The following is a 57671-nucleotide window of genomic DNA, read 5'->3' on the forward strand; positions in this document are numbered from 1 at the left end:
CTCCTCGGCGGAGGCGCCGGGGCTGCCGGCCCGCATCACGGCCCGGGCGTAGTCCGGGGTCTGCAGCAGCCCGGGGACGAACTGCACCTCGTACGCGCGGACGGTGCCGGCGGACTCCTCCAGGCCGAGGTAGGTCTGGAACCACGGCGGGACGGCGTCGGCGTACCGCTGCCACCAGGCGGGGGCGTTGGCCTCGCCGACCAGGGCGAGCAGGGCCTCCCGTTCGGCGCCCTCGGCCAGCCCGTACAGCGTCAGCAGGTCGGCGACGTCGCGCGGTTTGAAGGCGACCCGGCCGAGTTCCATCCGGCTGATCTTGGATTCGGAGGCGCGGATCGAATACCCGGCGTCCTCGCGGGACACCCCGCAGGACTCCCGCAGGCGCCGCAGATGGGAGCCGAGCAGTATCCGCCGCGCGGTCGCGCCGCCGCCGGCCTGAACGCCCGTCATCGCCAACCTCCGCCCCTGTCCCACCGACAGGCGAAGTCTGCCATCTCGCACGGACATTCGGGAGGGCATTGCACTACCGGATGTCCGCCGTCACGTCCGGGATGCGAGACGGCGTGGCGGGCGCCGGGACACGACGAACGGCGCCTGCCCGCAACTGGTCGGGGAGAGGGCAGGCGCCGTCATGACCGGGCCCGGCGGCTCTGGCGGGATCGGTTTCGTGCGGCCGGGCGGGGCAGTTGCGGGCCCGGCGTTCAGGGTGAGGGTGGTGCTGACCCGGCCTCAGACCACCAGGGGGCGGTCCGTCGGACGGATCGGGGCGGGCAGCGGGGTCTTGCCACCCAGGTACTTGTCGACCGCCGCGGCGGCCGAACGGCCCTCCGCGATGGCCCAGACGATCAACGACTGGCCGCGGCCGGCGTCACCGCACACATAGACGCCGTCCACGTTGGTCGCGAACTTCGAGTCCCGGGCGACGTTGCCGCGGGGGTCCAGCTCCACACCGAGCTGCTCGACCAGGCCGTTCTTCACGTCCGTCCCGGTGAAGCCCATGGCCAGGGTGACCAGTTGCGCCGGAAGGACGCGTTCGGTACCCGGGACGGGCTCGAAGCGACCGTCCCTGAACTCTACCTCGACCAGGTGGAGCTCCTGAACATTGCCCTCCTCGTCACCGGCGAAGTGGGTGGTGTTGACGGAGTAGATCCGCTCGCCGCCCTCCTCGTGGGCCGAGGTGACCTTGTAGGTCATCGGCATGGTCGGCCACGGCTGGTGGCCCGGACGCTCCTCGCTCGGCCGCGGCATGATCTCCAGCTGGGTGACCGAGGCCGCGCCCTGGCGGTGGGCGGTGCCGACGCAGTCCGCGCCGGTGTCGCCGCCGCCGATGACCACCACGTGCTTGCCCTTGGCGGAGATCGGGGAGTCGACGTAGTCGCCCTCCTGGACCTTGTTGGCCAGCGGCAGGTACTCCATCGCCTGGTGGACGCCGTTCAGCTCCCGGCCCGGCACGGGCAGGTCGCGGGCGGTGGTGGCGCCGGCCGCCACGACCACCGCGTCGAAGCGCGAGCGCAGGTCCTGGCCGGTGATGTCCTCGCCGACGTGCACGCCGGTGCGGAACCGGGTGCCCTCCGCGCGCATCTGCTCGATGCGGCGGTTGATGTGGCGCTTCTCCATCTTGAACTCGGGGATGCCGTAGCGCAGCAGGCCGCCGATGCGGTCGGCGCGCTCGTACACCACCACGGTGTGGCCGGCCCGGGTGAGCTGCTGGGCGGCGGCCAGGCCGGCCGGGCCGGAGCCGACCACGGCGACGGTCTTGCCGGACAGGCGCTCCGGGACCTGCGCGGCCACGCCGCCGCGGTCCCAGGCCTTGTCGATGATGGTGACCTCGACATTCTTGATGGTCACCGCGTCCTGGTTGATCCCGAGCACGCAGGCCGACTCGCAGGGAGCCGGGCACAGGCGGCCGGTGAACTCCGGGAAGTTGTTGGTGGCGTGCAGGCGCTCGATGGCGCCGCTCCAGTCGTCCCGGTACGCCAGGTCGTTCCACTCGGGGATCAGGTTCCCGAGCGGGCAGCCGTTGTGGCAGAACGGGATGCCGCAGTCCATGCAGCGGCCGGCCTGCTTGGTGATGATCGGCAGGAGGCTGCGCTCGACGTAGACCTCGTTCCAGTCCCGCAGTCGGACGTCGACGGGACGGCGCTCGGCCAGCTGCTTCGGGGTGGTCAGGAAGCCCTTCGGGTCAGCCATGTGCCGCCTCCATCATCTTGCGAGTGGTCTCGGACTCGGAGAGTCCATCGCGCTCAGCGGCGTCCTTGGCGGCGAGCACAGCCTTGTAGTCGGTGGGCATGATCTTGGAGAAGCGGGAGACGCCGCTGCCCCAGTCGGCCAGGAGCTCGGCGGCCACGGTGGAGCCGGTCTCCTCGTAGTGCTGCTGCACGGTGTCGCGCAGCCACTCGCGGTCGGCGGCGGTCGGGGCCTCGATGCCCACCATGCCGCTGTTGACGTTGGCCGGGCGCAGGTCCAGGACGTACGCGATGCCGCCGGACATGCCCGCCGCCAGGTTGCGGCCGGTCTCGCCGAGGACCACGACCCGGCCACCGGTCATGTACTCCAGGCCGTGGTCGCCCACGCCCTCGACGACCAGGGTGGCACCCGAGTTGCGGACGGCGAAGCGCTCACCGGCCTTGCCGCGCAGGTGGATCCGGCCCGAGGTGGCGCCGTAGCCGATGGTGTTGCCGGCGATCACGTGGTTCTGCGCGTCGTTGCCGATCGCGGCCGCGTCGCGGGCCGGGCGGACCACCAGCACACCGCCGGACAGGCCCTTGCCGACGTAGTCGTTGGCGTCGCCCTCCAGGCGGAGCGTGACGCCGTTGGGCACGAAGGCGCCGAACGACTGGCCGGCCGAGCCGGTGAAGGTGACGTCGATCGTCCCCTCCGGCAGGCCCTCACCGCGGTACCGCTTGGTCACCTCGTGGCCGAGCATGGTGCCGACCGTGCGGTTGACGTTGCGGATCGGCAGCTGGATCCGGACCGCCTCGCCGCGCTCCAGGGCGTCCTCGGCCAGCTCGATGAGCTGGTTGTCGAGGGCCTTGTCGAGCGCGTGGTCCTGCGTGGTGGTGCAGTGCAGGGCCGCGCCCTCGGGCAGCTCGGGGACGTGGAAGAGCGGGGTCAGGTCGAGGCCCGCGGCCTTCCAGTGGTCGATCGCGGCCTCGGCGTCGATGTGCTCGGCGTGGCCGACCGCCTCCTCGATCGAGCGGAAGCCCAGCTCGGCGAGGATCTCGCGGACCTCCTCGGCGATGAACTCGAAGAAGTTCACCACGAACTCCGGCTTGCCGGAGAAGCGCTCGCGCAGCACCGGGTTCTGGGTGGCGACGCCGACCGGGCAGGTGTCCAGGTGGCAGACGCGCATCATGATGCAGCCGGAGACCACCAGCGGGGCGGTTGCGAAACCGAACTCCTCGGCGCCCAGCAGGGCGGCGATGACCACGTCGCGGCCGGTCTTCAGCTGACCGTCCGTCTGGACCACGATCCGGTCCCGCAGGCCGTTCAGCAGCAGGGTCTGCTGGGTCTCGGCGAGGCCGAGCTCCCAGGGGCCGCCCGCGTGCTTCAGCGAGGTGAGCGGGGAGGCACCGGTGCCGCCGTCGTGGCCGGAGATCAGCACCACGTCCGCGTGCGCCTTGGAGACACCCGCCGCGACCGTGCCGACGCCGACCTCGGAGACCAGCTTCACGTGGACGCGGGCGACCGGGTTGGCGTTCTTGAGGTCGTGGATCAGCTGAGCCAGGTCCTCGATGGAGTAGATGTCGTGGTGCGGCGGCGGGGAGATCAGGCCGACACCCGGGGTGGAGTGCCGGGTCTTGGCGACCCACGGGTAGACCTTGTGGCCGGGCAGCTGGCCGCCCTCGCCGGGCTTGGCGCCCTGGGCCATCTTGATCTGGATGTCGTCCGCGTTGACCAGGTACTCGGAGGTGACGCCGAAGCGGCCGGAGGCGACCTGCTTGATCGCCGAGCGGCGCGCCGGGTCGTACAGACGCTCCGGGTCCTCGCCGCCCTCACCGGTGTTGGACTTGCCGCCCAGCTGGTTCATCGCGATGGCGAGCGTCTCGTGCGCCTCCATCGAGATGGAGCCGTACGACATGGCGCCGGTGGAGAAGCGCTTGACGATCTCGGAGACCGGCTCGACCTCGTCGATCGAGATCGGGGCCCGGCCCTTGCCGTCCAGCTTGAACAGGCCGCGCAGCGTCATCAGCCGCTCGGACTGGGCGTTCACCCGGCCGGTGTACTGCTTGAAGATGTCGTAGCGCTTGCTGCGGGTCGAGTGCTGGAGGCGGAAGACCGTCTCCGGGTCGAACAGGTGCGGCTCGCCCTCGCGGCGCCACTGGTACTCGCCGCCGATCTCCAGCGCGCGGTGCGCGGCCGGGATGCCGGAGGCCGGGTACGCCTTGGCGTGGCGGGCGGCCACCTCCCTGGCGATCTCGTCCAGGCCGATGCCGCCGAGCTTGGTGGTGGTGCCGGCGAAGAAGCCGTCCACCAGCTCCTGGGAGAGGCCGATCGCCTCGAAGACCTGGGCGCCGCGGTACGAAGCCACGGTGGAGATGCCCATCTTCGACATGACCTTGAGCACGCCCTTGCCGAGCGCCTTGATCAGGTTCTTGATGGCCTTCTCGGGCTCGATGCCCTTGACGAAGACGCCCTGGGCGACCAGGTCCTCGACCGACTCCATCGCCAGGTACGGGTTGACCGCGCCGGCGCCGTAGCCGACCAGCAGCGCGACGTGGTGCACCTCGCGGACGTCGCCGGCCTCGACCAGCAGCGACACCTGGGTGCGCTGCTTGGTGCGGATCAGGTGGTGGTGCACGGCGGAGGTGAGCAGCAGCGAGGGGATCGGGGCGTGCTCGGCGTCCGAGTGGCGGTCGGAGAGCACGATGATCCGGGCGCCGTCGGCGATCGCCGCGTCGGCCTCGGCCGCGATCTCGACGAGGCGGGCCGCGAGGCCGGCGCCGCCGCTGGCGACCTTGTACAGGCCGGACAGGGTGACGGCCTTCAGGCCCGGCTGGTCGCCGTCCGCGTTGATGTGGATCAGCTTGGCCAGCTCGTCGTTGTCGATCACCGGGAAGGTGATGCCGACCGAGCGGCAGTGCGAGGGCTGGGCGTCCAGCAGGTTGCCCTCGGGGCCGAGGTTGGACAGCAGCGAGGTGACGAGCTCCTCGCGGATGGCGTCCAGCGGCGGGTTGGTGACCTGCGCGAAGAGCTGCACGAAGTAGTCGAACAGCAGGCGCGGCTTCTCGCTCAGCGCGGCGATCGGCGAGTCGGTGCCCATCGAGCCGAGCGCCTCGCCGCCGGTCTTCGCCATCGGGGCGAGGATGACCCGCAGCTCCTCCTCGGTGTAGCCGAAGGTCTGCTGGCGGCGGGTGACCGAGGCGTGGGTGTGCGCGATGTGCTCGCGCTCGGGGAGCTTGGAGAGCTGGATCTGACCGGCCGCGACCCACTCCTCGTACGGGTGCTCGGCGGCGAGCTGGGCCTTGAGCTCCTCGTCCTCGACGATGCGGTGCTCGACGGTGTCGATCAGGAACATCTTGCCGGGCTGCAGGCGGCCCTTCTTGACCACGTTCTCCTGGGCGATGTCGAGCACGCCGACCTCGGAGGAGAGGACGACCAGGCCGTCCTCGGTGATCCAGTAGCGGGCGGGACGCAGGCCGTTGCGGTCCAGGACCGCGCCGATCTGGGTGCCGTCGGTGAAGGTGACGCAGGCCGGGCCGTCCCAGGGCTCCATCAGGTTGGAGTGGTACTGGTAGAACGCGCGGCGGGCCGGCTCCATGGTGGCGTGGTTCTCCCACGCCTCCGGGATCATCATCAGCACCGAGTGCGGCAGCGAGCGGCCGCCGAGGTGGAGCAGCTCCAGCACCTCGTCGAAGGAGGCGGAGTCGGAGTGGTCCGGGGTGCAGATCGGGAAGATCCGCTTCAGGTCGCCCGGGATCAGGTCGGTGGCGAGCTGGGACTCCCGCGCGGTCATCCAGTTCCGGTTGCCCTTGACCGTGTTGATCTCGCCGTTGTGCGCGACGAAGCGGTACGGGTGGGCGAGCGGCCAGCTCGGGAAGGTGTTGGTGGAGAAGCGCGAGTGCACCAGGCCGAGGGCGGAGGCGTAGAGCCGGTCCGACAGGTCCGGGAAGAAGGGCTCCAGCTGGCCGGTGGTCAGCATGCCCTTGTAGACGATGGTCCGCGCCGACAGCGACGGGAAGTAGACGCCGGCCTCGCGCTCGGCGCGCTTGCGCACCACGAAGGCGACCCGGTCCAGCTCGATGCCGCTCTTCTCGGCGTGGCCGACGAAGAAGTGGCGGAAGCGCGGCATCACCGAGCGGGCGGTGGCGCCCAGCAGGTCGGGAGTGACCGGGACGTCGCGCCAGCCGAGGACGGTCAGGCCCTCCTCGGCCGCGATGGCCTCGATCCGGGCGACGGCGGCCGCGTCGGCCTCGTCCGCGTCGGGCAGGAAGGCGATGCCGACCGCGTACGAGCCGGCGGCCGGAAGCTCGAAGGACACCTTGCTGCGCAGGAAGGCGTCGGGGATCTGGGTCAGGATGCCCGCGCCGTCACCCGAGTCGGGCTCGGCGCCGGTGGCACCGCGGTGCTCCAGGTTGCGCAGGACGGTCAGCGCCTGCTCGACGATCTTGTGGTCGGCGATGCCGGTCAGCGTGGCCACGAAGCCGACGCCGCAGGCGTCGTGCTCGTTGCGCGGGTCGTACAGACCCTGGGCCAGGGGGCGCGCATCCGGAACGAGCGCGTACGGGCCGGTGGCCGGAACGTTCTCGTTGGCGGAGTGCATGGATGCAGACAGCATCGGCTCTCCCGTCGTCGTCTATGAGGCAAGTGCAGGTGCAGAGGGACGACGTTGGCCCTGATGCGATTCGTGCTGCGATTTCGCGCAAGTTACATGATGCCGAAGATCCCGGGAAGTGGAACATCGCGTCCACATCGCGGACAAAACCCGCAGGTCACGGGGGCAATGGAAGGACGCGCCACGCCGCGCGTCCCCATAAGTGTGCCCGGGGGTCGCCCGCCCGAAACAGGGCCGAAATCCGCCGTCCACACGGCGTGACCGGGCCCGCCTGCGATTCCATTCCGCGGGCCGACCCGCAGATGCGAATCTGCGGGTCGGCGAGCCCGGATGATGAGACTAGGCCAGGCGGACCCACCGGCCCATGTGCGGAACGTCACGCGGTTCTCAGCATAGTCATGCAGCGGGCTGTGTCATCCCACAGCCCCGCCGATCAGCCAGCCCAGCAGGTACGTCACCCCGGCCGCCACCCCGCCCAGCACCAGCTGGCGCAGGCCGCTGAACCACCAGCTGCGGGCCGTCACCCGCGCCACCACCGCACCGCACAGGAACAGGCCCAGCATCGAGACGATCAGCGCCGGCCACAGCGCGGTGGCCCCCAGCAGGTACGGCAGCAGCGGCAGCAGCGCGCCCACCGCGAAGCAGCCGAAGGAGGAGACCGCCGCCACCACCGGCGAGGGCAGGTCGTCCGGGTCCACCCCGAGCTCCTCGCGGGCGTGCACCGCCAGCGTCGCCTCCGGGCTGGAGGAGAGCTGCTTGGCCACCTGGTGGGCCAGCTTCGGCTCCACCCCCTTGGCGATGTACAGCTGCGCCAGCTCGGCCAGCTCGCCGTGCGGGTTGCGGCGCAGCTCGATCCGCTCCGCCTCGATCTCGGCCTCGACCAGCTCGCGCTGGGAGGCGACCGAGGTGTACTCACCCGCCGCCATCGAGCAGGCGCCGGCGGCGAGGCCGGCCAGGCCGGTGAGGATCACGGTGGAGCTGGACACCGCGCCGCCCACCACACCGGTCATCAGCGCGAAGTTGGAGACCAGCCCGTCCATCGCGCCGAACACCGCCGGGCGCAGCCAGCCGCCGTTCACGTCGCGGTGGTGCCCCTCGGCCGGTATGCGCGGCGGGTGGTTGTCGGTCTCCGGCTCGGCGATGGTCGCACTCATGGTTCTCGGCCTTCCTGTCGGGCGTCCCCCCTGACCGCGTCGGCAGGGCTCTACACCTCGAACGTAGCCCGTTGACCTGCGTCTTTCCAGCAAAGTAAGGCTGTCCGAACACGCCGGAGGCCGCCCCGTGCCAGGTGGGCGGGGCGGCCTCGGAAGGTGGCTGCGGGGGCCTCAGGACGGCTGCTGCGCGTCCCGCTCGAGCTTCTCACCAGGGGCTTCGCCCGAGGTGTCGGTCGGCTCCGACTGCTCGGCGTGCTCCTCCTCGTGGGCCTTCGGGTCGATCGAATCCGGGTCCTCGCGGCCCGGACGCTTCTTCGCCGAGATGACGAAGTACGCGACGGCGCCCAGGAAGACGAAGATCGCCACCCAGTCGTTGAGTCGCAGACCGAAGAAGTGGTGCGCCTCGTCGATCCGCAGCCACTCGGTCCAGAACCGGCCCACTGTGTACGCGGCGACGTACAGCGCGAACGCCCGGCCGTGGCCCAGGGTGAAGCGGCGGTCGGCCCAGATCACCAGGAACGCCACACCGACGCACCAGAGCGACTCGTACAGGAAGGTGGGCTGGTAGACGCCGCTGATCACGGTGCCGTCGGGGAGCGTCTTGTGGATCTCCAGGCCCCAGGGCAGGTCGGTCGGCCGGCCGTACAGCTCCTGGTTGAACCAGTTGCCCCAGCGGCCGCAGGCCTGGGCCAGCGCGATGCCCGGGGCGATCGCGTCCGCGTACGCGGGCAGCGGGACCCCGCGGCGGCGGCAGCCGATCCAGGCGCCGACCGCGCCGAAGGCGATGGCGCCCCAGATGCCGAGGCCGCCCTCCCAGATCTTCAGCGCGTCGATCGGGTGCTTGCCCGGACCGAAGTAGAGCTGGTTGTCGGTGATCACGTGGTACAGCCGGCCGCCGACCAGGCCGAACGGCACCGCCCAGACGGCGATGTCGCCCACGGTGTGCTTGCCGCCGCCGCGGGCGACCCAGCGCTTGCTGCCGAGCCACACGGCCACGACGACACCGATGATGATGCAGAACGCGTAGGCGCGCAGCGGGATCGGCCCCAGGTAGAGGACGCCCCGCGACGGGCTCGGAATGTAAGCGATATCCATGGCGATGTCGACGCTACCGCGTCCCGCTCCGCAGACCGGCATCGGAGCGGGTCACAGCTGCGTCACTCCTCCCCGGGGACCGAACGCTAGGGCGCTGTCGGCGGGGTGTTCGGCTCGGAGGCGGTGGAGGTCGGGGCGGGGCTCTGGCCGTGGGAGCCGGTGCTGCCGGGCTGCTTGCCGGCGTTGGCCTCGTCGACCCACTTGGCCAGGTTCTCCGGGGAGATCTGCTCGTCGCCCTTCTTCGGGTAGATCGGGGTGCCGTTGAGCAGCACGGTCGGCGTCGACTTGTAGCTGGACTTGTCGAAGTCCTGCTGCACCGCGGAGACCCAGCCGCCGTACTTGCTGTCGTTGACGCAGGCCTCGAACACCGGCGTGCTGAGCCCGGGGACCTGCTTGGCCAGGTCGAGCAGGACCTGCTTGTCGCCGAAGGCGTCCGAGGTCTCGTCCGGCTGGTTGCGGTAGAGCACGTCGTGGTAGTCGCGGAAGTGCCCGGCGTCCTGCGCGCAGGCGAGCGCGTTGGCGCCGTGCTTGGAGCCGGTGCCGCCGAGCGAGCGGTCGATGAAGGACACCACGTGGTAGTTCACCTGGAGCTTGCCCTGGTCCTCGAGCTGGTCGATGGTGGGCGAGAAGGTGCGCTCGTACATGCCGCAGGCAGGGCAGCGCGGGTCCTCGTAGACGGTGAGCGTGGAGGGGGCGTCGGCCGCGCCGGACGGGATGACCAGGCTCTTGTCGCCGATCGCGCCGGTCGGGGCGGCGACCGGGGTCTCCGGCTTGGAGCGCTGGTTCTGCACCACCACGCCGGTGACCGCCGCGGCCGCGACGACCGCGACGACCACGCCGCCGACGACCAGCTTCTTGGTGCGCTTGTCCTTGGCCTCCTGGGCGGCCCGCTCCGCCATCATCCGTTCCCGCGCGGTGCGCTTTCCCTCGCGGTTCTTCTCGCTCATGACCACGTCTCGCCTCGTTCGCTCTCTGTGCTCTGTCGTGCCGGATCGGTCAGGGGAAGAAGGGGCGGGGCCGGGACGGCGCGGCGCCGGGGTGTCGCTGCGGCTCAGGCGGCCAGCCAGGCGTCGAGCGAGTACTTGGTCCGCGGCCGGAGGAAGAGCCAGGCGGCGAGCAGCAGGAAGCCGGTGTCGCGGAGGATCTCCTGCGCGTACTCGGTCTTGGAGGCGTCGACCGTGCCGCCCCCGCCGAAGCAACCGCAGTCGATCGAGATGCCGCGGGCCCAGGCCGAGGAGATGCCGGCGATGAAGGTGAGCAGCAGTACGGCGGAGATCCCGGCGACGATCCGGGTGCCGAGGCCGAGCAGGAGCAGCAGGGCGAGCGCCAGCTCCAGGAACGGCAGCCCCCAGCCCACCGGCTTGACCAGGGACTCCGGGAGGATCTCGTACGCCCGCACCGCCTGGGCCGCCTCGGCCGGGTCGGAGATCTTCGCCATGCCCGCCCAGCCCCACACCACGGCGAGGCCGAGCCGGGCCGCCAGGCCGATCACCTCCGAGGCCGGGCCGTCCACCGCTCGGCGCAACGCGCCACCGGCGCGCGGCTCGGCGGTCTGCTGACTGGCCATCAGGGCTCCCCCTCGGACGGTTCACGGATTCCTGCCTGATGAACCGTAGGGGATGGGTGCCGGTTCCTCCACATTCGCGAATTAAGCCGTATGAGTGAGATTAAGCGGTCGAATGTCCGATTCTTCGGTCAGCGCGGAGCGTGCTCGCACCGGGACGCCGCGACCACCCGCCCGAGCGGCGGCCGACCCGCCGGCTGCGAGCGGTCGGCGTGCGCATCGGCGGCCAGCCGGGCCACCCGGTCGCACATGGACGCGTTCTGCTCGACCCGCTGCGCGCCCCCTCTGGCCAGCGCGTTCTCCACCGCGCTCTCCGCCCCGAACGCCGCCCCCAGCGCGAGTGCGGCCGCCGCCGCCCGGAGCAGGACGGAGCGCTGGAGGTACGGCACGGGCGACCCTTTTCGTCGGCGAACTGTTCCACCCGGTCAACGCGTCCCACCCGCCGGTGATGCGTCCCGCGTTCGCTTTTCACCCGTTCGGGGCCGTTCGGCGCCGCCGGCACCCCGGACACGCCGACGGCCCGCCGCTCCGCTCCCTTGCGGGTGCGGGGCGGCGGGCCGTCGGACGGCGGGCCGGGTCGGTCAGCGGCGGACGCCGGCCGCCAGGTCGGCGGCGAGGGCGCGGACGGCCGCCAGGCCGGCCTCCTCGTCCCCGTCCGCGTCCAGGATCCGCTGGACGAACGCCGAGCCGACGATGACGCCGTCGGCGAAGCCGGCCACCTCCGCGGCCTGGGTGGCGTTGGAGACGCCGAGGCCGACGCAGACCGGCAGGTCGGTGGTGGCGCGGGTACGGGCCACCAGGTCCTCGGCGAGGTTGCCCACGGCCGCCCGGGTGCCGGTGACGCCCATCACCGCGGCGGCGTAGACGAAGCCGGACCCGGCCGCGGTGACCTCCGCGAGGCGCTGGTCCTTGCTGCTCGGGGCGACCACGAAGACGGTGTCGAGGCCGTGCTCGCCCGCCGCCTTGCGCCACTCGTCGGACTCCTCGACCGGCAGGTCGGGCAGGATGCAGCCGGCGCCCCCGGCGGCGGCCAGGTCGGCGGCGAAGCGCGCGACACCGTACCGGTCGACCGGGTTCCAGTAGGTCATCACCAGCACCGGCGCGGACGGGTGGGCGGCCGCCACCTCGGCGACCGTCCGCAGCACGTCCTTGATCCGGACGCCGCCGCGCAGCGCGATGTCGTCCGCGGTCTGGATGGTGGCGCCGTCCAGCACCGGGTCGGAGTGCGGCAGGCCGACCTCGACCACGTCGCAGCCGCCCTCGATCAGCGCGTCGATCGCGCGGATCCCGCCGTCGACGGTCGGGAAACCGGCCGGCAGGTAGCCGATCAGCGCCGCCCGGCCCTCGGCCCTGGCGGCGGCCAGCGTCTCACTGAGCTTCGAGGCCATCGTCACTTCCCCCCGTCGGTGTCGTACAGGCCGAAGTACTCGGCGGCGGTGTGCATGTCCTTGTCGCCGCGGCCGGAGAGCGAGACCAGGATGGTCGCCTCCGGGCCGAGCTCGCGGCCGAGTTCCAGGGCGCCGGCCAGCGCGTGGGCGCTCTCGATGGCCGGGATGATGCCCTCGGTGCGGGAGAGCAGGCGCAGCGCCTGCATCGCGGCGTCGTCGGTGACCGGCCGGTACTCGGCGCGGCCGGTGTCCTTCAGCCAGGCGTGCTCGGGGCCGACGCCGGGGTAGTCCAGGCCGGCCGAGATCGAGTGGGACTCGATGGTCTGGCCGTCCTCGTCCTGCAGCACGTAGGTGCGCGAGCCGTGCAGCACGCCGGGGTCGCCCTTGGTGAGGGTGGCCGCGTGCTTGGGGGTCTCGGCACCCTCGCCGGCCGCCTCGCAGCCGATCAGGCGCACGCCCGCGTCGGGGATGAACTCGTGGAAGATGCCCATCGCGTTGGAGCCGCCGCCGACGCAGGCGACCACCGCGTCCGGCAGCCGGCCGGTGCGGTCCAGCACCTGCTGCCGGGCCTCCACGCCGATCACCCGGTGGAAGTCCCGGACCATCATCGGGAAGGGGTGCGGGCCGGCCACGGTGCCGAACAGGTAGTGGGTGGAGTCCACATTGGCGACCCAGTCGCGGAACGCCTCGTTGATGGCGTCCTTGAGGGTACGGCTGCCGGACTTCACCGCGACGACCTCGGCGCCGAGCATCCGCATCCGGGCGACGTTCAGCGCCTGCCGCTGGGTGTCGACCTCACCCATGTAGATGGTGCAGTCGAAGCCGAACAGCGCGCAGGCGGTGGCGGTGGCCACGCCGTGCTGGCCGGCGCCGGTCTCGGCGATGATCCGGGTCTTGCCCATCCGCTTGGTGAGCAGGGCCTGGCCCAGCACGTTGTTGATCTTGTGCGAGCCGGTGTGGTTGAGGTCCTCGCGCTTGAGCAGCACGCGCGCGCCGCCGGCCTCGGCGGAGAAGCGGTGGACGTCGGTCAGCGGGCTGGGCCGGCCGGTGTAGTCCTTCAGCAGGGCGTCGAGCTCGGCGGTGAAGGCCGGGTCGGTCTTGGCCTTCTCGTACTCCTCGGCGACCTGCTCCACGGCGGCGACCAGCGCCTCCGGGATGAACCGGCCGCCGTACGCGCCGAAGTAGCCGCGGGCGTCGGGCACCTGGGCGCCCGAGGGATCGTTCTGGGACATGCGTGTCCTCGGTGGTGTGATGGCGTGCGATGACGGGAGGGAACGGCGCTCAGCCGTGCGTCCTGCGCCATCGCCGCCCGGGGACCTGCCCGGGCTCGCAGCCGATCACGTAGCGCACCCGCCGCCCGAGCACCCGGCGTGCGGGCGCGCGGCAGCCGCGCGGGCGGCAGCCGGGGGCGAGACGGGCGGCGAGGGACACGGCTGCGGTCAGCTCCGTCCGGGGTTGCGCAGCGCCGGGTGGGCGCCGGCGGCGACCAGGTCCGCCACCGCGGTCTTCGGGTCCTTGCCGGTCACCAGGGACTCGCCGACCAGCACCGCGTCGGCGCCCTGGTTGGCGTAGGTGATCAGGTCGTGCGGGCCGCGGACACCGGACTCGGCCACCTTGACGATGCCGGCCGGGATCGCGTCCACCACGTTGCCGAAGGTGTTGCGGTCGACCTCGAGGGTCTTCAGGTTGCGGGCGTTGACCCCGATGATCCGCGCGCCGGCGTCGACCGCGCGGGCGATCTCCTCCTCGTCGTGGACCTCGACCAGCGGGGTGAGTCCGATCGACTCGGCCCGCTCGATCAGCGAGACCAGCGCAGGCTGGTCCAGGGCCGCGACGATCAGCAGCGCGAGGTCGGCGCCGTGGGCGCGGGCCTCCCAGAGCTGGTACGCCGTGACGATGAAGTCCTTGCGCAGGATCGGGGTGTCGACCGCGGCGCGGACCGCGTCGAGGTCGGCGAGCGAACCGCCGAAGCGGCGCTGCTCGGTCAGCACGCTGATCGCGGCGGCACCGCCGGCGGCGTAGTCGGTGGCCAGGCCGGCCGGATCGGCGATCGCCGCCAGCGCACCCTTGGACGGGCTGGAACGCTTGACCTCACAGATCACCCGGACACCGTCGCCGCGCAGGGCGGCCACGCCGTCCTTCGCCACGGGCGCCTTGGCGGCGAGCTCCTTGAGCTCGTCCAGGGAGACCCGGGCCTGTCGCTCGGCGAGGTCCTCTCGAACCCCGACGATGATCTCGTCGAGAACACTCACAGGGTGGCCCCCATCATTTCTGCTGGTGGAGCCGGGGCGCGGCAGTGCCCGTCCCGGCCTTGCAGGCGGTCAAGGCCATGGGGAGCGCGTCGCCCATCCGGTGAGGATCATGCGGCGGGACGCTCCCGTCGGCCCTTCGATGGTATCGGCCGCGGGGGGCGCGCAGCGCATCCGCCCGGCGCGCGTCTCGCCCAGCGGACGGCGATAAGCGCCGGTCACACCACCGGCGGCGCCAGTCCGGCCCCCGCCGGAAGGTTCCTGACCACCATGAACAGGCCCAGCACCACCACCAGCAGCACCGTCTGCCGCAGCCCGATCCGCATCCTGGGCACCGGGGCGCCGGTCAGCGCCGCCCACGCCCAGCGCAGCCACAGGAAGGCCACCACGAACGCCAGCACCAGGACCAGCAGGTTGTCGTGCCCGGCCGTGGTCAGGTCGCCGCGGGTCAGCGCGTGCACACAGCGCAGCCCGCCGCAGCCCGGGCACCACCAGCCGGTCGCCTGCAGCACCGGGCAGACCGGGTAGTGGCCGGGGCTGTTCGGGTCGACCATCGCGACGTACACGGTCGGCGCGGCGACCGCCGCCAGCGCGGCCAGCGGACGGCCCAGCCGCGACGCCGGGCCCTTCTGCCCCGGGGCCGGGGTGGCGGGAGCGTTCACGCAGCCGATTGTGCCCGTCTTCGGGCGCGTTCACCCGAAACGCCGAACGGCGGGCGTTTCGCGCCCGCCGTCCACCACTGTTCCGGGGTCAGCCCGCGGCGACCGGGGTGCGCTCCTCGGCGACGGCCGCCGGGGCGTGCACCGTGGTCTGCTTGCCCATGCCGGCCATCGCCATCATCTTGCCGACCACGAGACCGGCCACCACGACCACGAGACCCGCCACCACGACGAGGGGGCTGGGGATGATCATGGCAACGCCGCTGATGCAGAAGCCGACGAAGGCGATGGTCACGCCGGTCCAGTTCGCGGGGTTGTGGCCGTGCGCTGCTCGCGACATCTGATGGTGCTCCTTGCTGCTCCGGGGCCCGCCCGGGCTGCCGGGAGGCGCTCGACGGGTTGACGCAATCCATTGTGCCGGGCCACAGACCCGAGCCCCAAGCGGGGGGCCCGCTGCAACCGGTGAGATCCTCGTCTCGGTTTCCGCCCCCGGAATCGGCGGGCGGGACCGGTGGCGGGATCAGCCCGCGGATCCGGCGGTCGGGTCCTCACCGCGGTCCAGCGCCTTCCACAGGTCCACCGGGGACTCGGCCCGCGCCTTCGCCGACGCCGCCGCCCGGGACGGCGCCTCGTACCGGCTGCCCATCGCCGGCCAACCGCGACCGAACCGGACGGTCAGCACCCCCGCCAGCGCCAGCAGCACACCGCCGGCCAGCGCCACCCACGGCCACCCGGTCCGGGTGATCTGCTCCGCCTGGGCACCGGTCAGCGCCAGCTTGTGTGCCGCCTCGGCGTCCAGCCCCGCGGTGTCGCCCGCGCCGAGCAGCGCCCCGGCCGCCGCGCCGAGACCGGCCAGGACGCCCAGCACGCCCACCGCGAGCCGGGCCCGGCCGCGCACCGCGAACACCGCGACCGCCGCCGCCAGACCCACCAGCGCCATCCCGCCCGGCAGCCCGGTCAGCTCGCTCCCGGTCGCGGCGATCTCCAGCCGCCCGCCGTCCAGCCCGGTCACCACCCCCTCCGCCCACGTCCGCCCGACGGACGTCAGCACCAGCACGGCACCGAGGGCGGTCAGCAGCAGCATCAGGGCGAGGGAACGGCGGTTGTTCGTCACCCGTCCACTATCCCCGACCCGACACCGGACCCCGCACGCGGGCCAGGGGCGGCTATGCCGGGGCGCGGAGGGTGTTCGCGGTGGCGACGGCGCGGAGGACGGCGGCGGCCTTGTTGCGGCACTCGGTGTCCTCGGCGTGCGGGTCGGAGTCGGCGACGACACCCGCGCCGGCCTGCACGTACGCCGTACGGTCGCGGATGACCGCGGTGCGGATCGCGATGGCGGTGTCGGAGTCCCCGGCGAAGTCCAGGTAGCCGACGCAGCCGCCGTACAGCCCGCGGCGGGTGGGCTCCAGCTCCTCGATGATCTGCATCGCCCGCGGCTTGGGCGCGCCGGAGAGGGTGCCGGCCGGGAAGCAGGCGGTGAGCACGTCCAGCGCGCTGCGGCCCTCGGTGACCCTGCCGGTCACCGTGGAGACGATGTGCATGACGTGGCTGTAGCGCTCGATCTCCATGAAGTCGACCACCTCGACCGAGCCGGGCTCGCAGACCCGGCCGAGGTCGTTGCGGCCCAGGTCGACCAGCATCAGGTGCTCGGCCCGCTCCTTGGGGTCGGCGAGCAGTTCGGCGGCGAGTTCGGCGTCCTCGTGCGGGGTGGCGCCGCGGTGCCGGGTGCCGGCGATCGGGTGCAGCATCGCCTCGCCCTCGGTGACCTTGACCAGGGCCTCGGGGCTGGAGCCGACCACGTCGAACCCGCCCTCCGCGCCGCCGTCGGGGCCGGGGAAGCGGAAGAGGTACATGTACGGGCTGGGGTTGGTGGTGCGCAGCACCCGGTAGACGTCGAGCGCGGAGGCGGGGCAGGGCGCCTCGAACCGCTGCGAGGGCACCACCTGGAAGGCCTCGCCGGCCCGGATCCGCTCCTTCACCACCTCGACCGCCGCCCGGTAGGGCTCGCCGCCGAACGGGGAGACGGCGTCGGCGGCAGTCGGGGTGAAGGTGGCGAGGCCGGGGTCGACCGGCTTGAGCAGGTCGGCCTCCATCGCGTCGAGGCGGCCGACCGCGTCCGCGTAAGCCTCCTCCACGCCGGTGGCCAGGTCGTTGTGGTTGACCGCGTTGGCGATCAGCAGCACGGTGCCGTCGGCGTGGTCGAGGACGGCGAGGTCGGTGGCGAGCAGCAGGGTGAGCTCGGGAAGCTTGAGGTCGTCGGGGGTGAGGTTCGGCAGCTTCTCGAGCCGGCGGACCACGTCGTAGCCGAGGTAGCCGACCAGGCCGCCGGTGAGCGGCGGCAGGCCGTCGTCGGCGTGCCGGGGGGTGTGCAGGGCGGCGAGCGCGGCCCGCAGCACCTCCAGCGGGTCGCCGGTGGCGGGGATGCCGACGGGCGGCTCGCCGAGCCAGCGGGCGCCGCCCTGCTCGTCGACGGTCAGTACGGCGCCGCTGCGCACGCCGACGAAGGAGTAGCGGGACCAGCTGCGGCCCTGCTCGGCGGATTCCAGCAGGAAGGTGCCGGGGCGTTCGGCGGCGAGGCTGCGGTAGACGCCGATGGGCGTGAGCCCGTCCGCGAGGAGCCGTCGGGTGACCGGGATGACCCGGGTGTCGGCGGCGAGTGTGCGGAAGGCCTCAAGGTCCATGGCGGGCAGCACCGTTCGGTCGAGCGGGTGGATGTGAGGACAGGTTAGCGAGCGACCGGGCCGGTGATCGGCAGCACGTCGGCGTCGAAGCAGGTCCGGTCGCCGGTGTGGCAGGCGGCGCCGGTCTGGTCGACCTTGACCAGGACGGTGTCGCCGTCGCAGTCGAGCGCGACGCTCTTCACCTGCTGGACGTGCCCGGAGGTGTCGCCCTTGACCCAGTACTCGTTGCGGCTGCGGCTCCAGTAGGTGCAGCGGCCGGTGGTGAGGGTGCGGTGCAGCGCCTCGTCGTCCATCCAGCCGAGCATCAGCACCTCGCCGGTGTCGTACTGCTGGGCGACGGCGGGGACCAGCCCGTCCTCGGTGCGCTTGAGGCGGGCGGCGATCGCCGGGTCGAGGTTGGTGCTGCCGGGGACGGCGGGGGCGGCGGGAGTGGTGGACATGCGGTCATTCTCGCAGCTCCGACCGCGCCCCTCGTGCCCCTAGCCGACGTGTGCGGACGCGTTTTCGGCCCCGACCAGCTGCTGGAGCAGCTCGCGGTCGGTCTCCCGCATCCGGAGGACCTTCGCGCCGTCGGCGGTGCCCAGCTGCACCACGGCCGGGAATCCCATCCGGTCGGCCAGCGGGTTGGCCCGGGCCGTCCCGGTCGACACCCGGTACGGGCCCCGCAGCTCCACGGCCGGCCGTCCCGTCCGCTTCCACGCCATCCGCACGGCGCCGCCGTCCACGGCCGGGAGCAGGAGCGCCCCCGACTCGACCGGGTCCACCAGGATCGCGCGGACGTGCACCCCGGTACCCGCCCGGACCGCCGCCAGGTCGTCCTCCGTCGAGTGCTGGGCAGCCACACCGAGCCGCCGCGCGAGCCGGTCCCCCCACCCGCTCCGGTACCCGGCCGACGGCCTGGTCCCGGCGACCGCGGGCAGCCAGCCGGCCGGCACCATCGCCTTGACGAGGCCCGCCACCACCAGCGCGACCGGCACGGAGACGAGCCAGCCGAGCAGTCGGCCCCCCGCCTGCTGCTCGGCGTCGCCGCCCGCGAGCGCCGCACCGGCCTCCCCCAGCAGCAGGACGAGAGCGGCGGTCACCACGACCACCAGCACGAGCAGGCGACTCTTCATGTCGATTCCTCAGGAGACGTGCGCCGGGAGCCCGGCGTCGCAGGAGATCATGCCGCGCCCGGGCCGATCCGTGCCAGCCCGGACAAGGCAGGGGCCCCACCGGACGGTTGTCCGGTGGGGCCCTGGGGTCAGGGACGGGTGCCCCTATTCGCCGGTGTTCAGTTCCTCGATCTGCTCGACCCGTTCGGGCGGCAGTGCCAGGACTCGACCCAGCTCCTGGATCAGGCCCACCTCGGCCGAGCTGAGCGGCTGCTCCGCGTCGGCCAGGAGATCACAGAGGGTCTCCAGTCCGATCTCGGCCTCGTTCGCCTCCACGTAGGAGAGCAGGATCTCCACCATGGATGCCGGGACGTGCGTCGAGAGCATGGCGGCCAGTTCGCGCAGTCTGTCGTCGATCATCAACATGCTCCAGGGTCCGGGAAGGCGGTGATGATCCCCCTGCCCAAGGGTTCCACGGCGACACGGATGCACACTCCGTTACGTACACCGAACACCCTGAACTTCGCGGGGTTGCCCGCGCGGGTGAGGGCAGCGCCTCCTGGGCCGCCGTCCAGCCAACGAGAATTCACATCCGTGGCGATGTCGGAGACGTGTTCCATGATGTCGTCCGCGGACCACGACTCGGGGAAGGTCGACTTGCCGGGGTTTCCGGGTGCCATGTGGCCACCGCTCCAGGACCCGTCGGCCTTCTGCCCGCCGTAGAGGATGTGGTGCGTGGCCTGCTCACTCGCCAGGTTCGTACGGCCGGGCGAAGCCTGGAGGTTCGCGTCGCTCGTGGTTCCCTGGCTGTCGACCGTGAAGCGCGCACAGGTGCTGTTGTGCACGAGCACCGGGGTGGCGCCCGCCAGCACGTAGTACGTGTGGAGCTGGTCGACGGTGAGGTTGTAGGCGGTCCGGTCGGCGGTGCGGTAGTTGTGCACCGACGCGACCGTGACGAGCCGGCCGTCCGAGGCGAGCAGCTGGTCGCCGGGCTCGACGTCGGCGGCGTTGGTCCACCGCTTGGTGGTGGCGTCCCAGAACGGGTGGTGCTGGGTGGAGGTGAGGGTGCTGGTCCCACCGGTCGGCGGGGCGCGGGGCCCGGCCGCGGCCGAGAGGACCAGCTCCGTGAACTCCTGGTCGTTCGGGGTGACGATGGTGGCCGTCACCTGCTTGGACGCCGTCGTCCCCGTCTGCGGGTCGGTCGCGGCGACCTGGTCACCGATGGCGACCTGGTCGATCGCCTTGGTGGTGCCGTCGGCCAGGAGGACCTGGGTGCCCGCCGGGAAGCTGTTCTTGCACCCCGGGTTCCCGCTCTCGTTGCTCGGCCGGGCGGCCTTGGCCTTGGAGGTGGGTTCCTTGGTGGTGGGCTCCGAGGTGCGAGGACCCGTGGAGGCTGCCTTGCCGGCGTCCTGTTCGAGTGCCGCCGCGGCCTTTCCGGCACCGAGGGCCGCCACTGCGGTCGCCCCGAGGGCCAGTCCGCCTTCGGCGGCGGCTCCCATGGCTGCTCCGGCCACGGCGGCCGACAGGCTGCCGACCTCCATGCCGCCGGCGAAGCCTTCGGCGGCGGCGACGAGGACACCCGCGCACGCGCCGCCCGAGGCGACGATGCACGCGGCCGCGCCGACGACCACCGCGGTGACGACCATGGCGGCGATGACCGGGTGGTCCTCGACGGCCTTGACGACGGTGTGGACGGCGCTCTTCGCCTTGCACTTCAGCCAGCCGCTGAAGCCGCCGCACTTCTTCTTGCCGCTGTCGTGGCTGCCGCCACCACCGCCGCCACCACCACCGCCGCCTCCGCCGCCTCCGCCGTCACCGCTGTTGCCGGTGTCGGTGCCGGCGGTTCCGTTGGTGGTCGTGATCGGCTGCGAGGTCGACGGTCCGCCGGTCGTGCAGTTGGAGGAGGTGGGGTTGGCGTTGCAGTAGTCGGCGAGTCGTCCGTCGCTGACGGAGACCAGGCCGCTGGCGTCGCTGCTGTTCAGCGGGTCGTTGCCGCTGTAGGCATAGCCGTTCCACTGCTGGGGGTTGCCCTCGGCCAGGAGCGGGTCCGGGTTGAGGAACCGCCCGTGGACGGGGTCGTACTCACGGGCACCGAGGTTGGTGAGCCCCGTGGCGTCGTCCTGGGTGCCGCCGACGAACCCCTTGTCACCGGCCCAGCTGCCCGGCGCGGGCTGGGTGCCGCGCTGGTTGCCGAACGGGTCGGTCGGGCGCCGGGTGACCGTCTGCGCGGCATCGGTGCCGATCTGGACGCCGTTGGTGCCGTGCGGGTCGGACGCCTGGTAGACCAGCTGACCGCCACCGGTGGCCGCGGTGACCCGGGTGATGGTGATGCCACCCGAGCCGGCGTAGTACCGGACGTCGGTCATCGACCCGTTGGGCACGGACGTGTCGAGCGTCAGCTCGTCCGTACCGAGGTTGAGCGTGGTCTTGCCGGGGTCGCGGCGGAGCAGCTGGTTGCCGTCCGCGTCGTACAGGTACGAGGTGCCCTGGCTCTGACCGGTCCTGCTGACGGAGTCGAGCTTGTCCTCCCCGTTCCAGCTGAGCGTGGTGGTACCGGTGGTGTCGGTGACGCTGGTGGTGTTGCCCATCGCGTCGTACTGGTAGCCGGTCGCCACCGTGCCGGACGCCGACTTCGTCGAGGTCGACACCAGCGCGTGCGGGCCACCCGTGCCGCCGCCCGTGTTCGGCGCGCCGGTCTTGGTGTTGACCGTGCCCGCGGGGTTGAAGGTCTGGGTGGTGGTGACGTCGTTGGCGGTCCTGCCGGTGGTGTCGTGCTGCACCAGCGAGGTGCGGTTGCCGGTGACGTCGTAGGAGTACGTCTGCCAGTACGGCGCCGGGCCGCCCACGCTCGGCGTGGTGCCGTTCATCGCCGGGCCGCCGGCGTTGTTGCAGCCGCCGACGCCGGGGACGGACGGGGCCGCCTTGGTGGAGGTGCCGGCCGTGTCGGTCCAGGCGTTGGTGACGCGGCCGAGGTGGTCGTAGGTGAAGCACTGCAGGTCGGTCGCCGAGGCGTTCTGCAGGTCCTTCACCGAGGTCAGCCGGCCGGCCGGGTTGTAGGTGTAGCTGAACTGGTCGAGCGAGGTGGTGCCGGTCTGGCGGTCCAGGAAGGAGCTCACCAGCCGTCCGGTGGCCCAGTCGTAGTTCTGGGTGGAGACGACCTGGTTGCCCCAGTCGCCCACGGTGGTGCGGGTCGGCCGCCCCATCGCGTCGTACTGGACGTCCGTGACCAGGGTGGAGTTGCCGCCGGAGGCGATCAGCAGGCCGGTGGTGGAGTAGAGGTAGTCCACCTCCTCGGCGGGCAGGCCGCCCACCGCCGGCAGGTTGGTGTGGTCCAGCGCGCCGAGCACCGGCGTGTAGGTGTTGCTCGAGGTGTAGGTGCCACCGAGAGCGCCCTCGCCGGTCGGACCGCCGGGGACGGTCACGCTCGTGCCCAGCACCCGGTACATCGCGTCGTACCCGGTCACGGCCTGGGTGTAGGCCTTGCCCGTGGCCGCGCCACCCACGTAGCGGGTGGAGGAGGCGGCCATGCCCCTGCCGTTCGGCACGGTGTCGTACGACCAGCCCGCGAGCTGGTTCGCCGCGGAGACGCTCCCGTTGTACAGACCGGTCTTCCGCCCCAGCACGTCGTACGAGTACGCCAGCGTGTTGCCCTTGGCGTCCGTGGTCGACGCGACCCGGGAGTTGGCGTCGAACGTGGTGGTGACGGTGCCGGTGTCGGGGTCGGTCACCGAGGTCTGGCGCCCGCGCAGGTCGTGCGTGTAGCTCCAGGTGTTGCCGGCGGCGTCCTTCCTGGTCAGCGGCTGACCGGCCGCGGTGTACGCGTACGTGGTGACGTCCGCGTCGGCCGCGACACCGGTCGGAGAACTGCCGTGGTACTGCCACAACTGGGTGGTGCGGCCGCGCGCGTCGGTGACCGTGCTGGTGGGCGTACCGCCCTGCGGCGGCGTGACGTCGACGCGGTCCGCGCCCGGGTAGGCGGTGGTGGAGACCCACTGCTGCTGGGCGTAGGACATGAACGCGTCGGTGACCGTGCGGCCCATGCCGTCGTAGGTGATCCAGTCCTGGGCCGGGACCTGCGAGTCCTGCGGACCGTAGACCGTCCCGTTCGGCTGGTTCGCGCTGTCGAAGTACGCCGCGGACTTCTTGACCACCCAGCCGTGCGAGTCGTAGACCCGGTCGGTGATCAGGCGGCCGGCGCCAGCGGTCGCCGGGGTGGCCTGGGTCTGACGCAGTCGGCCCAGACCGTCGTACAGCTCGTTCTGGGTCTGGTAGCTGCCGTCCTCGTTGATCGCCTGCGAGGTGACCACGGTCGGCGCGGTGACACCGTTGATCGCGTACGAGAACTTGTAGTTCGGACTCAGGTTGGTCGCCCGGTCCGGCTGCCACACCGCGGTCAGCCGCCCGAGGGCGTCGTACTGCTTGGTGCCGGCGTTGCCGTTCGCATCGGTGTACACCAGCGGGACGCTGCGTCCCGGATCGATCGTCTGCGAGGTGGCCCAGGACGCCCCCATCGGGCCGGTGAGCGTGACCTTGGTCGGGATCGCCCCGGTCGCCGGCGTGAACGCCGTCTGCTGGGTGACACCGTCCGGGCCCGCCGCCGAGGTCACCCGGCCGTAGCCGTCGAACGCGGACGAGGCCAGTTGCACGAACTGCGGGGTGCCGGAGCCGTCGTAGGAGTCGACCGCCCAGGTGCTGGTCGGGTCCGTCGTACCGCCGGCCTGGCCGAAGGCCTTGCCGTCGTAGAAGGTCCGCGTGTCCTTCAGCGTGTTGTCGGCGTTCGGAGTGGTCCCGCAGGGGCCCGCGACGACCTTCTCCTCCGAGGTGAGCGTGCGGATCAGCGGGTTGCTGCTGGTCGCGTAGCTCGTGGTGGTGCAGATCTCCGGAGCGTCGGCGGTGCCGTCGCCCTTGTCGTCCTCCTGGAACGGGCGGTTGCCGTTGTTCGGGTCGAAGCTCGTCACCGAACTCGTGCTCCGCCACGTCCCGTTGGACAGCTTCGTCCAGGACGACGCCGTGGTGCCGGTGCTCTGGTAGCGCGCCACCAGGTCCGGCATGCCGTTCTGCTGCTTGTGCGTCGCCGTCACCACGTCGTTCGACGTGACGGTGGACGACGCCGTCTGCACCGACCCGCCGGCCCGGTCGAAGCCCTGCGTGCCGAGCACGCTGCCCGTACGCCACTTGTCGTCCGTCACCGTGACCGGGTTCGCGCCCGGGTACGGGGTGAACGAGGCCGAGACGCTGCGCGTGCTGCCGTTGGCGAGGTAGTCGCCGTTCATGCCGCGCAGGTAGGTGACGGTGCCCTGGGTCTTGGGCGCCTCGCCGGCGTTGCCGCTGCCGGTGGTCGTGGTGACCGTCTGGTAGCCGCGGAAGTCGTCCCAGGTGCGCACCTTGGGGTCGGTGAACTCACCGTCGTTGCGGTGCCAGGCGGCGCCGCCGCCGTAGGTGTAGTCGGTCGACTTGGTGAGCGTGGTGCCGGTGACGGCGTCCTGCTCGGTGACGGCGGTGACCAGGTACTTGTTGAACCAGTCGTTGACCGGGTCGGTGGCCGACTGGCCGGGCAGGTACCAGTGGACGGGCATGCAGGCCATGGTGTTGCCGTCCTCGGAGGACGGCATCCGGTTGTTGACCCGCGAGCACTCCGGGTCGGCGTAGACCACGTTGATCTGGCCGCCGGTCTCGGTGGTGATCTGCTGGATCCGCGGACGGTTGAACGCCGGCTGGGCCGGGGTCAGGCCGTCCACGCGGTTGGCCAGTTCACGCGCGGTGAAGGAGACCGCGGGCAGAGAGATCGCCGGCTGCCCGTTGGTCGCGGTCCGCACGATCGAGGAGAGCCACAGCGACGGCTTGGTGCCGTCACCCGGGTCCGGGAAAGTGTGCTTCAGCTCCCACGAGTCCACGCCCCGGTACGCGCTGTCGACCAGGACCTGGGTCTCGATCTTCGACAGCATCAGCGGCGACCAGAAGGTCGGCGAGTAGTTGGTGCAGGTACCCGTCGACGGGCAGTCCTGGTCCAGCGGGCTGTCCGGCCAGTTGGACTGGTTGGCCTTGGTCCGCTGCGCGGTGGTGCAGGTCACCGAACCCGAGGCCGTGCACCGCTCGGCGGTGGTGAACAGCACCTTCGCCGCCGGCTTCACGCCGCCGTTCGCGGCGAGCTGCTCCGGCAGGCGCTGGCCGTAGGCGATCTGGGTGACCTCTGCGGAGCGGACGTACGCGGTCAGCGTGCCGCTGCCGTTGTTCTGACCGCCGCCGCGCGCGTAGTAGTTGAGGTCCTGCTGGTAGCTGTAGGTGATCAGGTTCTGGTGCGTGTCCACGACGTAGTCGAGGTTCCAGCGCCAACCCTCCTGGCACCACGAACCGTTGCCCTTGGCGGAGTCGTAGCAGTCGTCCCCGCTCTTCGGCGAGTACACCGGGACGTACTCGACCGAGTTCGTCGCCGGGTCGCTGTGGTTGCCGCCCGGCAGGTGGTTCTGGCCGAAGTAGTACTGGATGCCGTTCGACGTGGTCACCCGCCAGTACTCACCGCCCCGGGCCTCGTTGGCCGCACCGGTCAGCTGCTCGACCTTCGAACCGTCGTCACCCTGCAGATGCCAGGCGCCGGTCGTGTCGTCGTGCACCAGCGTGCCCGAGTGGCCCCCCAGGCTGAGCGAGGCGTTCTGGCCGCCCCAGCAGGTGTCACCCGACCCCGTGATGCCGTCCTTGTCGCAGGACCGGTAGGAGCGCTCGATGAAGCCCGGCTGGTAGTCCCAGCCCTCACCGACCCAGGACGCCTGCGCGTTCTGCGCCGACGTCTTGCCGTCCACCATCGACGAGTCGTAGCCCAGCGAGAGGGCGGGGCCGGCGCCACCGATCGAGGCGGGCGTCGGGATCGGGTACGAGTACGTGAAGTTGCCCACGTTCGAACCCGAACCCCACGCCGCCGAGGAGGACAGCGGCGAAGCCGTGTAGCCACCCATCGGGCCGCTCGCCGCGGTGGTCGCGGCCAGCACGGTCGCGGCCGAGGTGGCCGCCGCCTGGACGAACGACGCCTGGACCGCTCGGCCTTCGGAACCTGCCGGCAGCGCGGCCCCGTTCACCGTGGACGCCGCCGGCAGCGTGACCTGCGCGGTCAGCACACCGGTCTTCGGGTCCACGTTCGACGCCACCGGTGTCTGCTTCTGGCACTCCGCGCGGTCCGGCGTCGTCAACGCACAGGCAGGCAACTCCACCAGCCGCGCGCGGTCCGCCCAACCGGCGCCCTGAAGCGTCTTCAGGTCGAGCGCCACCTTCACGCTGCGCTGCTCGGACGAGGTGTCGGCATCGGTCAGCGCCACGACCGGACCGGTCACACCGGCGGCCTTGCCCTGGTCCGCGCCCGCCATGTCGACGCGCACCGAGCGCACCGGGTCGTGGTCGCCCTGCGCCACCTTCACCGGCAGCCGACCGGCCTGCACCGGCGCGGCGTCCGGCAGCGCGACCGTCGCCGAACCGGCCGGAGCCGCCGCCACCGGCGCGGCGGGCTTCCACTCGCCCGGCACCTGGAACTTCGGCGCCGGCAGCTTGCCCGGCTTCACATCCTTGCCCTTGACCGGCTTCTGACCGGTCAAGGGCGTTCCGGGCGACCACACCTTCCCGTGCGGTCGCACCGCAGCCCACGCCTCGACGGACGGAGCCACGATCAGAGTTGTCAGAACGGACAAGAAGGCTATGAAGGACACCCAAGGATGTCCCCCTCTCCGCCATCTCGCCAGCGGCGTTCGGATACGCCACGCCCCCATGGGTTCTCCAATGAATTAATCGACAAACAGTCACATGATCATGACGACTGCCGAGGAGGACCCTAGCGTGGGGCCGATCCGCTGCACACGGCGCACCGGTCCGGAACGGAGCCTGTAGTTCGCTCACCGCCTGATTGCTTGAGATATCACCCGTGTCGGCATACTTCGCACCGGATTTGACTGTGGCTCACGGCTGTTTCCCGCTTCCTGCGACGGGCTTCAGGGGCGGGGGCTCTCGCAGCCGCCCGGCCAGACCACCTGGACGTACAGCCCGGCGCGTTCGGCCGCCTCGACCACGCGGGCGGCCGGGCAGTCGGGGGTGCCGTCCCAGACCGCGATCAGTTCCTCGACCATCGAGACCAGGGCGCCGCAGGTGTCGTCGCCGAGCCCGCCGACCTCCAGCGGGGCGAGCCGGTGCACGGCGTTCGCCTCGTTGAGCAGCCGCTGCCGGGTGCGGCTGCAGCCGGGGCCGCCGAAGGCGCCGATCCGGCCGGCGGTGGCCGAGACGATGGCCTCGATCTTCCCGCCGTGGTCCAGCACCGCCTGCGCGAACCAGCGCTCCGGCCCCTCGGCCAGCGTGCCGATGCCGACCAGGTCGTACGCGCCGTAGGAGGTGACCAGACGCCAGAGCTCGCCCCGGATGAGCATCTCGGAGATCTCGGAGAGCCCCTCGTGCCCGACGATTCCGACTCGCATGAAAAATCGACCCCTCAAACCCGGGTCGTGCCGTCCTCAGGGTACTACCGGGAAAACCCGGTGCGGCCGGGCCTCCCGGCGGGCAGAATCCCCGCCGATGCCTCTGCTCCTTGCCGACCGGCTGCTCGCGGCCGTCGATCCGCTGCCCCATCCGCTCCGGCTGCGGGAGGTGGCCCGCACCGCGGCCGCCCTCGAATCCGCCGAACTCACCGATCTGCTGGCCGACCTGGCCGACCACGGACCGTACGGTCGGCGGCTCGCCGCGCTGGCGGCGTTCGCCGGACGGCACACCGCACACCTCGCCGAGCGGCTCACCGACCCGGACCGGGTGGTCCGCCGATACGCCCACCGGGCGGTGCGCACCCTGCCGGTCCCGGACGCCGCCGTCGAGCGGGCGGTGCTCACCGCCCCGACCGCGGTCCGGGCCGAGCTGCTGCACGCCGTCCTGGGCTCCGGACGCGGCGCGCTGGCCGAGCGACTGGTACCGGCCCTGCGGGAGCGCGGGTCCGCCGCCGAGGCGACCCGGCTGCTGCCGCTCTGCTCGGCCCCGTTCGTGGCCCGCGAGCTGCCGGGCCTGGCGCACGCGGTGACCTTCTCCGGCTCGCTCGGCCACCGCCACCCCGACGCCGTCCTGGACGCCGCCGAGGGCCTGCTCGCCGACCTGCCGTACGGCCTGCGGACGGCGTTCTGGGGGTGGCACGCCCGCGGTCTGGCGGCGGCCGCCGCCCACCGGCCCGTCCGGGTGCTGGAGCTGCTGGAGCGCTACCCCGTCCGCCGGCTCCCCCGCCCGGTGCGCGACCGGCTCGGCGACCTCGCCGCGGCCGACCCGGCGCGGACGCTGCGGCTGCTGCACGCCGTCGGCTGGACCCGGCACGACCCGCCGCTGCGCCGCTCGGCGCTGCGGCGGCTGGTCGAGGCCCGGCCCGAGGGGCTGGTCGAGTTCGCCGGGCAGTTTCACCAGGATCGCGAGCCGCTGCTGCGCCTCCTGCCCCCGGGGCGGCGGACCGCCTTCTTCGACGAGCTGGCCACGCCCGACGCCGTCCGGCTCGGCATGTACTCCGACCTTCTCGTGCTGCTGCCCTTGGCCGAGCGGCAGGAGCGGGCCCGCGCCGCGCTGGCGGCCGACGCCGAGCAGACCCACCTGCTCATCCTGCTCCCGGTCGCCGAGACGCGATCGAAGATACTGGCGGAGGCCCACGCCTCCAACGCCTGGGAACGCGGCTGGGCCTGGTCCCAGCTGGTCCGCCAGGCCGTCCTCTCCGGGGAGCCGCAGGCCCTGACGGAGGCGCTCGACCTGCTGGCCCGGCTGCGCAACGAGCAGGACCTGGTCCGCGTGGACGCCCTGGAGGCGGTCGCCGCGGTCTCCCCCGCCCGCTTCGACGACAGCGCCGCCGCCCCGCTCGCCCGCCTGACCGAGGACGCGCTGACCGCCCGCGACTGCTCTCCGAGCACCCGCGCCGCGCTGGTCCGGCTCGCCGCGGCCGTGCTCGGCGCCCACGCCGAAGGATCGGCCCCCGCCCTGCTCGACTGGGCCGTCGCCACCCTGGAACGGACCGCCGGCGCGCCTCTGACCCTTCCCGCGGGCCGCGAGCCCGTAGTGCCTGCCGCCCTCCACCCGGCACTGGAGCGCTCCGCCGCCACCCGCGAGGCCCGGCTGCTGCTGGCGGTCGCCGACGCCCTCGGCCCGCGGGCGGCCCACGCGCCCGGCCTCGCCGCGCTGCTGGAGCGCGTCCTCACCGACGGCGGTGACACCGCCTTCGAGCGGGCCGCCGCCCACCTGCTGGCCGACCCCGCCACCCGCGCCGACCGGGTCGCCTTGCTGCTCGACCGAGAGCCGTCCGCCGAGGCACTGCCGGCCGTCCGCGCCGTGCTGACCCGGGTCCGCACCGACCTGCTCGACGCCGTACCGGCCGTCGCACCGGGCGCCTTGCGCCGCTTCGCCGCCGCACCGCCCGACCTGACCGCCGCCGACCGGCTGGTCCCCCGCCAGGTGGCAGCGGCCGCCGAACGGCTCGCCCGCACCGTCGAGGACCCGGCGCTGACCCCGGAGGAGCGCGCCGCCGCCCTGCGCACCGCCGCGCACCTCCCGGTCCACGGCACGGCCCTGCTGCGGCGGTACGCGGCCGGCCCGGACACCCTGCTCGCCGAGGCCGCGCTCACCGCCCTGCCCTGGACCGAGCACCCGGGCGAGGCCCTTCCCGTCCTGCTCGCCCACGCCGGTGACGACCGCGCCAGGGTCGGGATGTACGCGGCCGCCCGGGCCGCCCGCCACACCCCGGCCGAAGACCTCGCCGGCCCGCTCGGCCGGATCGCGCTCGACCCTTCCGCCAAGGTGACCAGCCGCAAGCAGGCCGTCCGGCTGCTCGCCGAGCACCTGCCACCGGCCCTGGCCGCCGAGCACCTGCGCGCCGCGTTCCGGGCGCCGGAGCAGTACCTGGACGTCCGGGTCGTCGTGGTGGAGCAGATCACCGCCCGGCTCGCCGACCTGCTGCTGTGGGACGTGCTGGACGAGGCGGCGAGCGGCCCGGGCGAGCTGCGCACGGCGGCGCTGGACGGGGTCCGCCCGCACGAGCTGCCCGCCGCGGCCCGTCCCCGCTACGCCGCCCTGGTCGCCCGGATGGCCACCGATCCGGACTTCACGACCGCGGCCACCGCAATGGGCCGGCTCGCCGACTGGGCGTGCCACGCCCCGCACGCGGTGACCGACCTCGCCGACCGGGTCACCGCGCTCGACCGGACCGAGGGCTGGTCCACGGCGGCCTCAGTGCTCTGCCGGATCGCCCTGTCCGACGCGCCGCACCCGCTCGGCGGCCTCGCTCCTGGCAGCGTCATGGCGCGAACCCTCGCCACGCTGCTCGCCGCGGTCGCCGCCGGGGAGGAGAGCCGCCCGGGCCGGGACCACCCGGCCCGTCGGCGGGTGGTCGCACTGCTCGGCGGCCTGTGGTCCTACGACCGGTCGGCCGAGGACCGCCGGGCCGTCGACCGGACCCTCGTCGGGATGCTCGCCGCCGTACCGGCCCTGCTGCCGCTCGCGGTCCACCGGTCGGTCCTGGCCATCGACCCGGCCGCGCCCGGCCTGAGCAGCGAACTCGCCCGGCTGGCCGACCTGGTGGCGGACCGGCCGGCCCTGGCCGTGGCCACCGCCGAACACCTGCGGTTCAACGTCGTCAACACGGTGGATCCCGAGCACGCCCTGGCCGCCGCCCGGCCGCTGGCCGCCGACGGCACGCTGGCCGGCGGGCTGTTCGCCGCCACGCTGACCGCCGCGGTCGGCCCGCGGACCCAGTGGTCGCCGGCCTGGCGCACCGTGCTGGCGGTGCTGCGCGACCACCCGCTCCCGGACGTCCGGGACGCGGCCTTCCAGCTCTGGCCCGACCCGGACCAGTGACGGACCGTAGGGTGGACCCGATCGACCGTCAGCAACGGGAGGCCGGGGAAATGATCGTCGCGTTTTCGGTGACACCGCTCGGGATCGGCGAGGACGTCGGGGAGGCGGTGGCCGCCGCGGTCAAGGTGGTGCGCGACAGCGGCCTGCCGAACCGGACCGACGCCATGTTCACCACCCTCGAGGGCGACTGGGACGAGGTGATGCCCGTCGTGCGGGCCGCGATCGAGGCGGTCAAGGCCCACAGCAACCGGGTCTCCACCGTCATCAAGATCGACGACCGGGTCGGGGTCACCGGTGGCCTGACCGCCAAGGTCGCCTCCGTCGAGCGCCACCTGGCCGCACTGGAGGACCGGGGACCGGCAAACCGCTGACGGCGGGCCCGGACGCCCGCCACAATGGCGGTCGGCGAGTCGAGGGGGGTGGTCGCGGTGCAGCCGCGACGGGTGATGGCGACCGTGCTCACCGTGCTGGTCCTGGTGGCCGGGGCGGCGCTGTGGCTGTGGCCGGACGCACGCAAGCACCGGGCGGCCGCGCCGCCGCCGGCGCCGAGCAGTGCGGCGCCCTCCCCCAGCCCGTCCACGGCGCTGCCGTACCCGTACTTCACGCCGGGCACCTGCTTCGACCACCCGCAGCTCAGCGAGGTGATCACCAAGGCCGAGGAGCGCCCCTGCGAGCAGCCCCACGACGGCGAGGCGATCGCCGACGTGGTGCTGCCGGACGGTCTGACCAGCGACACCCAGATCGGCCGCGCGCTGCGCGACCTGTGCAAGGCCCCGCTGGCCGACCGGGAGCAGCGCCAGGGCGGCGGCGGGCCGTACTTCGGCTTCCCGCTCGGGCCGTACCTGCAGTACTACCAGCAGGGGATGCGCCAGGCGACGTGCACGATGACGGTCAGCAACCAGCAGCACGGCCGGAAGCTGTCGGGCCACCTGACCTGATCACATCCGGATCAGGCCGAGCTGCTTCATCAGGCCCGCGTTGTCGTACTGCCACCACGCCTCCCGGAGCATCCCGTCCTGGAAGCGCATGGTGGTGATGCCGGTCATCTCCACCACCTTGTCGGTGGCGAGCAGGTCCATGAACTCGCCGGTGTGCTTGCCGGTCATGCTCCAGCGGCAACAGACCGTGTCGCCGTCGGCCATCATGTGCTCGACGGTCATCCGGAAGTCGAACCCGGTCTTCCACATCCGCATCACCCGCCGGAGGTCCTCGCGGCTGGCACTCTGCCGCGGCGCGGCCGGGTCGTGGTCGCGGTAGTCCTCGGCCACGAACTCGTCGAGCCCGGCCTCGTCCGGACCGTTGGCGATCTCGAAGAAGCGGGTCGCGAGCAGTTTGTTCAGCTGCTCGTCGCGGACCACGTCGAGGTTGGTGAAGGTGGGCGGCTCGTCGCAGAGCGCCACCATCTCGCGGAAGACGCGGTCGGTCTCCGGCAGGTCGGAGTTGCGCATCGCCTCCTCGTAGGAGGGGAACTCGACGATCTCGACGACGTGCCGCAGGTTCTCCCGGTCGGTGCCGACGATCGAGCGGGCGGCGGTCCGCCGGCCCTTGGTCTGTTCGACCCAGGTGTCCATCAGGCTGTTGAGCGCGTCCACCTGGTCGGTCTTGCAGTCGACGATCTGGACAAACGTCATGGCGTACTCCCGGCGGCCCCCTCGGCCTCGACCGTCCGCATTGCCCGTACCGTCGCCTTCCACGATCCCCCGCCCCTGCCGGGCCGACAAGGCGAGCCCTATCGTGAGCGCCATGTCGACGTATGCGAGGGCCGAGCGCGAGCGGCTCGCCGATCTGCTGGCGGCCGCCGGGCCGGACGCCGGAACACTGTGCGCGGGCTGGTCCACCCGCGACCTGGCCGCCCACCTGGTGGTCCGGGAACGCCGGATGGACGCCGCCGCCGGGATCAGGGTCAAGCCGCTGGCCGGCTGGACCGAGCGGGTGCAGGGCCGCTACGCGGCGCGGCCGTACGAGGAGCTGCTGCGCGCCTTCCGGTCCGGGCCGCCGGCGCTGTCGCCGTTCGCGCTGCCGGGGGCGGACGAGGCGGCGAACCTGGTCGAGTACTTCGTCCACGCCGAGGACGTCCGCCGGGCCAAGGCCGACTGGTCCGGCGCGCCCGCGGACCTCGAACCCGGCCTGGTGGAGGCGCTGTGGAAGCGGCTGCCGATGGTGGCCCGGTTCGGCAGCGAGGCCAGGCCGCCGCTGCGCCTGGAGCTGGCCCGGCCCGAGGGCGCCGTGGTGACCGTCGCCCACCGCACCGCGCCGACCGTCCGGGTCACCGGCCGGCCGGGCGAGCTGGTGCTGTTCGCGTACGGGCGCGGAGCGCGCACCGAGGTGGTGGCCGAGGGCGCGCCGGAGGCGGTGGCGGCGCTCGCGGAGGTGCTCCCGCTGCCCTGATCCGGCGGACGGCCCGAGTTGTCAGTGCGGTGTGCCAGCCTGACGATGGCCCGGGAACGTGCCGCGCGTCACACCGGTGGCGCGCGGCCGCTCCGTGGTGTCCTCGTCGTGTCACTGTCCCGCCCGCCGTCCGAAGGAGCACGTGCATGCCCACCTCCGACTACAAGACCGGCTCCCCCTGCTGGGTCGACCTCGGCAGCCCCGACACCGCCGCCGCCACCGCCTTCTACGAGGCCGTCTTCGGCTGGTCGTTCCAGTCGGCCGGTCCGGACGCCGGCGGGTACGGCTTCTTCCAGCAGGACGGCGAGACGGTCGCCGCGATCGGCCCGCTGACCGAGGGCGGCGCGGCCTCCGCCTGGACGGTCTACTTCTCCACCCCCGACGCGAACGCCACCGCCAAGGGCGTCGAGCAGGCCGGCGGCACCGTCCGGGTCCCCCCGATGGACGTCATGGCGGCCGGCTGGATGGCCCAGTTCACCGACCCGACCGGCGGCGAGTTCGCGATCTGGCAGCCCGGTGAGGTCAAGGGCCTGGACCAGGTCGCCGCGGACAACTCGTTCCTGTGGGCGGAGCTGCACACCGCCGACCAGCCGGCCGCGATCGCCTTCTACCAGGCGCTGTTCGGCTGGCGCACCGCCGGCTCGGACGTCCCGGGGATGGACTACACGATCCTGATGACCGCCGAGGGCGACGACCCGCGCGAGGCCGGCTTCGGCGGCGTGGCCGACGTCCACCCGGGCCTGAACGCCGGCTGGCTGCTCTACTTCGCCGTCGCCGACGTCGACGCGACGGTCGCCGCCGCGGGCGCCGCCGGCGGGTCGGTGGTCATGCCGGCCGAGGACGTGCCCAACGTCGGGCGCCTCGCGATCCTGGTGGACCCGTTCGGGGCGCAGTTCGCGGTGATGAAGCCGGCGCCGATGTAATCCTCGTCCTCAGGGTCATCACCGTCAGGGGCTCGGGGAACTGCGAGGCCCGCCCCGTGGTTGGCGCACTTTGCTGGTATGGCCAATCCCGGGGCGGGCCTCGCAGTTCCCCGAGCCCCTAAAGACGCACTGCGTGCCCCGTGCTTCGCAGGGAGTCCTTGACCTGCCCGATCGTCAGATCCCCGAAGTGGAACACGCTGGCCGCCAGCACGGCGTCCGCGCCGGCGTCGACCGCGGGGGCGAAGTCGGCGAGCTTGCCGGCGCCGCCGGAGGCGATGACGGGGATCGAGACGGCCTTGCGGGCGGCCCGGATCATTTCCAGGTCGTAGCCGTCCTTGGTGCCGTCGGCGTCCATCGAGTTGAGCAGGATCTCCCCCGCGCCGAGCTCGGCCGCCCGGGCGGCCCACTCGATCGCGTCCAGGCCGGTGCCCTGGCGGCCGCCGTGGGTGGTGACCTCGAAGCCGGAGGGGGTGACGGTGCCCTCGGGGCAGCGGCGGGCGTCCACCGAGAGGACCAGCACCTGGCGGCCGAAGCGCTCGGCGATCTCGCGGATCAGCTCGGGCCGGGTGATGGCGGCGGTGTTGACGCCGACCTTGTCGGCGCCGGCCCGCAGCAGCTTGTTCACGTCGTCGACGGTCCGCACGCCGCCGCCGACGGTGAGCGGGATGAAGACCTGCTCGGCGGTGCGGCGGACCACGTCGTAGGTGGTCTCCCGGTCGCCGGAGGAGGCGGTGATGTCCAGGAAGGTCAACTCGTCGGCGCCCTGGGCGTCGTAGAGCTTGGCGAGTTCGACCGGGTCGCCGGCGTCGCGCAGGTTCTGGAAGTTGACGCCCTTGACCACCCGTCCGGCGTCCACGTCGAGACAGGGGATGACACGTACGGCGAGGGTCACGGCTGCTTGCTGCCTTCCGAGGTGCGGCTTTCCAACATGCTTGCGAGCCCGGGACGGTAGGCCTCGACCTCGACCTCGACCATCATCCGGGAGTCGACCAGGCCCTCCACGACGACCAGCGTGGTCACCGGGCGGACGGTGTCGAAGACCTGCTTGTGCGCCCGGCCGATCTCGTCGGAGTCGCGCACGTGGGTGATGTACATCCGGGTGCGGACCACGTCCGCCTCGGTCAGGCCGTAGTGGGCGAGCGCCTTGGCGGCGACCCCGAAGGCGGCGACGGCCTGCTCGTACGGGTCGCCCTCGTGCTGCACCATGCCGTTGTCGTACGCGGTGCAGCCGGCGACGAGGACGAAGTCCCCCGCCGCCACCGCCCGGGAGAACCCGTACTCGTCCTCCCACGGGGAGAAGCCGGAGACGCGAGCGGTGGCGGACGGTTCGGTCATCGGGACACAGCCTCCAGGGCCTCTTCGAGAGTGAACTTCTGCTCGTAGAGGGCCTTGCCCACAATGGAGCCCTCGACACCTTCGGGGACCAGCGTGGCGATGGCGCGCAGGTCGTCGAGGGACGACACGCCGCCGGAGGCGACAACGGGCTTGTCGGTGGCGGCGCAGACGTTGCGCAGCAGCTCCAGGTTGGGGCCGGTCAGGGTGCCGTCGCGGTTGACGTCGGTGACCACGTAGCGGGCGCAGCCCTCGGAGTCGAGGCGGGCGAGCACCTCGTAGAGGTCGCCGCCGTCGCGGGTCCAGCCGCGGCCGCGCAGGGTGGTGCCGACCACGTCGAGGCCGACGGCGATCTTGTCGCCGTGCTCGGCGATGACCTTGGCGACCCACTCGGGGGTCTCCAGGGCGGCGGTGCCGAGGTTGACCCGGGTGCAGCCGGTGGCGAGGGCGGCGGCCAGCGACGCGTCGTCGCGGATGCCGCCGGAGAGCTCGACCTTGATGTCGAGGCGGCCGGTGACCTCGGCCAGCAGCTCGCGGTTGGAGCCGGTGCCGAAGGCGGCGTCCAGGTCGACCAGGTGCAGCCACTCGGCGCCGGCGTTCTGCCAGGCGAGGGCGGCGGCCAGCGGCTCGCCGAAGGAGGTCTCGGTGCCGGAGGCGCCCTTGACCAGGCGGACGGCCTGGCCGTCGCGGACGTCGACGGCGGGCAGCAGTTCGAGGCGGCTCATCGATCCAACTCTCAGAAGATCAGAGGGTGTTGACCCAGTTGGTCAGCAGGGCGGCGCCGGCGTCGCCGGACTTCTCGGGGTGGAACTGGGTGGCCCACAGCGGCCCGTTCTCGACCGCGGCGACGAACGGCTGCCCGTGGGTGGCCCAGGTGACCAGCGGCGCGTTGATCCGGGCGCTGTGCACCTCCAGCTCCCAGTGGCGGACGCCGTAGGAGTGGACGAAGTAGAAGCGGGTCTCCGGGTCCATGCCGGCGAACATCCGGCTGCCCTCGGGGACGTCCACGGTGTTCCAGCCCATGTGCGGGACGATCGGGGCGTCCAGCGGCTCGACGGTGCCGGGCCACTCGTCGCAGCCGGCGGTCTCCACCCCGTGCTCGACGCCCTTCTCGAACAGGATCTGCATGCCGACGCAGATGCCGAGCACCGGACGGCCGCCGGAGAGCCGGCGGCCGATGATCCAGTCGCCGCGGACCTCCTTGAGCCCGCGCATGCAGGCCTCGAAGGCGCCGACGCCGGGGACGAGCAGTCCGTCCGCCTCCATGGCGGCCTGGAAGTCCGAGGTGACGGTGACGTTCGCCCCGGTGCGCTCGACGGCGCGCTGGGCGGAGCGGAGGTTGCCGGATCCGTAGTCGAGGACGACGACGTTCTTGGCCATGAGGGTGTACGGGTCCCGTCTCGTCAGAGGCGCATCACGCCGGCGCCCAGGCACATCACGGCGCCCAGGCCCAGTACGGCGATGACGCCCTTGGGCAGCTTCTGCTTCCAGAAGGAGATCACACCGCCGGCCAGGAAGAGACCGACGAAGATCAGCACGATGGCGGACTTGCTCACAGGGCACCCTTGGTCGACGGGAGGATTCCGGCCGCGCGCACGTCGCGCTCACTGGCGTAGCGCAGGGCGCGGGCCAGCGCCTTGAACTGGCACTCCACGATGTGGTGCGCGTTGCGCCCGTACGGCACGTGGACGTGCAGGGCTATCTGCGCCTGGGCCACGAAGGACTCCAGGATGTGCCGGGTCATCGTGGTGTCGTACGAGCCGATCATGGGGGCCATGTTCTCGGGCTCGGTGTGCACCAGGTACGGGCGGCCGGAGAGGTCCACGGTCACCTGGGCCAGCGACTCGTCCAGCGGGACGGTGCAGTTGCCGAAGCGGTAGATGCCCACCTTGTCGCCGAGCGCCTGCTTGAAGGCGGCGCCCAGCGCGAGGGCGGTGTCCTCGATGGTGTGGTGGGTGTCGATGTGCAGGTCGCCGTCGGTCTTCACGGTGAGGTCGAACAGACCGTGGCGGCCGAGCTGGTCGAGCATGTGGTCGAAGAAGCCGACGCCTGAGGAGATGTCGGTCTTGCCGGTGCCGTCGAGGTCGATCTCGACCAGGACCGAGGTCTCCTTGGTGGTGCGCTCAACGCGTCCGATACGGGACATACGCGGTTACAGCTCCTGACTGGCTGCGCGTGCGAAGCGCGCTCGATCAAGGGTGGGGGTGGGCGACGGGAGGGCATTGCGGACGGCGTCCAGGAAGGCGTCGTTCTCCGCGGGCGTGCCGGCGGTGACGCGCAGCCACCCCGGGACGCCGTTGTCGCGGACCAGGACACCGTGGGCGAGGATCGCCTCCCAGACGGCGTGGGTGTCGGCGAAGCGGCCGAACTGGATGAAGTTGGCGTCGGAGTCGGTGACCTCCAGGCCGAGCCCGCGCAGGGCGTCGACCAGCCGGTCCCGCTCGGCCTTCAGCTGCGCGACGTAGCCGAGGAGCGTGTCGGTGTGCTCCAGGCAGGCCAGCGCGGTGGCCTGGGTGACCGCCGACAGGTGGTACGGCAGGCGGACCAGCTGCACCGCGTCCACCACCGCCGGGTCGGCGGCCAGGTAGCCCAGGCGCAGGCCGGCCGCGCCGAAGGCCTTGGACATGGTCCGGCTGACCACCAGGTTGGGGCGGCCGGCCAGCAGCGGCAGCAGCGAGGCGCGGTGCGAGAACTCGACGTACGCCTCGTCCACGACCACGATGCTCGGGCCGGCGGCCTGGGCGGCGTCGTACAGGGCGAGCACGGTCTCGGCGGCGACGGCGGTGCCGGTCGGGTTGTTCGGCGAGCAGATGAAGACCACGTTCGGCCGGCGCTCGGCGATCGCCGCGCGGGCCGCGTCCAGGTCGACGGTGAAGTCCTCGTTCCGCGGGCCGGAGATCCACCCGGTGCCGGTGCCGCGCGAGATCAGCGCGTGCATCGAGTAGGAGGGCTCGAAGCCGAGCGCGGTGCGGCCCGGGCCGCCGAAGGTCTGCAGCAGCTGCTGGAGCACCTCGTTGGAGCCGTTGGCGGCCCACACCTGCTCGCGGGTGACCGGGTGGCCGGTGGTCCGGGTCAGGTAGGCGGCCAGGCCCTCGCGCAGCTCGACCGCGTCCCGGTCCGGGTAGCGGTTGAGGGTACGGGCGGCCTCGGCGACCCGCTCGGCGATCCGGGCCACCAGCGGCTCGGGCAGCGGGTAGGGGTTCTCGTTGGTGTTCAGCTGGACGGGCACGTCGAGCTGCGGGGCGCCGTACGGGGACTGGCCGCGCAGCTCGTCCCGGATGGGGAGGTCGTCGATCTTCGTCACGCGTCCGGTACCGTCCAGTCGAATCGGGCCTTGATCGCATCACCGTGACCCGGCAGGTCCTCGGCGGAGGAGAGGTTGACCACGTGCGCGGCGATGCCGACCAGCGCCTCGCGGTCGTACTCGACCACCTGGACGCCGCGCAGGAAGGTCTGCACGGAGAGCCCGGAGGAGTGGCAGGCGCAGCCGCCGGTGGGCAGCACGTGGTTGGAGCCGGCCGCGTAGTCGCCCAGCGACACCGGGGTCCAGCGGCCGATGAAGATCGCGCCGGCGTTGCGGACCCGGGCGGCGACCGCGTGCGGCTCGCGGGTCTGCACCTCCAGGTGCTCGGCCGCGTACGCGTTGACCACGGCCAGGCCCTGGGTCAGGTCGTCGACCAGGATGATCCCGGACTGCGGGCCGCCGAGCGCCTCGGCCACCCGCTCGCTGTGCCGGGTGCGGGCGACCTGCTCCTTGAGCTCGGCCTCGACCGCGTCGGCCAGCGCGAGGGAGTCGGTGACCAGCACCGAGCCCGAGGTCGGGCCGTGCTCGGCCTGGCTGATCAGGTCGGCGGCCACCTCGGCGGGGACGGCGGTGTCGTCGGCGAGCACCATGATCTCGGTCGGGCCGGCCTCGGAGTCGATGCCGATCCGGCCGGCGAACAGCCGCTTGGCCGCCGCCACGTAGATGTTGCCCGGGCCGGTGACCAGGTTGACCGGCGCGCACTCCTCGGTGCCGAGGGCGAACATGGCGACCGCCTGCGCGCCGCCGACCGCGTACACCTCGGTGACGCCGAGCAGCGCGCAGGCCGCCAGGATGGTCGGGTGCACCCGGCCGCCGAACGCCTTCTGCGGCGGCGAGGAGACCGCGATGCCGGTCACCCCGGCCTCCTGGGCCGGGACGACGTTCATCACCACGGAGGACGGGTAGACCGCGAGGCCGCCCGGCACGTACAGGCCGACCCGGTCCACCGGGATCCAGCGCTGGGTGACGGTGCCGCCGGGCACCACCTGGGTGGTGTGCCCCTCGCGGCGCTGGTCCGCGTGGACGGTGCGGGCGCGGCGGATCGACTCCTCCAGGGCGGCCCGCACCTTGGGGTCGAGGGTCTCCAGGGCCTCGGCGATCTGCTCGGCCGGCACCCGGGTGGACTCCAGCCGCACGCCGTCGAAGCGCTCGGTGATCTCGATCAGCGCCGCGACCCCGCGATGGCGTACGTCCTCGGCGATCGGCCGCACCTTCTCCAGGGCGGCTTCCACGTCGAACTCGGCACGGGGCAGCACGGTGCGCGGGTCGCTGTCGGAGCCGCGCAGATCGATACGAGAGATCACAGGCCCAAGTGTAAGGAGTGGCTGAAACAGACAGCCGCCCATTTCAGTCCGTGATACGAAGGGCGAGACAGCCGAAGATCACGGGGGAGGAACGGTGGAGCAGCCGCCGAGCGACTGGACACCGGTGGAGCAGGCGCTCTGGGAGGCGTTCCGCAGCGGGCGGACGTACGACCTGCGGGCCGATCCGTCGGGCGGCCGGCCGGCCCTGCCCAACCCCGCCGACGAGGAGGCGGAGCACGAGGACGAGGACGACCCGTTCTCCGCACACCCCTGGGGGCCGGAGCGCACCGTCCGCGCCGAGGCGCTCGCGCGGCTGCTGCTGGACGGCCCCGAGGCCCGGCCCGGGCGTGTCGCGGCGGTCAAGCTGGTCGGCGCCCGGATCACCGGCTCGCTGATCCTGGCCGGCGGCACCGTCCGGCCGTACCTGGAGCTGCGGCTGTGCCGCTTCGACCAGCCGCTGCGGCTGTCCGAGGCGAGCGCCGGCACCATCCGGCTGGTCGGCTGCGTCCTGCCCCGGCTGGAGGCGTCCCGGCTCAGCACCGAGGGCGACCTCCACCTGGCCCGCTGCGAGATACCCGGCGGCGCCCGGATGACCGACGCCCGGATCGGCACCGACCTGCTGCTCAACCAGACCGTCCTCGGCCCCGACGACCACGGCCGGGCGCTCTCCGCCGACGGGATGAGCGTCCACCAGGACATGGAGGCCGAGCGGCTTCGCTGCACCGGCGAGCTCAGCCTGCGCTCCACCCGGATCGGCGGCCGGCTCTCGCTGCGCGGAGCCCAGCTGCACAGCGTCCCCGCCAACCCCAACGCGATCAACGCCGCCCGGATCACCGTCGGCCACACCCTCTACCTCAGCGGCTCCGACGACGACGGCTGGGTCGGCTCCCCCACCGCGTACGCCTCCGGCTACGGCGAGCCGCTGTGCTCCACCGCCGACGCGTCCGAGCGGCAGACCCCGTTCCGCGCCCACGGCAAGGTCCGGCTCTCCGACGGACGCTTCGACAACGCCTGCCTGATCTCCGACGCCGAGTTCCACCTCGGCCCCGGCGAGGACCTCGCGCTCAGCCGCATCCAGACCCCGGAACTGCGCTTCACCTGCCGCACCCCGCCGACCGGCGCGGTCACCCTCACCCGCGCCCGGGTCGGCAACCTGGTCGACTCCCCCGACAGCTGGCCCCGCGACCACCACATCGGCCTCACCGGCTTCACCTACGAGTCGCTGCGCCCCGCCGACCCGTTCACCGCCGACCAGCGGATCGCCTGGCTGGACGGCTCCTCCGGCGAGTACCGGCCCGAGGCGTACGAGCAGCTGGCCGCCGCGCTGCGCCGCGACGGGGCCGACGAGGACGCCCGCGCCGTCCTCTACGCCAAGCAGCGCCGCCGTCGGCGCACCCTGCCGCTGCCCGGCCGGTTCTGGGGCCACCTCCAGGACCTGGCCATCGGCTACGGCTACCGGCCCGGCCGGGCCGCCGCCTGGCTGGTCCTCGCCTGGGCCGCCGGCACCTGGTACTTCGGCACCCACCCGCCGGCCCCGCTGAAGGCCGACGAGGTGCCGACCTGGAGCCCGGCGCTGTACGCGCTCAGCAAGGTGCTCCCGCTGGTCGACCTCGGCCAGGGCGGCTGGAACCCCGGCACCACCGGGCAGTGGGTGGCCTCCGCCCTGGTCCTCACCGGCTGGGTCCTCGCCACCACCGCCGTCGCCGGGGTCACCCGGCTGCTCCAGCGCGGCTGACCGGCCGGGCGGGCGGCTGTGTCGCGGAACCGTCCGTTCCACGTACCGGACCGAAACGCGGCGGCACGGCAGCGTCCCTGGCAACTACGCTGTCGGCCGTGACTGAACGGCTGCCGCTCTTCCCGCTGAACGCGGTCCTCTACCCGGGCCTCGTGCTCCCGCTGCACGTCTTCGAGGAGCGGTACCGGCGCCTGATCGGCGACCTGGTCAAGCAACCCGAGGACCAACCGCGGCGGTTCGGGATCCTGGCGATCCGCGACGGCCGCGAGGTCGCCCCGGTCCGCGACAGCGACGAGCCGGCCGGCCCGCTCGACGGTCTCGGCACCGCCAGCGGCGACCCGCTGGAGGCCCTCCACCCGGTGGGCTGCGTCGCCGACATCACCACCGTCCGCGAGCAGCCCGGCGGCCGGTACGAGCTCCTGGTGACCGGGACCACCCGGTTCCGGCTGCGCTCCGTCGACGCGAGCGGGCCGTACCTGGTCGGCGAGGTCTCGGTGGTGCCCGAGCGGCCCGGCGAGGGCTCCGGGGCGCTCGCCTCGGCGGTCGAGCGGGTGTTCCGGCTCTACCAGAAGCGGCTCGCCGGGGCGCGGGAGGCGACCCTCAGCGGCGAGCAGGAGCTCCCCACCGACCCGCAGGTCTTCTCCTACCTGGTCGCCGCCGCCGCGGTGCTGCCCACCCACGTCAAGCAGGAGCTGCTCGCCTGCCCCGACACGGCGGCCCGCCTGACCCGGGAGCTCGACCTGCTGCGTCACGAGGCGGCGATGCTCGCCTGGCTCCCCTCCGTCCCGGCCGCCGACCTCACCCGGCAGGCGTTCAGCCCGAACTGAGGGCACTGAAACCCCCGTAGAGCGCAAGGAGTGACGACGGTGGCGAAGAAGGCCGCGAAGAAGGGCGGGACGCCCGCGACGGTGGCGCTGGAGACGGCGGGGGTGGCGTTCACCGTGCACGCCTACGACCACGACCCGGCCGCCGCGTCGTACGGCGGCGAGGCGGCCGAGGTGCTGGGGATCCCCGCGCAGCGGGTGTTCAAGACGCTGGTCGCCGACGTCGACGGCACCCTGACCGTGGGTGTGGTGCCGGTCTCCGGGCAGCTCGACCTGAAGGCGCTGGCCGCCGCGGTGGGCGGCAAGCGGGCGGCGATGGCCGATCCGGCGGCGGCCGAGCGCAGCAGCGGGTACGTGCTCGGCGGGATCTCGCCGCTCGGTCAGCGCAGGGCGCTGCGGACGGTGGTGGACGAGAGTGCGCTCGCCCATCCGACCGTGTTCGTCTCGGCGGGCCGCCGCGGCCTGGAGGTGGAGCTGGACCCGGCGGACCTGGTCCGGCTCACCCGGGCGGCGACGGCCCCGATCGGCCGCTGATCAGGCCGGCGGCTGCGGCGGGGTGTCGCTGCCCGGGGTGCCGGAGCTGCCCGGGGTGTCCGAGGTGCCCGGCGTGCCCGGCGCCGGGTGGGCCGGCGGGGTGGCCGTCGGCGGGAGGAACGGCGACTGCGCCGGGTGGGCGGGCGGGGCCGGCCACTGCGGGCTGGCCCAGTACGGCGGCGGGTCCTGCTCGCGCTTGCCGAACGCCGCGTGGAGCAGGAGCAGCACCACCATCGCGGACATCGGCCACACCAGCAGGGCACTGTGCGCGCCCAGCTCGATCGCGCCGCTGAAGCGGTGGCCGTTGCCGACCTGGAGGGCGTGGGCGCGCAGGTCGCTGGTGGGTCCGAGGCGCATGCCGAGCTTCCAGCCGAGCACCGAACCGGCCAGGCCGCCGACCGCGAGGCCGACGGCGGTGGAGATGCCGCCGCCGCGGGTGCGGGTGAACAGGAAGGTGCCGAGCGCGCTCAGGACGCCGAAGCCCAGGCCCAACAGCGCGAACATGCCGTCGGCGCCGATCCGCTCCTCGCCCTCGGGGTCGACGTACAGGATGCGGTTGTCGCTGACCTCGAACATCACCCGGGGGGCGAGCCACAGCCAGAGCAGGCCGAGGGCGACGCCCAGGACCAGCGAGACGGCGACCAGCAGCAGGCCGATGCGGAACTCGGGGGCGATCTCCCGAGGCTTGCGCTCCGGCTCGGGCAGGTACGGGGGCGGGGCGGCGAAGGGATCCTGCCCGGCCGGGGAACCCGTAGGTGTGTTCGGTACGGTCACGGGCCCATCGTTTCACGACCGGCCCGCAAACCGTCGATCAACCCGGACCCCGCGACCGCCGACCCGCGCGGGCGGCCGCGGAATCAGCGGGTGGCGCGGCGGTAGGACCAGGTGGCGAGCGTGAGGGAGGCCAGGCCCACGGCGGTGCAGACGGCGAGGTCGCCGGTGACGGCGGCCCAGTCGGGGCGGGCGGTGAAGGTCCGGGCGAAGGCGTCGACGCCGTAGGTGGAGGGCAGCAGGTCGCGCAGCCACTGGATCGGGACCGGCAGCCGCCCGGCCGGCAGCACGCCGAGCAGCAGGGCGGCGGACATCCCGAGCTGGCCGAGCAGGGTGGCGATCTCCTGGCGGGGCGCGAGCAGCCCGCAGGCGGCGCCGAGCCCGGAGAGGGCGGCACCGGCCAGCGGCACGACGGCCAGCAGCACCCACAGGTGGGCCAAGGGGAGGGCGAAGAGCCAGCAGCCGGCGACGGCGGTGACCACGGCGCCGGGCAGGGTGAAGGAGGCGTACGCGGCGGCGGTGCCGAGCACCACCGAGGCGGGGCGCACGGGCAGCGTGGCGTAGTGGTCGAGGCCGCCGGTGGCGCGCAGCCGGCCGAAGTACTGGGCGAGCAGGTTGAGCGCGACGAAGGCGACGACCAGCACGCTGGAGCCGGCGACCACCGCGTGCGCGGAGGGGTTGTCGCCGGGGTCGACCACGCCGCGCATCATCACCAGGATGCCGAGCGACTGGAAGGTGGCGACGAACAGCAGCGGGATCCGGGAGACCCGGGCCCGGGCCAGCTGGGCGCGGTAGACGGCCTCCAGGGCGGGCAGCAGCCGGGCCTGCGGGGCCAGTGGCGCCGAGATCGCGGGGGCGGCGGCGGGCACGGGGGCGTCGAGCAGGGTCACGCGCTTCTCCGTGGTGTCCGGCCCCGGGGCGGAGAGGGTGGTCATCGGGCCAGTCCTTGGTGGCGGCCGCCGAGCTTGAGGTACGCGTCCTCCAGGCTCGGGGTGGCCAGGGTGAAGTCGTCGAGGGCGGCGAGGGCCGGCCCGGAGGTGACCGCGGCGACCAGTTCGCGGGCCTGCTCGGGGGTGGTGCGGACGGTCCAGCGGCGGCCGGTGCGCTCGGCCCGGTCGGCCAGTTCGGCGACGGCGGGGACGCCGATCGGGGCCTCGTCGCGCCACACCAGGTCGAGCCGGACGTCGCCGTCGACCAGGGCCTTGAGTCCGCCGGGCGTGTCGCAGGCGATGACCCGGCCCTCGTCGATCACGGCGACCCGGTCGAGCACCGTCTCGGCCTCGATCACGTTGTGGGTGACCAGCAGCACGGTGGTGCCGCGCTCGGCACGGCGGCGGTCGACGGCGGACCAGACGGCGCGCCGGGCGACCGGGTCCATCCCGGTGGTGGGCTCGTCGAGGACCAGCAGCGGCCGCTCCCCCACCAGGGCGGCGGCGAAGCAGGCGAGGCGGCGCTGACCGCCGGAGAGCTTGGCGAGCGGGCGGGCGGCGATCCCCTCCAGGCCGAGCTCGGTGATCACCTCGGCGGCCTCGGCGCGGGCACCGGACCGGCTCAGGCCGCGCAGCCGGCCGGTGGTCTCGGCGGCGAGGGCGACGGTGAGCTCGTCCAGGGCGCTGGACTCCTGGCCGAGGTAGGCCAGCAGCCGGGCGGCGTACTCGGGGTGGGCGACCACGTCGTGGCCGAAGAGGTGGACGCTGCCCCGGTCCGGCCGGAGCAGTCCGGTGAGCTGGCGCACCAGGGTGGACTTGCCGGCGCCGTTGGGGCCGAGCAGGCCGAAGATCTCGCCGCGCCGGACGTCCAGGTCGATGCCGTCGTTGGCCCGTACCCCGTCCGTACCGCGCGCGCCGCGGTAGGTCTTGACCAGGCCGCGGACGGTGCAGCACTGCCCGCCGTCGCCGTCCTGTGGTGCCTCGCTCACGTCGGAAGACTCTACGCGCCCGCCGCGCGGATCCGGACGAGGGCCCCCGTTCCCGCCCCCGTTCCCGCCCCGGACGCCGACCGGGCCGGCCGGTCAGTCGGCCGGGGTCGCCGGGCGCTCGACCGGGAGGTGGGCGCCGAGCTCCTTCCAGAAGCCCTCGCGGATCGCGTACCGGTCGTGCTCGTCGATCTGGTCGTCCTTGTGCGCGAGCAGGCCGAAGCGGGCGGCGTAGCGCAGCAGCTCGCCGTCCAGCCGGTGCGGGATGCGCGGGTAGTCGGTGCGCAGCGCGGTGAGGCGCTCGGTGGTGCCCAGCCGGTCGATCCAGCGGCGGGCGAAGACCTGGCCGACCTCCTGCGGGTCGCCGCCGATGGTGGTGATGTCCTCCTCGCGGTCGGCCCAGCGCTGGGCGGCGGTGGTCAGGTCGGCGAGGGTGGGCAGGGCGTCGCCGGCGGTCGCGGTGGCGGCGCTCTCGCCGCGCGGCGCCCGGTCGACCCAGCCGCGGTCGGAGGACCAGCGCAGCACCGGGCCGCCGAGCGGGGCGGTGGCGACGGCCGGGACGGCCCGGCCGGCCAGGTCCTTGGGCGTAGGTATCACCCGCAGGCCGCCCGGCTGGGCGGCGGGGGCGCCGACGGTCGCCGGTGCGGGGCCGGATTCGGGCCGCCGGGCAGCGGGCGGCGCGGCGGGGACGGCGGGCGGGGCGGCCAGGATCTCGGCGATCTCGGGGTCGGCGGCGGCGACCGGGAAGACGGTGGACTGCTCGCGCAGCCGTACCCAGCGCTCGATCCAGGCCCGGTCGAGGACGCGTCTCTCGTCGGCCTCGCCGACCAGGTCCTCGGACTGGTTGAAGTCGCCGTCGGCGGCCTGCAGCGCCCACAGGTGGACGGCGACGCCGTGCTCCTTGGCGGACATCACGCCGGGCAGCAGATCGCCGTCACCGGTGACCAGCACCACGTCGGCGCAGGCGTGGTTGCGGGCCAGCTCGGACAGTTCGGCGTGCATCGCGGCGTCCACGCCCTTCTGCACCCAGCGGCCCTCGGCCCGGGTGAGCGCGCCGAGCCGGACGGTGACCCTGGGCAGCACCCGCAGCCGGCGGTGCTCGGGGGCGGGCCGGCGGTCGACGGCGGCGTCGAACCAGTAGATCCGCAGCAGCGGCAGGCCGGTCTCGGCCTCGGCGCGCTCGCGCAGCGCGTTGATCAGCACCGGGTGGTCGACCGAGATCCGGGAGCGGGCGGACTCACCGGCCAGCAGGCTGGCGGCGGCTCCCAGCAGGTATCCCGCGTCGACCAGGACTACGCAGCGGTCCATGTCTCGGCACCTCTCCTCCGGCCGATCCACCGGCCGCCGACCCCGTCGCGGGGCGACCACACCGGGGGTGGCCCGGCGGCCGTTGGGCACTTCCTTACCCCTCGCCGTGGCGGTGAACCGCCCGTTCCGCGGGCGAACCGCTCCGCCGGCCCGGCCGCCGGACCGATCACCGGGCGTGAGCACCGGACCGGATTGGGGAAGTGCGCCCGCCTGCCGCGATACTGGCTCATCGTGCGGAAGACTGCGGTGGTACTGGGAGTGGCGACGGTGGCGGCCGGCGCCCTGCTGGTCGTGCCGCAGACCGTCCCCGAGGTCTCGCGCGGCGACACCGCGGTCACCTCGGTCCGCGTCAACGAGGGGCGGACCGTCGAGCTGGGCCCGGCCGAGACCCGCAGCTTCCCGATCGAGGTGACGGCGACCGACAACAGCGGTATTCGCACCGTCGACCCGATCGGCGTGTGGGGGCCGAACTACGGCGTCCTCGCGGTCGGCCCGATGAGCTGCACCCCGCTGAACGCCACCGGCACCGCGGCCCGCTGCCGCGCCACGGTGACCGTGGACACCGCCGGGCACCGGCTGTACGACGACGAGGCGGGCACCTGGTTCGTCGACCTGCGGGTGCGCGCCAACGACGGCGACCGGTACGTGGCCAAGACCGCGGGCGGCTTCTCGCTCAAGCGCACCGGGCGCCTGGACGAGGCGGCGATGCCCGCGCACGCCGCGATCGGCGAGCAGGTCGCCGTCACCGGGCGGCTGCTGCGCACCTCCTGGGACCACGACGGCTACCTGCCGCAGCAGGGCGTGCCGGTGTACCTGCAGTTCCGCCCGGCCGGCTCGGCGCAGTGGACGACGGTGGCGACGGCGGGCAGTGACGCGGACGGGCGGGTGGGTGCGCAGGTCACGGCGGTCGGCAGCGGCGACTTCCAGTGGTGGGCGGCGGGCGACAAGTGGACCGGCGGTGCGCTCTCCGAGCCGCTGCCGCTCACCGTCGACCGGCCGCCCGCGCAGGACTGACCACCACTCTCCGCCGACTGCGGAACCGCGTCCGGCCCCGCCCCCGTTCGGTGGAAGGGGGCGGGGCCGGACGCGGTGCGGCGGGGAGGTCAGCCGTTCAGCTCGGCGGCGACCAGCTCGGCCAGCTGGACGGCGTTCAGCGCGGCGCCCTTGCGCAGGTTGTCGTTGGACAGGAAGAGCGACAGGCCGTGCTCGACGGTCTCGTCCGCCCGGATCCGGCCGACATAGGTCGGGTCCTGGCCGGCCGCCTGCAGCGGGGTCGGGATCTCCGAGAGCTCGACGCCCGGGGCGCCGGTCAGCAGCTCGGTCGCCCGGGCGGGGCTGATCGGGGCGGCGAAGCGGGCGTTGATCTGCAGCGAGTGACCGGAGAACACCGGGACGCGGACGCAGGTGCCGGACACCTTCAGCTCCGGGATGCCGAGGATCTTGCGGCTCTCGTGCCGGAGCTTCTGCTCCTCGTCGGTCTCGTTGGAGCCGTCCTCGACGATCGAGCCGGCCAGCGGGATGACGTTGAACGCGATCGGCCGCTTGTACACGTTCGGGGCCGGGAACTCGACCGCGGAGCCGTCGTGGGCGAGCGCCGCGGCGCCGTCCACCACCTTGCTCGCCTGGTCGTGCAGCTCGGCGACGCCAGCCAGGCCCGAGCCGGAGACGGCCTGGTAGGTGGAGACCACCAGGGAGACCAGCCCGGCCTCCTCGTGCAGCGGGCGCAGCACCGGCATGGCGGCCATGGTGGTGCAGTTGGGGTTGGCGATGATGCCCTTGGGGCGGTCGGCGAGGGCCTCCGGGTTGACCTCGGCCACCACCAGCGGCACCTCGGGGTCGCGGCGCCAGGCCGAGGAGTTGTCGATCACCACGGCGCCGGCCGCGGCGACCTTGGGGGCCAGCGCCTTGGAGGTGGAGCCGCCGGCCGAGAAGATCACGACGTCCAGGCCGGTCCAGTCGGCGGTGGCCGCGTCCTCGACGGTGACCTCGGTGTCCTTGAAGGGCAGGGTGCGGCCCGCCGAGCGAGCCGACGCGAACAGCCGCAGCTGCTCGACCGGGAAGTCACGCTCCACCAGGATCTCGCGGACCACGCCGCCGACCTGGCCGGTGGCCCCTACGATTCCGATCCTCATCCGACTCCTCCTCCTGCGAATGTGCACTGTCATCATGCCCTGTCGGCCCGGATTCCCGCGGCTTCGTCCCACAGGGTGGGCGCGTGCCGTCCGGGGCTGGAAGGCCTGCGGCGCGGGTCGTTCGCAGCCGCAAAATCTCCGGTCTCAGCCGAGCGCCCGCGCGGCCTCCAGGGCCCGCCGGACCGGCTCGGCGGCGGCCGGCAGCAGCGGCAGCCGGACGTCCGGGGTGGGGATCCGGCCCTGGGCGTGCAGTACGCCCTTGATCACCGTCGGGTTGGGCTCGGCGAAGGCCGCGGCGGAGAGCCGGGCCAGCCGGTGGCCGAGCTCCCGGGCGCGCTCGACGTCGCCCTTGCGCCAGGCCTCGGCCAGTTCGACGAACCGCCCGGTCGCCAGGTGGGCGGAGGCCAGGATGCCGCCGGCCGCGCCCATCGCCAGCAGCGGCGAGAGGTAGAGGTCGTCGCCGGCCATCACCCCGGACGGCCCCTCGGCCATCAGCGCCACGGTCTGCTCGTCGATCCCGCCCGCCGCGTACTTGACACCGGCCACCCCGGGCAGCGCCAGCAGCTCCCGCAGGGTGTCGGCGCCGAGCGACTGCCCGGTCCGGTACGGGATGTGGTAGACGACCAGCGGGACGGGGCTGTGCGCGGCCAGCCGGGTGAAGTGCGCCAGCACGCCGTCCGGGCCGGGGCGCAGGAAGGCGGGGACGGTCACCAGCGCGGCGTCCGCCACGCCGGCCAGCTCGGCCAGCGAGCGCTCGGCCGGGCCGGTGGCGCCGCCGCCCGCGCCGACCGTCAGCGGCACGCCGTACGCGGCGCAGACCCGGCGGCAGACGTCGATCACCGCCGCCCGCTCGTCGGGCTCGAGCGCGGCCGGCTCGCCGGTCGTGCCGAGCGCCACCAGGCCGGCCGCGCCGGCGTCCAAGGTCTCCCGGGCCAGGCGCTCGAGCGCGTCGAGGGCGAGCGAGCCGTCGGCGGCGAACGGGGTGACCAGCGGGATGTGAATGCCCTGAAGTTCCATGCGGTCGAGCCTGCCGCCCGGCGACCGTGCAGGTCCAGTTCACATTTCCGATGGTTCTCGTAAGCTGAGCCGATGCTCGATGTCCGACGTCTGCGCCTGCTGCGCGAACTCGCCCACCACGGCACCATCGCCGCCGTCGCCGAGGCCCTGGCGTTCAGCCCTTCGGCGGTCTCCCAGCAGCTGTCCGTCCTGGAGCGCGAGGCCGGGGTGCCGCTGCTGGAACGCACCGGCCGCCGGGTCGCCCTCACCCCGGCCGGACGGAACCTGGTCCGACACACCGAGGCCGTGCTGGAACGGCTGGAGCGGGCCGGCGCCGAACTCGCCCACGCCCGGCGCGGCCTGGCCGGACCGCTGCGGATCGGCGCCTACCCCTCCGCCACCCGGGCCATCGTGCCCGCCGCGCTCGCCGAACTGGCCGGCCGCCACCCCGGGCTGGAGCCGATGGTCACCGAGGTCGACCCGGCCGGGGTGGCCGCCGCCCTGCGCGCCGGGGAGCTGGACGTGGCGCTGGTGCACGAGTACGACCTGGTGCCGGGCGGGACCGAGCCGGGCGTCGCCGTCACCGGGCCGGTGTTCACCGAGCCGATGTACCTGGCCGCCCCCGCGCCCGGCGCGATCGCCGACCACCGCGAGTCGCCGTGGATCATGGGCGCGCCGGGGACGCTCTGCCGGACGATGGCGCAACGGGCCTGCCAGGCCGCCGGGTTCAGCCCCCGGGTCCGGCACCAGGTGGACGACTTCGCCACCGTGCTGGCCCTGGTCGCGGTCGGCCAGGGCGTCGCCCTGGTCCCCCACCTCGGCACCACCGGCGAGCGCCCGGCCGGGGTCGCGCTGACCCGGCTGCCGATGTACCGCCGCACCCGCACCGCCTTCCGGGCCGGCGCCGCCGCCCACCCGGCGGTGGCCGCGTTCACGGCCGCCCTGCACGCCGTCGTCCCGCCCGAACTGCGGGGCCTGTGACCGGTGGTCAGCTCAGCTGCGGGCTGGGGTTGCGCGGGGTGCGGTCGGCCCCGCGCAGGCAGGGCAGGATCCGCTCGTGGACGTCGCCGACCCGGTCCACCACCCGGATCCGGACGTACAGCTCGACGATCTCCGTCATCGCCCGTTCGGTGAACCAGCCGAGGAAGGTGAGGCTCTGCGGCGGCAGCGGGCGCCCGACGCCCACCAGCGCGACCAGGTAGTCCGCGTTGTACGCCAGCCCCCGCTCGCGCAGCCGCCGGTCCACCTCGGCGTGGTGCGTCCAGACCGGCGTCGCCGGGGCCTCGGCGGGGTCGGTGGGGGTCAGCAGCAGCGCGTAGGCGATCTCGGTGACCACCGCGACGTCCTGGGCGGCGTTGGTGAGGTGGAAGGTCCAGGCCAGCCGGCCGCCGGGCGCCAGGTCGGCGACCACCTGGCCGTTCCCGCCGAGCGCGGGGCGGACGGTCCGCGCGTACTGCGCCCGGGCCAGTGCGGCGCCGCCGGTGGCCAGCACCATCGCGGTGGCGCTCTGCACGTCGAGCAGCCGCAGCTTCCACGGCCAGTGCGCGGCCAGGCCGTCGGACAGGTTGTCCCGCACCACCGCGTGCACCAGCAGCAGCGCCGAGACTCCGACGACCGCGATCAGCAGCCGGGACAGCAGCGTGCTGCGGCGGACGACCCGTTGCGCGGTGTTCATGAGCCCCCCGACCCCATAGTCCTGATACCGACGATAGGCGCCGGACCCGGATCCGAACAGGGGACCGAGTGGTGCGACTTGACCTGCGGGAGGCTCGTCCAGGACGCTTCCCGCATGTCGGAGATGATCGATCAGGACGAGTACCAGCCGGGCCGTTTCGGCCCCGACGCCACGGTGGAGGTCGAGCCGCACGAGATCGGCCCGGTGCACACCGAGTACGCGCCGAAGCACGACGGCGACCCCGACCCGGGCGAGATCGTCTGGACCTGGGTGCCGTACGAGGAGAACGACGGCCGGGGCAAGGACCGGCCGGTGCTGGTGGTGGCCCGGGAGCCGGAGGGCTCGCTGCTCACCGTGATGCTGTCCAGCAAGGGCCACGACCACGACCGGGACTGGGTGCCGATCGGGTCGGGCCCCTGGGACCGCTCGGGCCGGGACTCCTGGGCCGCCCTGGACCGCGTGATGCGAGTCCGGGACGGCGGGATGCGCCGCGAGGCGTGCGCCCTGGACCGGGCCCGGTTCAACCTGGTGGTCGACAGCCTGCGGCGCCGCTACCGCTGGAGCTGAGCCCGGCGGCGGCGCAGCAGCAGCGCGATGACCACGGCGGGCACCGAGCAGACCGCCACGGCGATGCCGAGGACCAGCGCGCCCGGCCCGCCGTGCTTCGCGGGCGCGGCGGCAGGCCGGGCGCTCGGTGTGCCCGGGCCGCCGGACGCCGGTGCGCTCGCGCCGTCGGTCGCACCGGCCGTCACTCCGGCGGTCGGCGCGGCCGACGGCGCGGTGCCCGGGACGGCGGTGACGGTGAGTTCGGCCTCGCCCCGGCCCAGGGCCGGGAAGCCGGACTCCACCGTCACCTTCCAGGTGCCCGGCGGCAGCGCCAGCGCGGTGGTGTAGCCGCCCTTGGCGGCGTCGACGGCGACCAGCGGCCAGGGGCCGACGGTCCGGCCGTCGGTGGCGACCGCGCTCAGCGTGGCGGCCACCTTCTCCTCGACCGGGTCGCCGTCGTTCTCCCAGGTGGCCTGGGCCTTGGTGTGGCCGTCGATCAGCGCGGTGACGGTGAAGTGGATGGTGTCGCCGTGGGCGCCGGCCGGAGTGGCCAGGGCGGGGACGGCGAGTACGGACAGGACGAGTGCGGCGGCGAGTCGGGTTCGCATCGCGGCGGTGCTCCTCAATGGGCAGGGCGCGGGGGCAGCCGGCTCATGAGCTGCCCCCGCGCCGGTCCGGAACCTACCGGTGTCGGATCAGGACGCCGGCTGGATGGTCCAGTTCTGGTAGCCGGCATTGGTGGTGCCGGGCTGCTGCAGCTCCAGCAGCCAGCCGCCGTAGTACCAGCGGTTGCTGCTGCCGAGGACCAGCGAGGAGCCCTTGGCGGTGAGGCGGTAGCCGCTGCCGTCCGCGGAGACCTTCCACTGCTGGCTGTCGGCGGTGCCGCAGGTCTGCTGCATCACGTACTGGCCGCGCACCGGCTCGCCGCCGATCTGCAGGCACTTGCCGGAGCGGACCGACTTGATCCGCAGGTAGCCGTCGCCGGCGTCCTCGAACTGCCACTGCTGGTTGGCGTACCCGGTGCGCTGGTAGCCGATCAGCACGGCGCCGTCACGGGTGGAGCCGCCCCACATGTCGGCGGCCTGGCCGGTCAGGGTGTTGGTCATCAGGTACGGGGTGCCCGGCTTGGTCGGACCGGCCGAGGCGGGGGTCTTGAAGGTGGCGGTGCGGCCCGGCTTGGAGGCCTTGCCGTCGGCGCCGTGCACCACGATGGCGAGCTTGTACTGGTTGTCCGGCTGCAGTCCGACGATGCGCACCACGGTGGCGCGGACGGTGGCCAGCGAGCGGCCGTTGAAGATCAGCTCGTAGCCGGTCGCACCCGCGGTCTGCTTCCAGCTGACCACCACCGAGTTCGGGGTGAGCTGGCCGACCGTCACGTCCGGACCGGTGGTCGGGGTGGAGCCGGTCGCGGTCGGGCTCGGGGTCGGGGTGGCCGACTGGGTCGGGCTGGGCGACGCCGAGTTGGTCGGGGTGGGGGTCGGGGTCGGGGTGGAGCCCGTCGGCGTCGGCTTCGGGGTCGGCGTCGGGGTGGGGGTCGGCGTCGGGTTCGGGTTCGGGTTGCTGCCGTTGCCGTTGATCAGGAACTGGTTGTCCGCGACGTTCCAGTGCGTGGTCAGGTAACTACCCGCCTTGGGGGCGGTGTTGTAGTAGTCGTCGTGGTTGCAGTCCAGCCGGTCGTCGTGGCTGCGGTCCGGGCAGTGGATCTGCATCTGCGGGTAGTACGGGGTGTCCGAGTAGCACATGATGTCCCACTCGTCGACGCAGTGGCCGCCCTTGCTGCTGTTCGGCGCGCTGTTGTTGACCGCGCCGAGGTTGTGGCCGAGCTCGTGCGCGGCGGTCGAGCCGCTCCAGCAGCCGGAGTCGGTCCGGCCGTACGAGGGGCCGAAGTTGCTCAGGTTGTTCTGGGTCGGGCGCTCGTCGCCGGCGAAGGTGCCGATGCCGCAGTAGACCTGCGCGTCGGCGAAGACCATGTACTTGCGGTCCTTGCGCTGGTAGCCCTGCTTGGCCAGCGCGTCGTTCATCGCGCCGAACTCCTGCAGCGCGGCGGCCGGGACCTCGACGTTCAGCACCGAGACGGTGCAGTCGGGCTGGGTGACGTAGCGGACGTGCCGGACGCCGCCGGTCTCCTGTGCGGAGGCGTTGTAGATGACGTCGGTGTCCGCGGCCCACTTCTGGAACGAGGGCAGGTACTGCGCGAAGCGGTCCTGGCCGGGCCCGTGGACGTACATCACCTGGACGCGGTTGCCGGTGGAGCCGTCGCCGTCGCAGACGACCGTGCTGCCGGCGGCGGCCGCGGCCTCGGCGGGGGCCTGGGCGGCGCCGGCGGCGGCCGGGCTCGCGGCGGCGAGCGCGGTGCCGCTCTGGGCGTCCACGACGACGGGGACGTCCTTCACCAGGTCGGCGGCGGCCGGCTCCTGGGTGTCACTGCCCTGCAGCACCGGCGCCTTGTCGGCGGCGGCCACGGCGGGCTCGGTGTTCTTGTGGATGTCGACGCCCTTGGGCGGCGAGTCCGGACCGTGGGTGCACAGCCCCGCCTCGGACACCTTGAACACACCCACGCAGCGGTCGCCGCCGGCCGCGACGGTCAGGCCGGAGTAGACCATGCCCTTGGACGGGTCGCTGTCGGGTATCCGGGTGATCGGGGTCGGCGCCTCCTTGTGCTGCGGTCCGGCAGCCGGCGTCGGCACGGCGTCCTGCGCGGCCACCGTGGCGGGCGGCGGCATCAGCGCGTCTGCCACCACGCCGAATCCGACCGCGCTGGCAACCAGTCCGGCCGCCACCGATGTAACGGTGATGAACAGGGTGCGGCTGTTCCGACGTCGGTGTGACGTCGCCTTCCTGCGTCCCATGTGCGTCTCCTCGTCGGCCCTCTGGGGTCGGGTTGGGTTGGCCGACACATGGGAGACCCCCACGCGGGGTAGGGATAACAGTTTTTCGGAAAAAAGTTTGATACCCGCTCACAGGAACGCCCCCGCGGCCTCGCCACACCGGTGGCGAGGCCGCGGGGGCGGCGGGTCCTGATACCGGATCAGCCCAGGTCAGGGCTGATTCGATGCGGTGTCGGCGCGGGTCAGCCGGACAGGCAGCTGGGGCCGAGCAACTGCTTGAGGTCACCGAACAGCGCCGGGTCGGACTTCACCCGGTGCCGGTCGAGGCGCAGCACCACGGTCTTGGTCCGGCCGCGCAGGTGGACGTGGACCTCGGTGGTGCCCTTGTGGTGGGTGAGCACCTCGCCGAGCCGCGCCACCAGCGGCGGGGTCAGCTTGTTGTCGGGCACGGTGATGACGATCGGCAGCTGGGCGCCGACGTTGGAGAGGTCCGGGACGGACAGCTCCATGCCCATCAGCCGCGGCACGTCCTCCCGCTTGTCCAGCTTGCCGCGGACGAACACCACCGCATCCTCGACCAGTTGGGAGGAGACCAGCTGGTAGCTGGCCGGGAAGAACATGCAGTCGATGGAGCCGGCCAGGTCCTCGACGGTGGCGATCGCCCAGGCGTTGCCCTGCTTGGTCATCTTGCGCTGCAGGCCCGAGATGATGCCGCCGATGGTGACGATGGCACCGTCCGGCCGCTCCGCCAGGTCGGCGACCGCGCAGTCCGCCTTGTCGGCGAGCACGTGCTCGATGCCGTGCAGCGGGTGCGAGGAGACGTACAGGCCGAGCATCTCCCGCTCCTGGGTGAGCAGGAAGGACTTCTCCCACTCCTCCTCGGAGAACACCACGTCCAGCCCGAAGCCCGGCTCGTCACTGGCGGTGTCGCCGCCGAACAGGTCGAACTGGCCCTCCGCCTCCTTGCGCTTGACCCCGACCACGTTGTCGATCATCGGCTCGAACTGCGCGGTCAGGCCCTTGCGGGTGTGCCCGAGCGAGTCGAACGCGCCCGCCTTGATGAGGGATTCGACGGTCCGCTTGTTGCAGACCACCGACTCCACCTTGTCCAGGAAGTCCGGGAAGGAGGCGAACTTCCCCTTCGCCTTGCGGGTGCGGATCATCGAGTCGACCACCGGCCCGCCGACGTTGCGGATCGCGGTCAGGCCGAACCGGACGGTGTCGTTGCCGTGCGGGGTGAAGTCCGCGTCCGACTCGTTGACGTCCGGCGGCAGCACGCTGATGCCCATCTTGCGGGCCTCGTTGAGGTAGACCGCGGACTTGTCCTTGTCGTCCTTGACCGAGGTCAGCAGGCCGGACATGTACTCGGCCGGGTAGTTGGCCTTGAGGTACGCCGTCCAGTACGAGACCAGCCCGTAGCCGGCGGTGTGGGCTTTGTTGAACGCGTAGCCGGAGAAGGGGACCAGGACGTCCCACACCGCCTGGATCGCGGCGTCGGAGTAGCCGTGCTCGCGGCAGCCCTTCTGGAAGGGGACGAACTCCGCCTCCAGGATCTCCTTCTTCTTCTTGCCCATCGCACGGCGCAGCAGGTCGGCCTGGCCGAGCGAGTAGCCGGCCAGGATCTGCGCAGCCTTCTGGACCTGCTCCTGATAGACGATCAGGCCGTACGTCGGCTTGAGGATCTCCTCCAGGGGCTTCTCCAGCTCCGGGTGGATCGGCGTGATCTCCTGCTGGCCGTTCTTGCGCAGGGCGTAGTTGGTGTGCGAGTTGACGCCCATCGGGCCCGGTCGGTACAGCGCGAGAACGGCGGAGATGTCCTCGAAGTTGTCGGGCTTCATCAGGCGCAGCAGCGAGCGCATCGGCCCGCCGTCGAGCTGGAAGACGCCCAGCGTGTCACCGCGGGCCAGGAGTTCGTAGGTGGGCTTGTCGTCCAGGGGCAGATCAAGCAGGTTGATCTTGATGCCCTTGTTCTTCTCGATCGCCTTGACGGCGTCGTCCATGATCGTCAGGTTGCGCAGGCCGAGGAAGTCCATCTTGAGAAGGCCGAGGCCCTCACAGGTGGGGTAGTCGAACTGCGTGATGGTGACGCCGTCGGTGTGCCGGGTCCAGACCGGGATGTGGTCGGTCAGCGGCTCGGCGGACATGATGACGCCGGCCGCGTGCACACCGGGCTGGCGGATCAGGCCCTCGATGCCGCGCGCGGTGTCGATGACCTTCTTGACGTCCGGGTCGGTCTCGTACAGCCCGCGGATCTCGCCCGCCTCGCTGTACCGCGGGTGGCTGGAGTCGGTGATGCCCGACAGCGGAATGCCCTTGCCCATCACGTCCGGCGGCATCGCCTTGGTGATCCGGTCGCCCATCGCGTACGGGTAGCCGAGGACCCGGGAGGAGTCCTTGATGGCGGCCTTCGCCTTGATGGTGCCGTACGTGACGATCATGGCGACCTTGTCGGATCCCCACTTGTCCGTCACGTACCGGATCACGTCACCGCGCCGGCGCTCGTCGAAGTCGATGTCGACATCGGGCATCGAGATGCGCTCGGGGTTGAGGAAGCGCTCGAAGATCAGACCGTGCGGGATCGGGTCGAGGTCGGTGATGCCCATGGCGTACGCCACCAGCGAGCCGGCCGCCGAACCACGGCCCGGACCCACCGCGATGCCCTGGC

The 57671-nt window shown here is 72.9% G+C and carries 51 protein-coding genes (2 of these 51 running past the window's edge); 11 read left to right on the forward strand and 40 right to left on the reverse strand.

Annotated features, from left to right (window positions below; all coding sequences use genetic code 11):
- The 21 genes from FHR36_RS28965 to FHR36_RS29060 all read right to left on the reverse strand — a co-directional run.
- Nucleotides 1–447, reverse strand: the 5' portion of a protein-coding gene (locus FHR36_RS28965; RefSeq protein ID WP_253801818.1) for a helix-turn-helix domain-containing protein. Its footprint begins 423 nt before the window's first position; only the first 447 of its 870 coding nucleotides appear in the window; its start codon is at nt 445–447; its stop codon lies off the left edge, out of view.
- Nucleotides 448–726: 279 nt separating this feature from the next.
- Nucleotides 727–2187 carry a glutamate synthase subunit beta gene (locus FHR36_RS28970; protein ID WP_253801819.1) on the reverse strand — a complete coding sequence of 487 codons (1461 nt, stop codon included), beginning with the start codon at nt 2185–2187 and terminating at the stop codon, nt 727–729.
- Complete coding sequence (gene gltB / locus FHR36_RS28975) at nt 2180–6760, reverse strand: glutamate synthase large subunit (protein ID WP_253802011.1); 4581 nt, start codon at nt 6758–6760, stop codon at nt 2180–2182. The genes FHR36_RS28970 and gltB overlap by 8 nt, the downstream gene beginning before the upstream one ends.
- A gap of 425 nt (nt 6761–7185) precedes the next feature.
- Nucleotides 7186–7926, reverse strand: coding sequence for a VIT1/CCC1 transporter family protein (locus tag FHR36_RS28980; RefSeq protein ID WP_253801821.1), 741 nt, complete (start codon nt 7924–7926; stop codon nt 7186–7188).
- Nucleotides 7927–8097: 171 nt separating this feature from the next.
- Nucleotides 8098–9021 (reverse strand): prolipoprotein diacylglyceryl transferase, encoded by a 924-nt coding sequence (lgt, locus tag FHR36_RS28985; RefSeq protein ID WP_253801824.1) that lies wholly within the window; start codon nt 9019–9021, stop codon nt 8098–8100.
- Between the two features lie 86 nt (nt 9022–9107).
- Complete coding sequence (locus tag FHR36_RS28990; protein WP_253801826.1) at nt 9108–9968, reverse strand: DsbA family protein; 861 nt, start codon at nt 9966–9968, stop codon at nt 9108–9110.
- Nucleotides 9969–10072: 104 nt separating this feature from the next.
- Entirely contained in the window at nt 10073–10588 is a 516-nt protein-coding gene (locus FHR36_RS28995) for a MauE/DoxX family redox-associated membrane protein (protein ID WP_253801828.1), read from the reverse strand.
- Nucleotides 10589–10716: 128 nt separating this feature from the next.
- Nucleotides 10717–10974 carry a hypothetical protein gene (locus tag FHR36_RS29000; RefSeq protein WP_253801830.1) on the reverse strand — a complete coding sequence of 86 codons (258 nt, stop codon included), beginning with the start codon at nt 10972–10974 and terminating at the stop codon, nt 10717–10719.
- A 192-nt stretch (nt 10975–11166) separates the two neighbouring features.
- Nucleotides 11167–11973 carry a tryptophan synthase subunit alpha gene (gene trpA, locus FHR36_RS29005; RefSeq protein ID WP_253801832.1) on the reverse strand — a complete coding sequence of 269 codons (807 nt, stop codon included), beginning with the start codon at nt 11971–11973 and terminating at the stop codon, nt 11167–11169.
- Nucleotides 11974–11975: 2 nt separating this feature from the next.
- Nucleotides 11976–13205, reverse strand: coding sequence for a tryptophan synthase subunit beta (trpB, locus tag FHR36_RS29010; protein ID WP_253801834.1), 1230 nt, complete (start codon nt 13203–13205; stop codon nt 11976–11978).
- A 49-nt stretch (nt 13206–13254) separates the two neighbouring features.
- Nucleotides 13255–13404: a tryptophan biosynthesis modulator TrpM gene (gene trpM, locus FHR36_RS40390; RefSeq protein ID WP_380230711.1), complete on the reverse strand. Its 150-nt coding sequence runs from the start codon at nt 13402–13404 to the stop codon at nt 13255–13257.
- A gap of 8 nt (nt 13405–13412) precedes the next feature.
- A complete protein-coding gene (gene trpC / locus FHR36_RS29015) occupies nt 13413–14225 on the reverse strand; it encodes an indole-3-glycerol phosphate synthase TrpC (RefSeq protein WP_253801835.1) in 813 nt (270 codons plus the stop codon).
- A gap of 215 nt (nt 14226–14440) precedes the next feature.
- Nucleotides 14441–14884: a DUF2752 domain-containing protein gene (locus tag FHR36_RS29020; protein ID WP_253801837.1), complete on the reverse strand. Its 444-nt coding sequence runs from the start codon at nt 14882–14884 to the stop codon at nt 14441–14443.
- 88 nt (nt 14885–14972) lie between these two features.
- Nucleotides 14973–15221: an HGxxPAAW family protein gene (locus FHR36_RS29025; protein ID WP_253801839.1), complete on the reverse strand. Its 249-nt coding sequence runs from the start codon at nt 15219–15221 to the stop codon at nt 14973–14975.
- A 180-nt stretch (nt 15222–15401) separates the two neighbouring features.
- On the reverse strand, nt 15402–15995 hold the full coding sequence (locus FHR36_RS29030; RefSeq protein ID WP_253801841.1) for a TIGR02234 family membrane protein: 594 nt from the start codon (nt 15993–15995) through the stop codon (nt 15402–15404).
- A gap of 52 nt (nt 15996–16047) precedes the next feature.
- On the reverse strand, nt 16048–17562 hold the full coding sequence (locus tag FHR36_RS29035) for an anthranilate synthase component I (protein WP_253801843.1): 1515 nt from the start codon (nt 17560–17562) through the stop codon (nt 16048–16050).
- 44 nt (nt 17563–17606) lie between these two features.
- Complete coding sequence (gene hisI / locus FHR36_RS29040; protein WP_253801845.1) at nt 17607–18002, reverse strand: phosphoribosyl-AMP cyclohydrolase; 396 nt, start codon at nt 18000–18002, stop codon at nt 17607–17609.
- 39 nt (nt 18003–18041) lie between these two features.
- On the reverse strand, nt 18042–18677 hold the full coding sequence (locus FHR36_RS29045; RefSeq protein ID WP_253801847.1) for a hypothetical protein: 636 nt from the start codon (nt 18675–18677) through the stop codon (nt 18042–18044).
- Nucleotides 18678–18821: 144 nt separating this feature from the next.
- Nucleotides 18822–19076, reverse strand: a complete 255-nt coding sequence (locus tag FHR36_RS29050; protein ID WP_253801849.1) for a MafI family immunity protein — start codon at nt 19074–19076, stop codon at nt 18822–18824.
- Nucleotides 19076–26236 carry a polymorphic toxin-type HINT domain-containing protein gene (locus tag FHR36_RS29055; protein WP_253801851.1) on the reverse strand — a complete coding sequence of 2387 codons (7161 nt, stop codon included), beginning with the start codon at nt 26234–26236 and terminating at the stop codon, nt 19076–19078. Before FHR36_RS29055 ends, FHR36_RS29050 begins: the two co-directional genes overlap by 1 nt.
- Before the next feature lie 390 nt (nt 26237–26626).
- Nucleotides 26627–27103, reverse strand: a complete 477-nt coding sequence (locus tag FHR36_RS29060; RefSeq protein ID WP_253801853.1) for a hypothetical protein — start codon at nt 27101–27103, stop codon at nt 26627–26629.
- 97 nt (nt 27104–27200) lie between these two features.
- Between FHR36_RS29060 and FHR36_RS29065 the strand changes: the two genes are divergently transcribed.
- The 3 genes from FHR36_RS29065 to FHR36_RS29075 are packed head-to-tail and all read left to right on the forward strand — an operon-like array spanning nt 27201 to nt 31429.
- Nucleotides 27201–30491, forward strand: a complete 3291-nt coding sequence (locus tag FHR36_RS29065; protein ID WP_253801855.1) for a hypothetical protein — start codon at nt 27201–27203, stop codon at nt 30489–30491.
- Nucleotides 30492–30541: 50 nt separating this feature from the next.
- On the forward strand, nt 30542–30862 hold the full coding sequence (locus tag FHR36_RS29070; protein WP_253801857.1) for an MTH1187 family thiamine-binding protein: 321 nt from the start codon (nt 30542–30544) through the stop codon (nt 30860–30862).
- 57 nt (nt 30863–30919) lie between these two features.
- Nucleotides 30920–31429 carry a hypothetical protein gene (locus FHR36_RS29075; RefSeq protein ID WP_253801858.1) on the forward strand — a complete coding sequence of 170 codons (510 nt, stop codon included), beginning with the start codon at nt 30920–30922 and terminating at the stop codon, nt 31427–31429.
- Here FHR36_RS29075 and FHR36_RS29080 read toward each other — a convergent pair whose 3' ends face one another.
- The gene (locus FHR36_RS29080) at nt 31430–32122 is read right to left on the reverse strand and encodes an ester cyclase (RefSeq protein ID WP_253801860.1); all 693 of its coding nucleotides are present in this window, start codon (nt 32120–32122) and stop codon (nt 31430–31432) included.
- A 112-nt stretch (nt 32123–32234) separates the two neighbouring features.
- Here FHR36_RS29080 and FHR36_RS29085 point away from each other — a divergent pair, with 112 nt between their 5' ends.
- Together FHR36_RS29085 and FHR36_RS29090 are read left to right on the forward strand one after the other, a co-directional pair.
- Nucleotides 32235–32879 (forward strand): TIGR03085 family metal-binding protein, encoded by a 645-nt coding sequence (locus FHR36_RS29085; protein WP_253801863.1) that lies wholly within the window; start codon nt 32235–32237, stop codon nt 32877–32879.
- Between the two features lie 146 nt (nt 32880–33025).
- On the forward strand, nt 33026–33802 hold the full coding sequence (locus FHR36_RS29090) for a VOC family protein (RefSeq protein WP_253801865.1): 777 nt from the start codon (nt 33026–33028) through the stop codon (nt 33800–33802).
- A 118-nt stretch (nt 33803–33920) separates the two neighbouring features.
- Here the strand turns inward: FHR36_RS29090 and hisF are convergent, their stop codons facing one another.
- Genes hisF through hisD form a run of 8 tightly spaced genes read right to left on the reverse strand, consistent with a single transcriptional unit; the run spans nt 33921 to nt 39742 of the window.
- On the reverse strand, nt 33921–34694 hold the full coding sequence (hisF, locus tag FHR36_RS29095) for an imidazole glycerol phosphate synthase subunit HisF (protein ID WP_253801867.1): 774 nt from the start codon (nt 34692–34694) through the stop codon (nt 33921–33923).
- Entirely contained in the window at nt 34691–35137 is a 447-nt protein-coding gene (locus FHR36_RS29100; RefSeq protein WP_253801869.1) for a RidA family protein, read from the reverse strand. The genes hisF and FHR36_RS29100 overlap by 4 nt, the downstream gene beginning before the upstream one ends.
- Entirely contained in the window at nt 35134–35859 is a 726-nt protein-coding gene (priA, locus tag FHR36_RS29105; protein ID WP_253801871.1) for a bifunctional 1-(5-phosphoribosyl)-5-((5-phosphoribosylamino)methylideneamino)imidazole-4-carboxamide isomerase/phosphoribosylanthranilate isomerase PriA, read from the reverse strand. The genes FHR36_RS29100 and priA overlap by 4 nt, the downstream gene beginning before the upstream one ends.
- 19 nt (nt 35860–35878) lie before the next feature.
- On the reverse strand, nt 35879–36514 hold the full coding sequence (hisH, locus tag FHR36_RS29110; RefSeq protein ID WP_253801873.1) for an imidazole glycerol phosphate synthase subunit HisH: 636 nt from the start codon (nt 36512–36514) through the stop codon (nt 35879–35881).
- A gap of 23 nt (nt 36515–36537) precedes the next feature.
- Nucleotides 36538–36690 (reverse strand): hypothetical protein, encoded by a 153-nt coding sequence (locus FHR36_RS29115; RefSeq protein ID WP_253801875.1) that lies wholly within the window; start codon nt 36688–36690, stop codon nt 36538–36540.
- Complete coding sequence (gene hisB / locus FHR36_RS29120; protein ID WP_253801877.1) at nt 36687–37280, reverse strand: imidazoleglycerol-phosphate dehydratase HisB; 594 nt, start codon at nt 37278–37280, stop codon at nt 36687–36689. The genes FHR36_RS29115 and hisB overlap by 4 nt, the downstream gene beginning before the upstream one ends.
- A gap of 6 nt (nt 37281–37286) precedes the next feature.
- Nucleotides 37287–38438 (reverse strand): histidinol-phosphate transaminase, encoded by a 1152-nt coding sequence (locus tag FHR36_RS29125; protein WP_253801879.1) that lies wholly within the window; start codon nt 38436–38438, stop codon nt 37287–37289.
- Nucleotides 38435–39742, reverse strand: a complete 1308-nt coding sequence (hisD, locus tag FHR36_RS29130) for a histidinol dehydrogenase (protein ID WP_253801880.1) — start codon at nt 39740–39742, stop codon at nt 38435–38437. Before hisD ends, FHR36_RS29125 begins: the two co-directional genes overlap by 4 nt.
- A 94-nt stretch (nt 39743–39836) precedes the next feature.
- Between hisD and FHR36_RS29135 the strand changes: the two genes are divergently transcribed.
- From FHR36_RS29135 to ybaK, 3 genes are all read left to right on the forward strand, one after another.
- Nucleotides 39837–41477: an oxidoreductase gene (locus FHR36_RS29135; RefSeq protein ID WP_253801881.1), complete on the forward strand. Its 1641-nt coding sequence runs from the start codon at nt 39837–39839 to the stop codon at nt 41475–41477.
- A 98-nt stretch (nt 41478–41575) separates the two neighbouring features.
- Nucleotides 41576–42304, forward strand: a complete 729-nt coding sequence (locus FHR36_RS29140) for an LON peptidase substrate-binding domain-containing protein (RefSeq protein WP_253801883.1) — start codon at nt 41576–41578, stop codon at nt 42302–42304.
- Between the two features lie 39 nt (nt 42305–42343).
- Entirely contained in the window at nt 42344–42835 is a 492-nt protein-coding gene (gene ybaK / locus FHR36_RS29145) for a Cys-tRNA(Pro) deacylase (protein WP_253801884.1), read from the forward strand.
- Here ybaK and FHR36_RS29150 read toward each other — a convergent pair whose 3' ends face one another.
- From FHR36_RS29150 to FHR36_RS29165, 4 genes are all read right to left on the reverse strand, one after another.
- Nucleotides 42836–43609, reverse strand: a complete 774-nt coding sequence (locus FHR36_RS29150; RefSeq protein ID WP_253801887.1) for a hypothetical protein — start codon at nt 43607–43609, stop codon at nt 42836–42838.
- An 83-nt stretch (nt 43610–43692) separates the two neighbouring features.
- Entirely contained in the window at nt 43693–44541 is an 849-nt protein-coding gene (locus FHR36_RS29155) for an ABC transporter permease (protein WP_253801889.1), read from the reverse strand.
- Nucleotides 44538–45524 (reverse strand): ABC transporter ATP-binding protein, encoded by a 987-nt coding sequence (locus FHR36_RS29160; RefSeq protein WP_253801891.1) that lies wholly within the window; start codon nt 45522–45524, stop codon nt 44538–44540. Before FHR36_RS29160 ends, FHR36_RS29155 begins: the two co-directional genes overlap by 4 nt.
- Nucleotides 45525–45617: 93 nt before the next feature.
- Nucleotides 45618–46829, reverse strand: a complete 1212-nt coding sequence (locus FHR36_RS29165; RefSeq protein WP_253801893.1) for an NYN domain-containing protein — start codon at nt 46827–46829, stop codon at nt 45618–45620.
- Between the two features lie 231 nt (nt 46830–47060).
- On the opposite strand from FHR36_RS29165, the gene FHR36_RS29170 reads away from it, so the two are divergent.
- Nucleotides 47061–47843: a hypothetical protein gene (locus FHR36_RS29170; protein ID WP_253801895.1), complete on the forward strand. Its 783-nt coding sequence runs from the start codon at nt 47061–47063 to the stop codon at nt 47841–47843.
- Between the two features lie 89 nt (nt 47844–47932).
- Here FHR36_RS29170 and FHR36_RS29175 read toward each other — a convergent pair whose 3' ends face one another.
- Complete coding sequence (locus tag FHR36_RS29175) at nt 47933–48961, reverse strand: aspartate-semialdehyde dehydrogenase (RefSeq protein WP_253801896.1); 1029 nt, start codon at nt 48959–48961, stop codon at nt 47933–47935.
- Between the two features lie 144 nt (nt 48962–49105).
- The gene (locus FHR36_RS29180; RefSeq protein WP_253801897.1) at nt 49106–49978 is read right to left on the reverse strand and encodes a dihydrodipicolinate synthase family protein; all 873 of its coding nucleotides are present in this window, start codon (nt 49976–49978) and stop codon (nt 49106–49108) included.
- Nucleotides 49979–50050: 72 nt separating this feature from the next.
- On the opposite strand from FHR36_RS29180, the gene FHR36_RS29185 reads away from it, so the two are divergent.
- Nucleotides 50051–50938 (forward strand): LysR family transcriptional regulator, encoded by an 888-nt coding sequence (locus FHR36_RS29185; RefSeq protein ID WP_253801898.1) that lies wholly within the window; start codon nt 50051–50053, stop codon nt 50936–50938.
- Nucleotides 50939–50945: 7 nt separating this feature from the next.
- Here FHR36_RS29185 and FHR36_RS29190 read toward each other — a convergent pair whose 3' ends face one another.
- A complete protein-coding gene (locus FHR36_RS29190; RefSeq protein WP_253801899.1) occupies nt 50946–51632 on the reverse strand; it encodes a hypothetical protein in 687 nt (228 codons plus the stop codon).
- 114 nt (nt 51633–51746) lie between these two features.
- Here FHR36_RS29190 and FHR36_RS29195 point away from each other — a divergent pair, with 114 nt between their 5' ends.
- Nucleotides 51747–52199, forward strand: a complete 453-nt coding sequence (locus tag FHR36_RS29195) for a type II toxin-antitoxin system PemK/MazF family toxin (protein ID WP_253801900.1) — start codon at nt 51747–51749, stop codon at nt 52197–52199.
- Here the strand turns inward: FHR36_RS29195 and FHR36_RS29200 are convergent.
- The 3 genes from FHR36_RS29200 to dnaE all read right to left on the reverse strand — a co-directional run.
- The gene (locus FHR36_RS29200) at nt 52184–52786 is read right to left on the reverse strand and encodes a hypothetical protein (RefSeq protein ID WP_253801901.1); all 603 of its coding nucleotides are present in this window, start codon (nt 52784–52786) and stop codon (nt 52184–52186) included. The genes FHR36_RS29195 and FHR36_RS29200 overlap by 16 nt on opposite strands.
- A gap of 87 nt (nt 52787–52873) precedes the next feature.
- Nucleotides 52874–55027 (reverse strand): RICIN domain-containing protein, encoded by a 2154-nt coding sequence (locus FHR36_RS39570; protein WP_301330746.1) that lies wholly within the window; start codon nt 55025–55027, stop codon nt 52874–52876.
- Nucleotides 55028–55248: 221 nt separating this feature from the next.
- Nucleotides 55249–57671, reverse strand: partial view of a DNA polymerase III subunit alpha gene (gene dnaE / locus FHR36_RS29210; RefSeq protein WP_253801903.1) — the 3' portion only. It continues 1111 nt past the right edge of the window; 2423 of the gene's 3534 nt are visible here — the last part of the coding sequence; its start codon lies off the right edge, out of view; it ends in the stop codon at nt 55249–55251.

Source organism: Kitasatospora cinereorecta (assembly GCF_024172095.1).
Taxonomy (GTDB): Bacteria; Actinomycetota; Actinomycetes; order Streptomycetales; family Streptomycetaceae; genus Kitasatospora; species Kitasatospora cinereorecta.

Coding starts and splice junctions, on each gene's coding strand:
- FHR36_RS29190 (WP_253801899.1), bottom strand. CDS start 51,632: ATGAACACCGCGCAACGGGTCGTCCGCCGCAGCACGCTGCTGTCCCGG.
- FHR36_RS29085 (WP_253801863.1), top strand. CDS start 32,235: ATGTCGACGTATGCGAGGGCCGAGCGCGAGCGGCTCGCCGATCTGCTG.
- gltB (WP_253802011.1), bottom strand. CDS start 6,760: ATGCACTCCGCCAACGAGAACGTTCCGGCCACCGGCCCGTACGCGCTC.
- FHR36_RS29025 (WP_253801839.1), bottom strand. CDS start 15,221: ATGTCGCGAGCAGCGCACGGCCACAACCCCGCGAACTGGACCGGCGTG.
- FHR36_RS28980 (WP_253801821.1), bottom strand. CDS start 7,926: ATGAGTGCGACCATCGCCGAGCCGGAGACCGACAACCACCCGCCGCGC.
- FHR36_RS28990 (WP_253801826.1), bottom strand. CDS start 9,968: ATGAGCGAGAAGAACCGCGAGGGAAAGCGCACCGCGCGGGAACGGATG.
- FHR36_RS29090 (WP_253801865.1), top strand. CDS start 33,026: ATGCCCACCTCCGACTACAAGACCGGCTCCCCCTGCTGGGTCGACCTC.
- trpA (WP_253801832.1), bottom strand. CDS start 11,973: ATGGCCTCGAAGCTCAGTGAGACGCTGGCCGCCGCCAGGGCCGAGGGC.
- hisH (WP_253801873.1), bottom strand. CDS start 36,514: ATGGCCAAGAACGTCGTCGTCCTCGACTACGGATCCGGCAACCTCCGC.
- FHR36_RS29060 (WP_253801853.1), bottom strand. CDS start 27,103: ATGCGAGTCGGAATCGTCGGGCACGAGGGGCTCTCCGAGATCTCCGAG.
- FHR36_RS29070 (WP_253801857.1), top strand. CDS start 30,542: ATGATCGTCGCGTTTTCGGTGACACCGCTCGGGATCGGCGAGGACGTC.
- hisB (WP_253801877.1), bottom strand. CDS start 37,280: ATGTCCCGTATCGGACGCGTTGAGCGCACCACCAAGGAGACCTCGGTC.
- FHR36_RS29065 (WP_253801855.1), top strand. CDS start 27,201: ATGCCTCTGCTCCTTGCCGACCGGCTGCTCGCGGCCGTCGATCCGCTG.
- FHR36_RS29155 (WP_253801889.1), bottom strand. CDS start 44,541: ATGACCACCCTCTCCGCCCCGGGGCCGGACACCACGGAGAAGCGCGTG.
- FHR36_RS29080 (WP_253801860.1), bottom strand. CDS start 32,122: ATGACGTTTGTCCAGATCGTCGACTGCAAGACCGACCAGGTGGACGCG.
- lgt (WP_253801824.1), bottom strand. CDS start 9,021: ATGGATATCGCTTACATTCCGAGCCCGTCGCGGGGCGTCCTCTACCTG.
- FHR36_RS29050 (WP_253801849.1), bottom strand. CDS start 19,076: ATGATCGACGACAGACTGCGCGAACTGGCCGCCATGCTCTCGACGCAC.
- hisI (WP_253801845.1), bottom strand. CDS start 18,002: ATGTCCACCACTCCCGCCGCCCCCGCCGTCCCCGGCAGCACCAACCTC.
- FHR36_RS29045 (WP_253801847.1), bottom strand. CDS start 18,677: ATGAAGAGTCGCCTGCTCGTGCTGGTGGTCGTGGTGACCGCCGCTCTC.
- FHR36_RS39570 (WP_301330746.1), bottom strand. CDS start 55,027: ATGGGACGCAGGAAGGCGACGTCACACCGACGTCGGAACAGCCGCACC.
- FHR36_RS29195 (WP_253801900.1), top strand. CDS start 51,747: ATGTCGGAGATGATCGATCAGGACGAGTACCAGCCGGGCCGTTTCGGC.
- FHR36_RS29035 (WP_253801843.1), bottom strand. CDS start 17,562: ATGGACCTTGAGGCCTTCCGCACACTCGCCGCCGACACCCGGGTCATC.
- trpB (WP_253801834.1), bottom strand. CDS start 13,205: ATGTCCCAGAACGATCCCTCGGGCGCCCAGGTGCCCGACGCCCGCGGC.
- priA (WP_253801871.1), bottom strand. CDS start 35,859: ATGAGCCGCCTCGAACTGCTGCCCGCCGTCGACGTCCGCGACGGCCAG.
- FHR36_RS29175 (WP_253801896.1), bottom strand. CDS start 48,961: ATGAGGATCGGAATCGTAGGGGCCACCGGCCAGGTCGGCGGCGTGGTC.
- FHR36_RS29180 (WP_253801897.1), bottom strand. CDS start 49,978: ATGGAACTTCAGGGCATTCACATCCCGCTGGTCACCCCGTTCGCCGCC.
- FHR36_RS29165 (WP_253801893.1), bottom strand. CDS start 46,829: ATGGACCGCTGCGTAGTCCTGGTCGACGCGGGATACCTGCTGGGAGCC.
- FHR36_RS28970 (WP_253801819.1), bottom strand. CDS start 2,187: ATGGCTGACCCGAAGGGCTTCCTGACCACCCCGAAGCAGCTGGCCGAG.
- FHR36_RS29185 (WP_253801898.1), top strand. CDS start 50,051: ATGCTCGATGTCCGACGTCTGCGCCTGCTGCGCGAACTCGCCCACCAC.
- FHR36_RS29200 (WP_253801901.1), bottom strand. CDS start 52,786: ATGCGAACCCGACTCGCCGCCGCACTCGTCCTGTCCGTACTCGCCGTC.
- FHR36_RS28995 (WP_253801828.1), bottom strand. CDS start 10,588: ATGGCCAGTCAGCAGACCGCCGAGCCGCGCGCCGGTGGCGCGTTGCGC.
- FHR36_RS29100 (WP_253801869.1), bottom strand. CDS start 35,137: ATGACCGAACCGTCCGCCACCGCTCGCGTCTCCGGCTTCTCCCCGTGG.